This is a genomic window from Kitasatospora sp. MMS16-BH015, assembly GCF_002943525.1.
In the GTDB taxonomy this organism is placed as follows: Bacteria; Actinomycetota; Actinomycetes; order Streptomycetales; family Streptomycetaceae; genus Kitasatospora.
Window position 1 is genome coordinate 5,380,879 of record NZ_CP025394.1, and the last position, 57,671, is coordinate 5,438,549.

45 protein-coding genes, 2 tRNA genes and 1 riboswitch (2 of these 48 only partly in view) are annotated in these 57,671 nt (G+C 73.2%); of the genes, 34 read left to right on the top strand and 13 right to left on the bottom strand.

Features of this window, described 5'->3' with window-relative positions:
• Positions 1–716: the 5' portion of an acyl-CoA desaturase gene (locus CFP65_RS23325; protein WP_104818022.1), read on the bottom strand. 247 nt of this gene lie to the left of the window's left edge; the window shows 716 of its 963 coding nt (coding positions 1–716); it begins with the start codon at positions 714–716; its stop codon lies off the left edge, out of view.
• 241 nt (positions 717–957) lie between these two features.
• Between CFP65_RS23325 and CFP65_RS23330 the strand changes: the two genes are divergently transcribed.
• The 8 genes from CFP65_RS23330 (at position 958) to CFP65_RS23365 (ending at position 7,043) form a co-directional block, all read left to right on the top strand.
• Positions 958–1,028: transfer RNA gene (locus CFP65_RS23330), tRNA-Gln, on the top strand.
• Positions 1,029–1,187: 159 nt separating this feature from the next.
• Positions 1,188–2,645, top strand: coding sequence for a bifunctional UDP-N-acetylglucosamine diphosphorylase/glucosamine-1-phosphate N-acetyltransferase GlmU (gene glmU / locus CFP65_RS23335; protein WP_104818023.1), 1,458 nt, complete (start codon positions 1,188–1,190; stop codon positions 2,643–2,645).
• 199 nt (positions 2,646–2,844) lie between these two features.
• On the top strand, positions 2,845–3,822 hold the full coding sequence (locus CFP65_RS23340; RefSeq protein WP_104818024.1) for a ribose-phosphate diphosphokinase: 978 nt from the start codon (positions 2,845–2,847) through the stop codon (positions 3,820–3,822).
• A 257-nt stretch (positions 3,823–4,079) separates the two neighbouring features.
• Positions 4,080–4,673, top strand: a complete 594-nt coding sequence (locus CFP65_RS23345; protein WP_104818025.1) for a 50S ribosomal protein L25/general stress protein Ctc — start codon at positions 4,080–4,082, stop codon at positions 4,671–4,673.
• Positions 4,674–4,784: 111 nt separating this feature from the next.
• Positions 4,785–5,360: an aminoacyl-tRNA hydrolase gene (gene pth / locus CFP65_RS23350; protein ID WP_104818026.1), complete on the top strand. Its 576-nt coding sequence runs from the start codon at positions 4,785–4,787 to the stop codon at positions 5,358–5,360.
• Positions 5,361–5,539: 179 nt separating this feature from the next.
• The gene (locus CFP65_RS23355) at positions 5,540–5,740 is read left to right on the top strand and encodes a hypothetical protein (RefSeq protein WP_158702328.1); all 201 of its coding nucleotides are present in this window, start codon (positions 5,540–5,542) and stop codon (positions 5,738–5,740) included.
• 54 nt (positions 5,741–5,794) lie between these two features.
• A complete protein-coding gene (locus CFP65_RS23360; RefSeq protein ID WP_104818028.1) occupies positions 5,795–6,283 on the top strand; it encodes a SigE family RNA polymerase sigma factor in 489 nt (162 codons plus the stop codon).
• Positions 6,273–7,043 carry a hypothetical protein gene (locus CFP65_RS23365; RefSeq protein ID WP_104818029.1) on the top strand — a complete coding sequence of 257 codons (771 nt, stop codon included), beginning with the start codon at positions 6,273–6,275 and terminating at the stop codon, positions 7,041–7,043. The genes CFP65_RS23360 and CFP65_RS23365 overlap by 11 nt, the downstream gene beginning before the upstream one ends.
• 35 nt (positions 7,044–7,078) lie before the next feature.
• On the opposite strand, the gene ppc is transcribed toward CFP65_RS23365, so the two are convergent.
• On the bottom strand, positions 7,079–9,814 hold the full coding sequence (gene ppc, locus CFP65_RS23370; RefSeq protein WP_104821061.1) for a phosphoenolpyruvate carboxylase: 2,736 nt from the start codon (positions 9,812–9,814) through the stop codon (positions 7,079–7,081).
• A gap of 282 nt (positions 9,815–10,096) precedes the next feature.
• On the opposite strand from ppc, the gene CFP65_RS23375 reads away from it, so the two are divergent.
• Positions 10,097–11,356, top strand: coding sequence for a sensor histidine kinase (locus CFP65_RS23375; RefSeq protein WP_104818030.1), 1,260 nt, complete (start codon positions 10,097–10,099; stop codon positions 11,354–11,356).
• Between the two features lie 4 nt (positions 11,357–11,360).
• On the opposite strand, the gene CFP65_RS23380 is transcribed toward CFP65_RS23375, so the two are convergent.
• Together CFP65_RS23380 and CFP65_RS23385 are read right to left on the bottom strand one after the other, a co-directional pair.
• Complete coding sequence (locus tag CFP65_RS23380) at positions 11,361–11,810, bottom strand: SUKH-3 domain-containing protein (protein WP_104818031.1); 450 nt, start codon at positions 11,808–11,810, stop codon at positions 11,361–11,363.
• 126 nt (positions 11,811–11,936) lie between these two features.
• On the bottom strand, positions 11,937–12,413 hold the full coding sequence (locus CFP65_RS23385) for a YwqJ-related putative deaminase (protein WP_254552531.1): 477 nt from the start codon (positions 12,411–12,413) through the stop codon (positions 11,937–11,939).
• 499 nt (positions 12,414–12,912) lie between these two features.
• Between CFP65_RS23385 and CFP65_RS23390 the strand changes: the two genes are divergently transcribed.
• The 6 genes from CFP65_RS23390 to CFP65_RS23415 all read left to right on the top strand — a co-directional run bounded on the left by CFP65_RS23390 (position 12,913) and on the right by CFP65_RS23415 (position 22,204).
• Positions 12,913–13,893, top strand: coding sequence for an NAD-dependent epimerase/dehydratase family protein (locus CFP65_RS23390; protein ID WP_104818033.1), 981 nt, complete (start codon positions 12,913–12,915; stop codon positions 13,891–13,893).
• Between the two features lie 113 nt (positions 13,894–14,006).
• Positions 14,007–15,137: a DegT/DnrJ/EryC1/StrS aminotransferase family protein gene (locus tag CFP65_RS23395; RefSeq protein ID WP_254552532.1), complete on the top strand. Its 1,131-nt coding sequence runs from the start codon at positions 14,007–14,009 to the stop codon at positions 15,135–15,137.
• A gap of 72 nt (positions 15,138–15,209) precedes the next feature.
• The gene (locus CFP65_RS23400) at positions 15,210–16,319 is read left to right on the top strand and encodes a DegT/DnrJ/EryC1/StrS aminotransferase family protein (protein WP_104818034.1); all 1,110 of its coding nucleotides are present in this window, start codon (positions 15,210–15,212) and stop codon (positions 16,317–16,319) included.
• 110 nt (positions 16,320–16,429) lie between these two features.
• Positions 16,430–17,437, top strand: a complete 1,008-nt coding sequence (locus CFP65_RS23405; RefSeq protein ID WP_104818035.1) for an SMI1/KNR4 family protein — start codon at positions 16,430–16,432, stop codon at positions 17,435–17,437.
• Positions 17,438–19,490: 2,053 nt separating this feature from the next.
• Positions 19,491–20,687, top strand: a complete 1,197-nt coding sequence (locus CFP65_RS41145; RefSeq protein ID WP_254553069.1) for an SUKH-4 family immunity protein — start codon at positions 19,491–19,493, stop codon at positions 20,685–20,687.
• Positions 20,688–20,986: 299 nt separating this feature from the next.
• On the top strand, positions 20,987–22,204 hold the full coding sequence (locus CFP65_RS23415; RefSeq protein WP_104818036.1) for a hypothetical protein: 1,218 nt from the start codon (positions 20,987–20,989) through the stop codon (positions 22,202–22,204).
• Positions 22,205–22,586: 382 nt separating this feature from the next.
• Here the strand turns inward: CFP65_RS23415 and CFP65_RS23425 are convergent, their stop codons facing one another.
• Positions 22,587–23,489 (bottom strand): hypothetical protein, encoded by a 903-nt coding sequence (locus CFP65_RS23425; protein WP_104818037.1) that lies wholly within the window; start codon positions 23,487–23,489, stop codon positions 22,587–22,589.
• Positions 23,490–24,264: 775 nt separating this feature from the next.
• Here CFP65_RS23425 and mfd point away from each other — a divergent pair.
• On the top strand, positions 24,265–27,879 hold the full coding sequence (gene mfd / locus CFP65_RS23430; RefSeq protein WP_104818038.1) for a transcription-repair coupling factor: 3,615 nt from the start codon (positions 24,265–24,267) through the stop codon (positions 27,877–27,879).
• A gap of 142 nt (positions 27,880–28,021) precedes the next feature.
• Here mfd and CFP65_RS41150 read toward each other — a convergent pair whose 3' ends face one another.
• Positions 28,022–28,600, bottom strand: coding sequence for a DUF4352 domain-containing protein (locus CFP65_RS41150; protein WP_104818039.1), 579 nt, complete (start codon positions 28,598–28,600; stop codon positions 28,022–28,024).
• 178 nt (positions 28,601–28,778) lie between these two features.
• Here CFP65_RS41150 and CFP65_RS23440 point away from each other — a divergent pair, with 178 nt between their 5' ends.
• The gene (locus CFP65_RS23440) at positions 28,779–30,869 is read left to right on the top strand and encodes an N-6 DNA methylase (protein WP_174805566.1); all 2,091 of its coding nucleotides are present in this window, start codon (positions 28,779–28,781) and stop codon (positions 30,867–30,869) included.
• Here the strand turns inward: CFP65_RS23440 and CFP65_RS23445 are convergent.
• Positions 30,857–31,144: a hypothetical protein gene (locus CFP65_RS23445; RefSeq protein ID WP_104818040.1), complete on the bottom strand. Its 288-nt coding sequence runs from the start codon at positions 31,142–31,144 to the stop codon at positions 30,857–30,859. The two genes, CFP65_RS23440 and CFP65_RS23445, sit on opposite strands and share 13 nt — an antisense overlap.
• Positions 31,145–31,355: 211 nt before the next feature.
• Between CFP65_RS23445 and CFP65_RS39825 the strand changes: the two genes are divergently transcribed.
• The 5 genes from CFP65_RS39825 (at position 31,356) to CFP65_RS23465 (ending at position 37,515) form a co-directional block, all read left to right on the top strand.
• The gene (locus tag CFP65_RS39825) at positions 31,356–31,886 is read left to right on the top strand and encodes a hypothetical protein (RefSeq protein WP_168219564.1); all 531 of its coding nucleotides are present in this window, start codon (positions 31,356–31,358) and stop codon (positions 31,884–31,886) included.
• Positions 31,883–33,574 (top strand): serine/threonine-protein kinase, encoded by a 1,692-nt coding sequence (locus tag CFP65_RS23450; RefSeq protein WP_305778259.1) that lies wholly within the window; start codon positions 31,883–31,885, stop codon positions 33,572–33,574. Before CFP65_RS39825 ends, CFP65_RS23450 begins: the two co-directional genes overlap by 4 nt.
• Before the next feature lie 61 nt (positions 33,575–33,635).
• Complete coding sequence (locus tag CFP65_RS23455) at positions 33,636–35,345, top strand: serine/threonine-protein kinase (protein WP_104818041.1); 1,710 nt, start codon at positions 33,636–33,638, stop codon at positions 35,343–35,345.
• A gap of 400 nt (positions 35,346–35,745) precedes the next feature.
• Positions 35,746–36,381, top strand: coding sequence for a SurA N-terminal domain-containing protein (locus tag CFP65_RS23460; RefSeq protein WP_104818042.1), 636 nt, complete (start codon positions 35,746–35,748; stop codon positions 36,379–36,381).
• A 123-nt stretch (positions 36,382–36,504) separates the two neighbouring features.
• Positions 36,505–37,515, top strand: coding sequence for a MazG family protein (locus CFP65_RS23465; protein WP_104818043.1), 1,011 nt, complete (start codon positions 36,505–36,507; stop codon positions 37,513–37,515).
• On the opposite strand, the gene CFP65_RS23470 is transcribed toward CFP65_RS23465, so the two are convergent.
• Positions 37,470–37,901 carry an SDR family NAD(P)-dependent oxidoreductase gene (locus CFP65_RS23470; protein ID WP_104818044.1) on the bottom strand — a complete coding sequence of 144 codons (432 nt, stop codon included), beginning with the start codon at positions 37,899–37,901 and terminating at the stop codon, positions 37,470–37,472. The two genes, CFP65_RS23465 and CFP65_RS23470, sit on opposite strands and share 46 nt — an antisense overlap.
• A 155-nt stretch (positions 37,902–38,056) precedes the next feature.
• On the opposite strand from CFP65_RS23470, the gene CFP65_RS23475 reads away from it, so the two are divergent.
• The 7 genes from CFP65_RS23475 (at position 38,057) to CFP65_RS23505 (ending at position 45,935) form a co-directional block, all read left to right on the top strand.
• The gene (locus CFP65_RS23475) at positions 38,057–39,328 is read left to right on the top strand and encodes a cytochrome P450 (protein ID WP_104818045.1); all 1,272 of its coding nucleotides are present in this window, start codon (positions 38,057–38,059) and stop codon (positions 39,326–39,328) included.
• A 189-nt stretch (positions 39,329–39,517) separates the two neighbouring features.
• Positions 39,518–39,699: riboswitch (cyclic di-AMP (ydaO/yuaA leader) on the top strand.
• Position 39,700: 1 nt separating this feature from the next.
• The gene (locus CFP65_RS42180) at positions 39,701–40,543 is read left to right on the top strand and encodes a transglycosylase family protein (RefSeq protein ID WP_104818046.1); all 843 of its coding nucleotides are present in this window, start codon (positions 39,701–39,703) and stop codon (positions 40,541–40,543) included.
• Positions 40,544–40,699: 156 nt separating this feature from the next.
• On the top strand, positions 40,700–41,986 hold the full coding sequence (gene eno, locus CFP65_RS23485; RefSeq protein ID WP_104818047.1) for a phosphopyruvate hydratase: 1,287 nt from the start codon (positions 40,700–40,702) through the stop codon (positions 41,984–41,986).
• 88 nt (positions 41,987–42,074) lie between these two features.
• Positions 42,075–42,515, top strand: a complete 441-nt coding sequence (locus tag CFP65_RS23490; protein ID WP_104818048.1) for a septum formation initiator family protein — start codon at positions 42,075–42,077, stop codon at positions 42,513–42,515.
• Between the two features lie 14 nt (positions 42,516–42,529).
• Positions 42,530–43,171 carry a DUF501 domain-containing protein gene (locus tag CFP65_RS23495; protein ID WP_104818049.1) on the top strand — a complete coding sequence of 214 codons (642 nt, stop codon included), beginning with the start codon at positions 42,530–42,532 and terminating at the stop codon, positions 43,169–43,171.
• Positions 43,168–44,115 carry a Ppx/GppA phosphatase family protein gene (locus CFP65_RS23500; RefSeq protein WP_104818050.1) on the top strand — a complete coding sequence of 316 codons (948 nt, stop codon included), beginning with the start codon at positions 43,168–43,170 and terminating at the stop codon, positions 44,113–44,115. Before CFP65_RS23495 ends, CFP65_RS23500 begins: the two co-directional genes overlap by 4 nt.
• Positions 44,116–44,570: 455 nt before the next feature.
• Positions 44,571–45,935 carry an NAD(P)/FAD-dependent oxidoreductase gene (locus tag CFP65_RS23505; RefSeq protein ID WP_104818051.1) on the top strand — a complete coding sequence of 455 codons (1,365 nt, stop codon included), beginning with the start codon at positions 44,571–44,573 and terminating at the stop codon, positions 45,933–45,935.
• A gap of 226 nt (positions 45,936–46,161) precedes the next feature.
• Here CFP65_RS23505 and CFP65_RS23510 read toward each other — a convergent pair whose 3' ends face one another.
• Complete coding sequence (locus CFP65_RS23510) at positions 46,162–48,720, bottom strand: ABC transporter permease (RefSeq protein ID WP_104818052.1); 2,559 nt, start codon at positions 48,718–48,720, stop codon at positions 46,162–46,164.
• Between the two features lie 75 nt (positions 48,721–48,795).
• Positions 48,796–49,569, bottom strand: coding sequence for an ABC transporter ATP-binding protein (locus CFP65_RS23515; protein ID WP_104818053.1), 774 nt, complete (start codon positions 49,567–49,569; stop codon positions 48,796–48,798).
• A 459-nt stretch (positions 49,570–50,028) separates the two neighbouring features.
• Here CFP65_RS23515 and CFP65_RS23520 point away from each other — a divergent pair.
• The 3 genes from CFP65_RS23520 to CFP65_RS23530 all read left to right on the top strand — a co-directional run bounded on the left by CFP65_RS23520 (position 50,029) and on the right by CFP65_RS23530 (position 51,506).
• A tRNA-Leu gene (locus CFP65_RS23520) sits at positions 50,029–50,113 on the top strand.
• Positions 50,114–50,214: 101 nt separating this feature from the next.
• Complete coding sequence (locus CFP65_RS23525) at positions 50,215–51,111, top strand: Bax inhibitor-1/YccA family protein (protein WP_104818054.1); 897 nt, start codon at positions 50,215–50,217, stop codon at positions 51,109–51,111.
• Positions 51,112–51,188: 77 nt separating this feature from the next.
• Positions 51,189–51,506, top strand: a complete 318-nt coding sequence (locus tag CFP65_RS23530; protein WP_104821066.1) for a hypothetical protein — start codon at positions 51,189–51,191, stop codon at positions 51,504–51,506.
• Positions 51,507–51,626: 120 nt separating this feature from the next.
• Here CFP65_RS23530 and CFP65_RS23535 read toward each other — a convergent pair whose 3' ends face one another.
• The 3 genes from CFP65_RS23535 to CFP65_RS23545 form a co-directional block, all read right to left on the bottom strand.
• A complete protein-coding gene (locus CFP65_RS23535; RefSeq protein WP_104818055.1) occupies positions 51,627–52,580 on the bottom strand; it encodes a hypothetical protein in 954 nt (317 codons plus the stop codon).
• A 512-nt stretch (positions 52,581–53,092) separates the two neighbouring features.
• Positions 53,093–54,313, bottom strand: a complete 1,221-nt coding sequence (locus CFP65_RS23540) for an acetyl-CoA C-acetyltransferase (protein ID WP_104818056.1) — start codon at positions 54,311–54,313, stop codon at positions 53,093–53,095.
• A gap of 43 nt (positions 54,314–54,356) precedes the next feature.
• Entirely contained in the window at positions 54,357–55,496 is a 1,140-nt protein-coding gene (locus tag CFP65_RS23545; protein ID WP_104818057.1) for an SGNH/GDSL hydrolase family protein, read from the bottom strand.
• A gap of 161 nt (positions 55,497–55,657) precedes the next feature.
• On the opposite strand from CFP65_RS23545, the gene CFP65_RS23550 reads away from it, so the two are divergent.
• Positions 55,658–57,052: a cystathionine beta-synthase gene (locus CFP65_RS23550; RefSeq protein ID WP_104818058.1), complete on the top strand. Its 1,395-nt coding sequence runs from the start codon at positions 55,658–55,660 to the stop codon at positions 57,050–57,052.
• A 465-nt stretch (positions 57,053–57,517) separates the two neighbouring features.
• A protein-coding gene (locus CFP65_RS23555; RefSeq protein ID WP_104818059.1) for a hypothetical protein crosses the window boundary here: on the top strand, positions 57,518–57,671 show its beginning. The gene runs 173 nt beyond the window's last position; 154 of the gene's 327 nt are visible here — the first part of the coding sequence; it begins with the start codon at positions 57,518–57,520; the stop codon falls past the right edge of the window.

A 57,671-nucleotide genomic window follows, 5' to 3' on the forward strand; every position in this document is an offset into this window, starting at 1 on the left:
TGGCAGATCGAGTTGATCGACCAGGTGACGTGGTGCAGCAGCCCGACCCGCACCAGCGAGCCCCAGAAGAAGGCCGTCAGCGCGCCGTGCCAGCTCATCGTGACCAGGCCGCCGACCAGCGGGGGCAGCAGCATCGAGACGGTGGTCCAGAGCCAGAACAGCCGGGAGATGCCGCGGATCACCGGGTCCTTGACCAGGTCCGGCGCGTACTTGGCCTGGGAGGTCTGCTCCTCGTCGAAGAGCCAGCCCATGTGCGCCCACCAGAGGCCCTTGAGCAGGGCGGGCAGGGTCTCGCCGTAGCGCCAGGGCGAGTGCGGGTCGCCGGCCTTGTCACTGAACTGGTGGTGCTTGCGGTGGTCGGCCACCCAGCGCACCAGCGGGCCCTCGATGGCCAGGCTGCCCGCGACCGCCATCGCGATCACCAGTGGGCGGTTGGCCTTGAAGGAGCCGTGGGTGAAGTACCGGTGGTAGCCGATGGTGATGCCGTGGCAGGTCACGAAGTACATGACCAGGGCGATCGACAGGTCGACCCAGCCGAGCCCCCAGCCCCAGGCCACCGGGACGGCGGCCAGCAGGGCGAGGAAGGGGACGGCGATGAAGAGCCCCAGGGTGATCCGCTCGGCGGCCCCCTGCTTCTCGCCGCCGAGGGTCGCGGAGACCTTGGAGAGCTGGAGGTCGGGAGCCTGGGGCGGCGCTTCGCTTGCCTGGATGGTCATGGAGGCATTCCTCGGTGAGGGCGGAGGCGGACCTGCGCGGCAGAGTTACGTGACCGTAACTTACGGCATCGTAGGTAAAGGCGCCGTACAAAGGAAGACGGTCGGTGCGGGCCGTGTCGCCCGGCGGAGCCGGGAAGGGCCGGAGAAGGGCGGGAATGGTGGTGGAGCTGAGGCGTCACAACCCGTAGGCTGTGCGGGGAGCCGCCTGGCCGCTGCGTCGGTCGGTCGGCTTGAAGCTCGATCCGCCGTGGTGTAATGGCAGCACCGGGCCCTTTGGAGGCCTTTGTCTGGGTTCGAATCCTAGCGGCGGAGCTCATCTCGACCCCCGGGTCCACCTGCTGTTTCGGGCTCGGTGCGGGTACGCCGGTATTGTTCGGGCTCAGCTCGTCGGGCTGTGCGCAAGGCTGTGTATCTGCCTGGGGCTCGCTCGGGCTCGGATCCCTTGACGCGACCCACCGAGGAGCCTCCCGCGTGAGTGCCAACAACCCCGCCGCCGTGATCGTCCTCGCCGCTGGTGGCGGTACGCGGATGAAGTCCAAGCGCCTGCCCAAGGTGCTGCACGAGGTCTGCGGCCGCTCGCTGGTCGGCCACGCGGTGGCCGCCGCCCAGGAGCTGGCCCCCGAGCACCTCGTCGTGGTGGTCGGGCACCTGCGCGAGCAGGTGGAGGCCCACCTGGCGGCGCACTACCAGGGCGTGCGCACCGCGGAGCAGACCGAGCAGAACGGCACCGGCCACGCCGTGCGCACCGCGCTCGCCCAGCTCGCCGCCGACGGCGTGGAGCTGGACGGCACCGTGGTGATCACCACCGGCGACGCCCCGCTGCTCACCGGCGCCACCCTGGCCGCGCTGACCGCCGCCCACGCCGAGCAGGGCAACGGCGTGACCGTGCTCACCGCCGTGGTGCCCGAGCCCTTCGGCTACGGCCGGATCCTGCGCGACGAGCAGGGCGCGGTGGCCGCGATCGTCGAGGAGAAGGACGCCACCGAGGCGCAGCGCGCCGTGGCCGAGATCAACTCCGGCGTGTTCGCCTTCGACGCCAAGCTGCTGGCCGAGGCGCTGGGTCGGATCACCACCGACAACTCGCAGGGCGAGGAGTACCTCACCGACACCCTGGGGATCCTCCGCACGGCCGGCCACCGGGTCGGCGCGGTGGCCGCCGCCGACCACCGCGACATCGCGGGCATCAACGACCGGGTCCAGCTGGCCGAGGCCCGCCGGATGCTGAACACCCGTCTGGTCGAGCGCGCGATGCGCGAGGGGGTCACCATCGTCGACCCGGCCACCACCTGGCTGGACGTGCAGGTCAGCTACGAGCCCGACGCCGTGGTGCACCCGGGCACCCAGCTGCGCGGCACCACCCACCTGGGCGAGGGCTGCGAGGTCGGCCCGTCCAGCACGCTGACCGACACCGTGGTCGGCGCCGACGCCAAGGTGAGCTACACCACCGCCGACCGCGCCGAGATCGGCGAGGCCGCCTCGGTCGGCCCGTACGCCTACCTGCGGCCGGGCGCCAAGCTGGCCCGCAAGGCGAAGGTCGGCACCTACGTGGAGATCAAGAACTCGGAGCTCGGCGAGGGCGCCAAGGTGCCGCACCTCTCCTACATCGGGGACGCGACCATCGGCGAGGGCACCAACATCGGTGCGGCGTCCGTCACAGTCAACTACGACGGCCAGCACAAGCACCGCACCACCATCGGGGCGCACTGCCGCACCGGCTCGGACAACATGTTCATCGCCCCGGTGACGGTCGGGGACGGCGCCTACACGGCCGCCGGATCGGTCATCATCAGCGACGTTCCGGCCGGCTCGCTCGGCGTGGCCCGCGCGCAGCAGCGGAACGTGGCCGGCTGGGTGGCCCGCAAGCGGCCCGGCACGGATGCCGCCCGCGCCGCCGAGGCGGCCGGGGCGGGCGAGGCGCAGGGGGCCTGAACGGCCTAGTCGGACGGCCCGGAAGCGTCCCCAGCGCGGACGCTTCCGGGCCGGGCGCGTAACCTGGAGTACATGCGTGCGCCATCGGGCTCGGCCCAGGTCTGGTCGCACCTCCAATCCCCTGTCGACCACCGGCCCGGTTCGCCCCGGGTGCGGCGCGGCGGGTTCATGCGCGTCAGCAATGCGAGGAGACGGTTCTGTGAGCGGGATCACGACGTCGGGTGAGAAGAAGCTCAAGCTCTTCTCCGGCCGTGCCCACCCCGAGCTGGCGAAGGAGGTTGCCGCGGCGCTGGGCACCGAACTCGTCCCGACCAAGGCCCACGACTTCGCCAACGGCGAGATCTACGTCCGCTTCCTGGATTCCGCGCGCGGCGCGGACTGCTTCGTGATGCAGAGCCACACGGCTCCCATCAACCAGTGGATCATGGAGCAGCTGATCATGATCGACGCTCTGAAGCGGGCCTCCGCCCGGAGCATCACCGCGATCCTCCCGTTCTACGGCTACGCCCGCCAGGACAAGAAGCACCTCGGCCGCGAGCCGATCTCCGCCCGCCTGGTCGCCGACCTGCTGGCCCAGGCCGGGGCCGACCGGATCATGGCCGTGGACCTGCACACCGCGCAGATCCAGGGCTTCTTCTCCGGCCCGGTGGACCACCTCTTCGCGCTGCCGCTGCTCTGCGACTACGTGGGGGAGAAGGTCGACCGCGCCAAGCTCACCGTCGTCTCGCCGGACGCCGGCCGGGTCAAGGTGGCCGACCAGTGGTGCGACCGCCTGGACGCCCCGCTGGCGATCATCCACAAGCGCCGCGACATGACGCAGGCCAACACCATCCTCTCCGCCGAGGTGGTCGGCGACGTCAAGGGCCGGGTCTGCGTCCTGGTCGACGACATGATCGACACCGCCGGCACCATCTGCGCCGCCGCCGACGCCCTCTTCGAGAACGGCGCCTCGGACGTCATCGTGGCCGCCACCCACGGCGTGCTCTCCGGCCCGGCCGCGGACCGCCTGAAGAACTCCCGGGTCAGCGAGTTCGTCTTCACCAACACGCTGCCCACCCCGGCCGAGCTCCAGCTGGACAAGGTCACCACCCTCTCCATCGCCCCCTCGATCGCCGCCGCGATCCGCGAGGTCTTCGAGGAGGGCTCGGTCACCAGCCTCTTCGAGGGCGTGCACTGAGCCGTCTGACCGACCGTGAGATCCGGCCCCGTCGCGCTGAGCGCGACGGGGCCGATTTCATGTCGGCAGGTAGGTGCGGTTAGACTCGTGAGACTGCTCGGCGAGGGATGACTTCTGCCTCCGTGATCGACGCGCTGGACTCCAGACGTGTGATCGCTGCAAGCGCCTGAATTGCTGACCGCCGAGCTGCCCCGAGATTCTTGAGGGTGTGGGCGGTTCTTCGCTTTCTGCACCCGTTTTTCCCCGAGGAGTGCAGCATGTCCGAGATCCGCCTCGCCGCCGAGTCCCGCACCGAGTTCGGCAAGGGTGCCGCCCGTCGCGCCCGTCGCGCCGGCTTCGTCCCCGGTGTCGTCTACGGCCACGGCCACGCCCCGGTGCACCTGAACCTCCCGGGCCACGACCTCATGATGGCGCTCAAGACCCCGAACGCCCTCCTGGTCGTCCCGATCGAGGGCAAGGACGAGTACGTCCTGCCGAAGGCCGTCCAGCGCGAGGCCATCAAGCGCACCATCGAGCACGTCGACCTCCTCCTGGTCAAGCGTGGCGAGAAGGTCACCGTCGAGATCCCGGTCCACACCGAGGGCGAGCTGGCCGCCGGTGGCAACCTGCTCGAGCACGTCCTGAACGCGCTCCCGATCGAGGCCGAGGCCACCCACCTCCCCGAGGCCGTCACCGTCTCCATCGAGGGCCTGGAGGCCGGCGCCTCCGTCCTCGCCAAGGACATCACCCTCCCGGCCGGTGTCACCCTGGCCGTCGACGCCGACGCCGTCGTCCTCCAGGTCATCGGCGCCCAGGCCTCGCAGGCCGACGCCGACGCCCAGGCTGCTGCCGAGGCCGGCGCCGAGGCCTGAGCCTCCCGCACTCCTTGACCACTGCCCCGGCAGCTCCCGCTTCCCCGCGTGGAGCTGCCGGGGCAGTGGTATGTCTGTGAGAATCCCGGTCGAGTTTGAGGAGCGCTTGAGATGAGCGACTACACGGGCCCCTGGCTGATCGTCGGCCTCGGCAACCCCGGGGAGAGTTACGCCCGGAACCGCCACAACATCGGCTTCATGGTGGCCGACCTGCTGGCCCAGCGGATCGGGGCGAAGTTCAAGGCCCACAAGAGCCGCGCTCAGGTCGCCGAGGGCCGCCTCGCGGGCCAGCGGGTGGTGCTGGCCAAGCCGATGACCTTCATGAACCTCTCCGGCGGCCCGACCACCGCGCTGCGGGACTTCTACAAGGCCCCCACTGGCTCGATCGTGGCCGTCCACGACGAGCTGGACATCGACTACGCGGCCCTGCGGCTCAAGCTGGGCGGCGGCGACAACGGGCACAACGGGCTCAAGTCCATCACCAAGTCGCTCGGGCCGGACTACTACCGCGTCCGCTGCGGGGTCGGCCGCCCGCCGGGCCGGATGGAGGTGGCCGACTTCGTGCTCAAGGACTTCTCCTCCACCGAGCGCAAGGAGCTCGACTGGTTCGTCGACCGGGCCGCCGACGCGGTGGAGGCCGTCATCTCCGAGGGCTTGGAGCGGGCCCAGAGCACGTACAACACCTGACCGTCCGTCAGCATTCAACCCCTCGGACCACAACGGTCGTGCAACGCTTGGGCGCTGACGATCGAAACGTATGGGAACGACTCCGTCGATCCGCTACCGTCTTGCCCGTACGCAGGGTTGAGGGGCATGGACCGGGGGTATCAGGCGTGGTTCGGGTGGGTCGGATCGTCGGCGGAGCGGTGATCGCGGTCGCAGTGCTGGGCGGTGCCCCGGCGGCGGAGGCGGCCACGCCCACGCCGGAGCCCGCGGCGGCGCAGCTCAAGCCCGCCACCGGTGAGGTCGGCGGCTCGGCCGGCCTGTACGCCGTGGCCGGCGGCCTGGTGGTGGCGGCGGGCGGCGCGGCCACCTGGTTGCGGCGCCGCCGGTCCGGCGCGCACTAGAAGGTCTTCCGGGAACGTGTCATCCGTTTCCGGGCCGTCGTGCGTCTGTAGGGCATGACGATGGAAGGCGATCCGTTCGACGCGTTCGTCGAGGCGAGATACCAGGCACTGCTGCGCGGGGCGTACCTGATCACCGGGGACCTGCACGACGCCCGGGACCTGCTCCACGACGCGCTGGCCAAGGTGTACGCCAAGCGGCGCTCGATACAGGAGCCCGAGGCGTACGTCCGCACGGCGATGGTGCGCACGCACGTCTCGCGGTGGCGGCGGACGAGGCGCGAGGTGCTGACCGACCGGCTGCCCGAGGGTGCCTCGCCGGAGGCGGACTTCGCGGACGAGCAGCTCTCCTCGGCCCTGCGGCAGTTGCCGCCGCGCCAGCGGGCGGCGGTGGTGCTCCGGTACTACGCCGATCTGCCGGTGGCGCGGGTGGCCGTCGAACTCGGCTGCTCGCTGCCGACCGCCAAGACCCATCTGACCCGGGCGATGACGACACTCCGGCGCGGCCTCGCCCCGGAGAGGGAGGCGGCCTCCGATGCCGGCTGAGGAGCAGTTCGAAGAGCTCGTGACCACCCGGCTGGCGGCCGAGGCCGACGCGGCGGTCGGGAACCCGCCCGTCCCGCTGGCGGAGCTGCGCCGGGCCGGGCAGCGCAGGCTACGGGCCCGACGGGGGTGGCAGCTGGCGGCGGCGGTGGTCCTGGTCGCGGGCAGCACCGCCCTGGGCGCGGGCCTGAGCGGCCATCAGGGCCGGGCGGTGGTCGTACCGGCGGTGTCGAGCACGCCTTCCGGGACGCCCTCGCCCTCGCCCTCGTACCTGGTGGACCCGTCCTACTGCACCGGGAGCGACCGGGCGCCGGTGCCCGCCGCCGGGCCGTCGGGGCTGCCGAACGACCCCGTGGTGGACGCGGCCGCCGGAGTGGCGGACGGGCTGGGCCGCGGCGCGTACCGGGCCTCGTACACGGGTGTCTGCGTCGAGCCCTGGACGCACACCCTCTTCGTGTACCGGGTGCGCGGATCGGACTTCGACTCCGTGCTGACGGCCCGGGTCGCCAAGGCCGGGCTCACCCTGCGGTTCGTGGACGCCAAGCACTCGAAGCAGCAGGAGGACGCGCTCGTGCAGCGCGTCGTCCAGGACGGCGCGTACTGGCGGTCGAAGGGCGTGCAGGTCACGGACACCAGCGCGCGGTACGACGGCACCGGGGTGGTGGTCGGCGTGGTCGGGGCGGACGCGGCCCGGGCCGCCATGCTGGCCCGGTACGGCGGGATGGTCTCGGTGGTCGAGCACACGCCGATCGTCGCGGCCTGACGGTGGGGGCGGCGCGCGCCGCCCCCACCTAGGCGTCAGCCGGTGTTGCGCAGGCCGGCCGCGATGCCGTTGACGGTCAGCAGCAGGGCGCGGGCGCGCAGCGGGTCCTCGGGGCGGCCCTGGGCGACCAGTTCGCGCTGGCGGCGCAGGAGGGCGACCTGGAGGTAGGAGATCGGGTCGAGGTAGGCGTCGCGGACGACGAAGGTCTGCTTCAGGATCGGGTTGGATTCGAGCAGCTCGTTCTCGCCGGTGAGGCGGAGCACCTCGCGCAGGGTGAGGTCGTGCTCGGCGGTGATCTGGTCGAAGACGTGGTGCAGCTCGGCCGGGACGAGCTGCTCGACGTAGTGGCGGGCGATCCGCAGGTCGGTCTTGGCCAGCGTCATGGCGACGTTGGAGAGGAAGTTCTGGAAGAAGTGCCACTCGCCGTGCATCTCGGCGAGCACGTCGCCCAGGCCCGCCTCGCGGGCGGCGGCCAGGCCCGAGCCGACGCCGTACCAGCCGGGGACGATCTGGCGGGACTGGGTCCAGCCGAAGACCCACGGGATGGCCCGCAGGCCGTCCAGGCCGGCGCCGGAGTCGGGGCGGCGGGAGGGGCGGGAGCCCAGGTGGAGGGAGGCCAGCTGGTCGACCGGGGTGGCGGCGAAGAAGTACTTGGGCAGGTCCTCCTGCTCGACCAGCTTGCGGTAGGCGGTGTGGGCTGCTTCGGAGACCTGGTCCATCGCCGCGTCCCAGCGGGCCAGCTCCTCGGGGGCCTGGCGCGGGGAGGTGTGCAGGGCGGAGGCGGCCAGGGTGGCGGAGACGGTGAGCTCCAGGTTCTCCCGGGCCAGGGAGGGGATCAGGTACTTGTCGGAGATCACCTCGCCCTGCTCGGTGACCTTGATCTCGCCCTCCAGGGTGCCCCAGGGCTGGGCCAGGATGGCCTCGTGCGAGGGGCCGCCGCCGCGGCCGACGGTGCCGCCGCGGCCGTGGAAGAGGCGCAGCCGGATGCCGTAGCGGTGGGCCACGTCGCGCAGTCGGCGCTGGGCGCGGTGGATCTCCCACTGGGAGGTGGTGATGCCGCCGAACTTGGAGGAGTCCGAGTACCCGAGCATGACCTCCTGGATGTCGCCGCGCAGCGAGACCAGCAGGCGGTAGGAGGGGTCGGAGAGCATCTCGTCGAGGATCAGGTCGGCCTTCTGGAGCTCCTCGGTGGTCTCGAGGAGCGGCACGATGCCGATCTTGGCGATGCCCGCGTGCAGGTCGATCAGGCCGGCCTCGCGGGCCAGCACGGTGGCGGCGAAGACGTCGTCGGCGCCTTGGCACATCGAGATGATGTAGCTCTCGACGATCTCGTCGCCGAACCGCTCGAAGCCCTCGCGGATGGTGGTGAAGACGCCGAGGGTCTTGGTGCCGGCCGCGTCCAGCGGGGCCGGGATGGGGGCCAGCGGGCGGCGCGAGCGCAGCTCCTTGGCGAGCAGGCGCTGGCGGTACTCGCGCGGCATGTCGGCGTAGCGCCAGGCCTCCTCGCCGAGCCGGTCGAAGAGCTGGCCGAGCGCGTGGTGGAGGGCCTCGGCGTGCTCGCGCACGTCCATGGTGGCCAGCTGGAGGCCGAAGGCCTCCACGGTGCGGATCGCCCGGGCCAGGCGGCCGTCGGCGATCAGGCCGCCGCGGTGGGCGCGGAGCGAGTCCTGGATGAGCTTGAGGTCGGCGACCAGCTCACGGGTGCCGCGGTAGTCGCGGCCCTCGACGTGCCGGCGGCCGGAGGCCAGGCGGTCGCGGGTGTTCTCCAGCTTGAGCCGGACGCAGGTGGCCTTGAGCCGGTAGGGCTCCTCGGCGTTCATCCGCTTGTAGCGCGGGCTCAGCTCGGGCAGGGCCTTGAGGTCGGCCTCCAGCGAGTCGAGCAGCTCGGCCGAGGCGCCGGCCAGCCGGACCGAGGTGGAGAGCGAGGCGCGCAGGTCGTCCACGGCGGCCAGCGCGTCCTTGATGCCGTACTCGTGCTGGAGGTTGAGCACGTCCCAGGTGACCTGCGGGGTGACGTTCGGGTTGCCGTCCCGGTCGCCGCCGATCCAGGTGCCGAAGGTCAGCGGGCGCACGCCCTCGGGGAGGGTGAGGCCGACCCGGGCCAGCTCCTCGTGCAGCTCCTCCAGCACCTCGGGGACGGCCTCGCGGTAGAGCTCGTCCAGGTAGTAGACGGCGTTGCGGGCCTCGTCGGTGGGCTCGGGGCGGGCGATCCGCAGCTCGTCGGTCTGCCAGAGCAGGTCGATCACCTCGGCGAGGCGGCGGTCGGCGCTGCGCTTGGCACTGGAGTGGCGGGCCGGGTCGGTGGTGGAGAGGCCGGAGGCGACGTGCTCGCGGTGGATGCGCTCCAGCAGCTCGCCGATCCGGCGGAGCTTGTTGAGCACGCTGCGGCGGGCGGCCTCGGTGGGGTGCGCGGTGAAGACCGGGCGGACGGCCAGGTTGGCCAGGGTGTCGGCCAGGTGCTTCGGGTCGGCCTCGGCCAGCTGGTCGGCGGTCTGGGCGAGCAGCGAGCCCTCGCGGGCCCGGCGGCCGGCGAACTCGCGGCCGCGGTGCACCTGCTCGGTGACGTTCGCCAGGTGGAAGTAGGTGGAGAAGGCGCGGACCAGCTTGGCGGCCGTCTCCAGGTCGATGTCCGAGAGCAGCTCGGCGGTGGCCTCGCCGTCGGTGCGGCTGAGCATCCGGACCTGCTCGACCAGACCGAGCAGTTCGGGGCCCTCCTGCCGGACCAGGGTCTCACCGAGCAGGTCGCCGAGGCGGCGGATGTCCGCCCGCAGCGCGGCGTTGGCGGCTACCGATTCGGCAGCGGCAGGGCTGGTGCTGTCCGCCTGAGTGGGGACCTGAGCGGTCACGGCTGGCTCCCTGGTGTGGTGGGGTCTGGCAACGGCTCTCGTCACCATGCGTGGTGATGACGTGTGCGGACCGCGCTGTCCGGACGCCCCCAGCATAGGTGGCACCGGGTGCCGTGAAGGCGAGGTGGCCGGATGGCGGACAGGTGCCGCAGGTCTTGTCGGTAAGTCGCTGGGAGACGGGAAAGCGTCCGGCCTAGGCTGGGGCCCATGGGGAAGTCACCGGGGGCGGCGCGGCGGCCGTGGTGGACGCGGCGCCGGAGCATGGTGCTCGACGTCGGGCTGGCGGCACTGGCCGCGCTGGAGTGCGCCGTCGGCGCGTACGCACTGGTCGGCGACCGGCTGCACGGGGGCCTGTGGGCCGAGCTGGGCGCGGCGCTGCTCGGTGCGCTGGCCGGGGCCACCCTCGTGGTGCGGCGGCGCTGGCCGGTGGTGCCGGTGGTGGCCGCGCTGGTCTTCGTGCCGGCGCTGTTCGGCGTGGTGCTGCTGGTCGTCTCGCTCTACAGCCTGGCCGCCACCTGGGAGTGGCCCTCCCGGCGCTGGCGGGTGCTCGGGCTCTCCGCGCTGGCCTACGTGGAGTCGGTCGGCATGCTGATGCTCTCCTTCTTCACCGCCGACAACCGGCCCGGCGAGACGCAGCCGCCGGCCTGGGTGCTGATCCTGGTCGCGGTGCTGGTGGCCGTCGGGCTGACCGTGCCGCCGGTGGTCACCGGCCTGTACGTGGGCGCGCGGCGGCGGCTGATCGAATCGCTCAAGGACCGCGCGCACGGCCTGGAGACCGAGCTCGACCTGCTGGCCGAGCAGGCCCAGGAGCGGGCCCGCCGGGCCCGGTTGGAGGAGCGCACCCGGATCGCCCGGGAGATGCACGACGTGGTGGCCCACCGGGTCAGCCTGATGGTGGTGCACGCCTCGGCCCTGGAGCGGATCGTCGACCGCGACCCGCAGAAGGCCAAGCAGAGCGCCGCGCTGATGGGCGAGGTCGGCCGGCAGGCGCTCAACGAGCTGCGGGAGATCCTCGGCGTGCTGCGGATGTCGGAGGAGACGGTGGAGCGCACCCCGGGCCTGGGCGGGCTGCCCGGGCTGGTCGCGCAGTCCGAGGCCGCGGGCATGCGGGTCTCGCTCACCGTCAAGGGCGAGTGCCGGGCCTACGTGCCGGAGGCCGAGCAGACCGCCTTCCGGGTGGTGCAGGAGGGCCTGACCAACGCGCACAAGCACGCCAGCGGGGCCAGGGTCTGCGTGCTGCTCTCCTACGTGCCGAACGGAGTGCGCGTCCTGGTGGCCAACGACTGCCCGGGCTCGGGCGTGAAGGTCGCCCTCCCGAGCGGCGGCAACGGGCTGCTCGGGATGCGCGAGCGCGTCCTCGCCCTCGGCGGCAGCTTCTCGGCCGGGGCGGACGGCAAGGGCGGCTTCCTGGTGGAGGCGTTCATGCCCTCCCGGCTGGCGGCGCGCGAGCAGGGCCTCGCCGGATGAGGCGCTAGCTGTCCAGCCTCGGTGGGGTGCGGCCCAGGAGGAGGGTGGTGATGGCCTGGTCGGCGGAGTGGCCGAGGAAGTACTCGCCGGTGTGGTCGAGGCTGTAGACCCGGGCCTCCTCGTCCACGGCGAGCAGGGCCTGGCCGTACAGCTCCTCGCCGAGCGGGGCGAGCCGGGTGCCCAGGGCGCGGCCGAGGTCGGCCAGGGTGCGCGGCTGGTGCAGGCCGCAGAGGGGGTCGAGCAGGAAGGGGGTGCGGGCCATCCGCAGACCGGCCCCCGCGAGGTCGAAGGAGAGCCCGCCGAACTCCGCCCAGGCCTCGATCGCGGCCGGGAAGACCTCGTGCCGCACCGCCTCGGCCCCGCCGTACCCGAGCAGCTCGTCGGCCCAGGCCTCGGCCTGCCGGATCTGCCAGCGGCCGGGGTGCCAGCCGGCCTGCTTGAGGGCGGCGGCCACCTCGGCGGCGAAGCGCGGCCGGGTGCGGGAGCTCGATGCGGCAGGCGGGTTCAGTGCGTACTCCGTGGTTCGGGGGGCAGAGGCCGACGGTCACCGGGTGGGGCGGGCGGCCGGGGCGGTCGTGGCTCAGCTGGTGGCCGGGCCGACGACGACGCTGGTGACGTGCAGGTGGTCGATCAGCGGTGCGCAGGAGCGGCAGGGCGGCGCGTGGGTGCCGTGGGCGGGATCGCCCTCCTCGCGGATCCGGACGGTGGTCAGCCGGGAGCCCTTGAGCGCCTTGCGGGCCTCCTGGATGGTCAGCGGCTTGCGGACGGCCCGCTTGGAGCGGCTCTGGTCCACCGCGGTCAGGTACTGGGAGAGCAGCACGGCCTCCGGGCAGCGGCCGAGGAAGCGCTCGCGCTGCTCCAGCGGCAGCCCGGCCAGGAAGTCCCCCACCAGGGGGTGCAGCTCCGGCCGGTCGGCGGTCTTCACCCCCGCCAGGGTCTGCACCTCGCCGCCGCGCAGCGAGAGCGCGGCGGCCACCGCGGGCAGCAGGCTGTCCCGGTGCTGGCGCGGCACCGGGACAGCCGGGGCGGCGGCGAGCGTCGTCTCCGGGTGGTCCACTGGCTGCTCCTTCGGTGCGGGCGGTACGGGCGCCGGTGTGACGGGCGCTGCTGTGACGGGTGCTGCTGGTCGGGCGGGCCGGGCGCGGCCTGCCCGGGCTGACGGACGGTGAGGACGTGACGTAGGGACACGGTAGGGGTCCAGCCTGCCAAACGCCTCCGACATTCGGCGCGTCGGGGTGCGGCTCGGCACCGACCTGACAGACAACTCGGGTGCCGGGTTTACGGATTCGCCTCCCGGCCGAGCTGGGCGGACGGTAGCGTTCCAGCAGCGGGCCAGGGGGCTCCGAGCCGCGGGGGAGCGGATCGGGCCGGGCTCGGCATGCCGTGGGGGAGCGGCTGTGCAAGGGGGGTCTTGCAGGGGTCTGCCGGTGCGGTCGGGTCAGCTGTGTCACAGCTGCCGGGCCGTCATCCAGTGCTGCCCGTCCCACCGCGCACCGACCGTCTCCCGGCTCGGCCGACACCGAACTGATCACCGCTCAGGAGAGGGCCGACGCCCCATGAACGCTGTCGCCATCGAGGGTTCCCGCTGTCTGGTCACCGGTGGGGCGGGCACCATCGGATCGACCGTCGTCGACCAGCTGATCGAGGCCGGGGCCCGCGAGGTCGTCGTCCTCGACAACTTCGTCCGCGGCCGGATGGCCAACCTGGCCGCCGCCCAGGCCGCGGCGAAGCCGGGTCAGCTGCGGGTGGTGGACGGGGACATCCGGGACCGCGCGCTGCTGCGCGAGCTGCTCGGCACCGACACCGACCTGCTCTTCCACCTCGCCGCGATCCGGATCACCCAGTGCGCCACCGAGCCCCGGCTGGCCCTGGAGATCATGGTGGACGGCACCTTCGACGTGGTCGAGGCCGCGGCCGAGTGCGGCGTCCGCAAGGTGATCGCCTCCTCCACCGCCTCGGTCTACGGGCTGGCCGACACCTTCCCGACCCCCGAGACCCAGCACCCCTACAACAACGACACCCTCTACGGCGCCGCCAAGGTCTTCAACGAGGGCCTGCTGCGCAGCTTCCACGCCATGAACGGCCTGGACTACGTCGCGCTGCGCTACTTCAACGTGTACGGCCCCCGGATGGACGTGCACGGCAAGTACACCGAGGTGTTCATCCGCTGGATGGAGCGGATCAACTCCGGCCAGCCGCCGCTGATCTTCGGTGACGGCACCCAGACCATGGACTTCGTCTACACCGAGGACATCGCCCGGGCCAACCTGCTGGCCGCCGCCGCGCCGGTCACCGACCGGGTCTACAACATCGCCAGCTCCTCCGAGGTCTCGCTGCGCGGCCTGGCCGACGCCCTGCTGGAGGCGATGGACCGCGGCGACCTGGACGTGGAGCACGGCCCGGCCCGGGGCACCGCCGGCGGGGTGGTGCGGCGCCTGGCCGACATCTCCGCCGCCCAGCGCGACCTCGGCTGGAAGCCCGAGCTCGGCCTGGACGACGGCCTGCGCAAGCTCGTCGCCTGGTGGCGCGAGCAGTAGTCGGGATCCCGGTCCCGACCTGACCTGGTCCAGTCCGGCCTGGCCAGGTCCGTCGGGCCCGGGCCGCTTCCCGTCGTTCACGAGTGCCGTCCACGAGCCTTCGGAGTACCCGCGTGTCCACGATCCCCGTCATGATCCCCTGGCTCGGCGAGGAGGAGGCCCAGGCCGCCGCCGAGGCCGTCCGCTCCGGCTGGGTGGCCCAGGGCCCCCGCGTCGCCGAGTTCGAGCGGGCCTTCGCCGAGCACCTCGGCGTCCCGCACGCCGTCGCCGTCTCCTCCTGCACCACCGCGCTGCACCTGGCCCTGCTGGTGGCCGGGGTCGGCCCCGGCGACGAGGTGGTGGTGCCCTCGCTCTCCTTCATCGCCACCGCCAACGCCGTCGCCTACCTGGGCGCCACCCCGGTCTTCGCCGACGTCGAGCGGGCCACCGGCAACCTCACCCCCGCCACGGTCGAGCCGCTGCTCACCGAGCGCACCAAGGCCGTGCTCGCCGTCGACCAGGGCGGCATCCCGGTCGACCTGGACGCGCTGCGGGCGCTGGCCGAGCCGCGCGGCGTCCGGGTGGTCGAGGACGCCGCCTGCGCCGCCGGTGCGCGCTACCGCGGTCGCCCGGCCGGCGCCAGCGCCGACCTGGCCGCGTACTCCTTCCACCCGCGCAAGCTGCTCACCACCGGCGAGGGCGGCATGATCACCTGTCAGGACGGCGAACTCGCCGCCCGGCTCCGGAGGTTGCGCGAGCACGGGATGAGCGTCTCGGCCGCCGACCGGCACGCCGCCGGTGGCGGTGCGGCCGTGGTCGAGACCTACGACGAGGTCGGCTACAACTACCGGATGACCGACATCCAGGCCGCGATCGGCCTGGTGCAGCTCGGCAAGCTGCCCGCGATGGTCGCCCGCCGCCGGGAGCTGGCCGAGCGCTACCGCGAGCTGCTCGGCCCGCTGGCCGAGACCCTGGTCACCGACCCGGCCCACGGCCAGGGCAACTACCAGTCCTGCTGGCTGCTGCTGCCCGAGGGCGCCCCCGAGCGCACCGAGGTGCTGGCCCGGCTCGCCGAGGCCGGGGTCTCCGCCCGGCGCGGCATCATGGCCGCCCACCTGGAGGCCCCGTACAAGGGCACGGCCCGGGTGCCGCTGCCCGTCACCGAGCTGATCACCGGCCGCTCGCTGATCCTGCCGCTCTACCACTCGCTCACCGAGCAGCAGCAGGACACCGTGGTGGCCGCGCTGCGCTCCGTCCTTGGCTGACTACCTGTCAGCTTTGCTGTTCTTTGGGTGAGTTCGAGTCCCGACATCCGCGTTTCGAGAGAGGTCCACCGCATGGCCGCCGCCGTCCCGCTCGTCGATCTGCAAGCCGCGCACGCCGAGGTCGCCGAGGAGGTGCGGGCCGGGTTCGACCGGGTGCTGAGCACCGGGGCGTACATCAAGGGCCCGGACGTGGCCGAGTTCGAGGCCGAGTACGCGGCCTTCTCCGGTGTCCGGCACGCCGTGGGCACCGCGAACGGCACCGACGCGCTGGAGCTCGCCCTGCGCGCCCTCGAACTCCCCGAGGGCGCCGGGGTGGTGCTCCCGGCCAACACCTTCGTGGCCACCGCCGAGGCCGTGGTGCGGGCCGGGCTGCGCCCGGTGCTGGTGGACGTGGACGCCGAGCACCTCCTGATCGACCCGGCGGCGGTGGCCGACCGGCTCGGCGGGGCGGCGGCCCTGATGCCCGTCCACCTCAACGGCCAGCTCGCACCGATGGAGCAGCTGCTGGAGGTCGCCGGGGAGCTGCCGGTGATCGAGGACGGCGCGCAGTCCCAGGGGGCCACCCGGCACGGCCGGGTCTCCGGCTCCTGGGGCCGGATCTCGGCCACCAGCTTCTACCCCGGCAAGAACCTCGGCGCCTACGGGGACGCGGGCGCCGTGGTCACCGACGAGGAGGAGCTGGCGACGGCGGTCCGGCTGATCGGCGACCACGGCTCCGGCCGCAAGTACGTGCACGAGCGCTTCGGCTTCAACTCCCGGATGGACACCCTCCAGGCCGTGGTGCTGCGGGCCAAGCTGCGCCGGCTGCCGAGCTGGAACGAGGCCCGCCGGGCCGCCGCCGCCCGCTACGACGCGCTGCTGGCCGACCTGGGCGGGCTCACCACCCCCCGGACCATGCCCGGCAACGAGCACGTCTGGCACCTGTACGCCGTGCGGGTCGAGCGCGGCCGGGACGAGGTGCTGGCGGCCCTCCAGGCCGAGGGCATAGGCGCCGGCGTCCACTACCCCGTGCCGGTCCACCTCCAGCCCGCCTTCAGCGGCCTCGGCCACGGCGCGGGCAGCTTCCCGGTCACCGAGCGGGCCGCCGGGGAGATCCTCACCCTGCCGCTCTTCCCGCAGATCACCGAGGACCAGCAGACCCGGGTGGTGGAGGCGCTGGCCAAGGCGCTCACCCGGATCTGAGGCCGGCCGCCCCGGACCCGGGGCCCGCGCTCACCCGGGTCCGGTGGTTCGGGCCCACCCCCTAGGCTGGTGCCGACCAGAGTCGGATGCAGGCAGCGGGGGGCACCCAGATGACGACAGGCCAGCCCGGCGCGGCGGCGCCCAACGGGGCGTACGCCGGCCAGGTGGTGAGCTTCCCGGACCCGGTCCGGGCCGGGAAGCACCCGGGCGGGGTGCGGATCGACGAGTACGGGCACCCGGACTTCGGCCCGTACGCCGTCGCCGCCGCCGAGGTGGCCGACCCGCCGCCCGGCCTGGGCGTGGACGAGCTGCGGCTCACCGACTACGTCTCCGCCAACGCCGCCCTCTTCACCCAGGGCCACCCGCTCTGGGCCGACCAGGACACCGCCGTGGCCACCCCGCACGGCTGGACCTGGCACCACGTGGCCGGCCGCGCCGCCCCCGGCTGGCGCCGGATGGAGCTCGTCCCGGTCGAGGTCAAGGCCCTGCTGCGCCACCACGGTGGCCTGGCCCGCTCCCAGGCCGACCACGGCCGGCGCGGCACCAGCCCGCTCCAGCAGCACCGCCCGGCCCACTTCACCCTGGCCAAGGACGGCGGCGAACCGCTGGCCGTCACCGAAGACCTGGTGCAGAGCGCCGAGGGCCGCCTCGGCCACCCCCTCCCGCCCGCCTACCGCTCCTTCCTCAAGCTGGCCGGCGGCCGCGCCCCGGCCGGCGTCGCGCTCGACACCGGCCTCGGCCTGCTGCTCGACCAGCCCTTCCTGACGCTGAGCGAGGAGTACGGCGTCGAGGACCTGGTGTACGCGAACAAGTGCCTGCGCGACCACCTCACCAAGGACTACCTGGGCATCGCCTACGTCCAGGGCGGGCTGCTCGCGCTCAAGGTCCGGGGTGAGGAGGGCGTCGGGTCGGTCTGGTTCTGCCTCTACGACGACGCGCGGGACGGCGGGGATCCCGCCGAGGCCCCCGAGGCGCGGGTCGAACGACTCCTGCTGCCCTGCGGGGCGGACTTCGACGAGTTCCTGCTCCGGCTGGCCGGCAGCCCGCCGGAGCTGGAGACGGTGGCCGCGATGATGGTGGACGGCGGGTTCGCCCGGGCCGTGCCGGTGGGTCGATGAGCAGCGGGGTCGGGTACGTGATCGTTGGTTCGGGAGATGGGGTGGGCCGGGCGTGGTGACGTACGCGCAGGCGAAGGAGCTGGCCGAGGACTGGATCAACGCGGGGGTCCCGAAGTCCGCTCTGCGGGAGGTGCGGGTCCGCGAGTTCGACCAGGGTTTCGTCTGCTGGGCCGGCGACCCCGGCGACGGCGGCCCCCGCCTAGTCATCGCCCGCGAGGGCGGCGCCTCCACCCTCTGGCCCCCGCTCCCCGTCAACGAGGTCGTCGCCCTCTTCGAGGAGACCTACGGCACCCCGACCGAGGCCAACCCGGCCGGTGCCGCCAAGCCCGTCACGGACTCGGTCGAGGCCACCTCCTTCCGGCTCCGCCCGCCGCAGTGGGTCAAGGACGCAGGGGCCGCGGCGATCGCGGCCGAGGCGGAGCGGCTCGGGCCGCCGGCGCCCTCGGGGGAAGGCGACTTGACGGGGCGCGAGGCTCCGGCGGGTGAGACGGTGGCCGTCGAGGTGGCTGTCGAGGTGGCCGGGGCTGAGGCGCCGATGGTGTTCACGGCGCCGCCCGCTTCGGAGCGGCCGGCCGGGTACGCGCCGACGATGTTGGCGGCTCCGCCGGAGGGCGTGCAGGTGCCGGATGTTCCGGGCGTGCCGTCGGTTCCTGGGGTTCCGTCGGTTCCTGGTGCTCCGTCGGCTCCGGATGTGCCAGGGGGGTCGCTGGGGTTGGGGATGCCGGGTGTGCCGGGGATCCCGGGTGTCCCGGGTGTCCCGGGTGTCCCGGGTATCCCGATGGTGCCGGGGGTGCCTGGGGTTCAGGAACTGCCGGGGGTGCCGCCGTTTGCCGGTGCGCCTGCTGTACCGGGGGTGCTCGGAGTTCCTGGCGTTCCCGGCGTTCCTGGGATGCCGCCGATGGCGGGTGGGCCGTTGGCGCCCGGGGCGGGCGGCGTGCCGCCGGTGCCGCAGCAGCCGGGGGGCGAGTTGCCGGGGGTTCCGCCGGTGCCCGGGTTCCCGCAGGGGTCGGGGGTGCCTGGTGGGCCGATGATGCCCGGGGTTCCTGGCCTGCCGCCGGTGCCGGGTGTGCCGTCGGCCGGTGGGCCGATGATGCCGGGTGTGCCGGGGATGCCGTCGGTGCCCGGGGTGCCGTCGGTGCCGGGTGGGCCTGGGGTTTCCGGGGCGCCCGAGGCTCCGTTGTTCGCCGGTGGGCCTTCCGTGCCGGGGGTGCCCGAGATGCTTGGCGCTCCGTCAGGTCCGTCCGTGCCCGGGATGCGGGGTGTGCCCACGGCCGCCGAGTTGGCGGCTGCGCCGCCGCCTCCGCCGGGGGCCGTGCCGGTGCCGTTGCCGCCGCCGCCCGGGCATGAGTCGGGGCGTGCTGCCGGGGTCGGGGCACCGCCTCCGCCGCCGGCTGAGTTGCTGCACGCGCATGGTGGCCACCCGGTGGCCGGTGCAGGGGGTCGGGGCAACCCGACCGCGCCGCCGCCCCCGCCGCCCGCCGCGCTGCTCGCTGACACCCCGTCCGCCGGGATCGCCTATGAGAAGACCCAGCTCGCCCACGCAGTCCCGCCCCAGGCGGTCGGCATGCAGGGTGGGTCGGGCCCCGGCCCGACCGGTGATCCCGGGATGCCCGGCGCGCCTGCGGTGGCCGGTGCGCCTGGCGTCCCGCCCGTCCCGCCGGTGCCGGCTGCGCCGAGCGGTGGCCCGGGTGGACCTGGGGAGATGCCGGGGGGTGTGTCGTCGGGTGCGCCTGGTGTGCCGCCGGTTTCGGCTGCGCCGAGCGGTGGCCCGGGTGTTCCCGGGACGCTGCCGCCCGGGGCCGGGATGCAGGGTGTACCGGGCATGGTGGTGCCGGGTGGGGTGGCTGGTGATCCTGGCGTGATGCCGGGTGCGCCTGGCGTGCCGCCCGTTCCGGCTGTGCCCGTCGGCGGGCCGGGGATGCCCGCGCCGAGTGGGGGGCCTGGCGTACCGCCGGTCGGTGTGGCCGGTGGTCCCGGGACGCCCGGCGCGCCTGCGGCGGACGGTGCGCCTGGCGTGCCGCCCGTTCCGGCTGCGCCGGTCGGGGTGCCTGGCATGCCGCCGACCGGTGGCTCCGGCGTGCCGCCGGTTCCGGGAGCGGTGGCCGGGGTGCCTGGTGCGTCGGGCGTTCAGGCTGCGCCGAACGGTGGTGCCGGGGTGCCGGGCGTGCCGTCCGTTCCCGGGGTGGCGTCGGCTCCTGGGGAGGCCGGGCCGGTCGGGCCGCAGGGTGGGGAAGGCGGGTACGGGTATCCGAATGTGCCGGTGGTGCCGTCCACGGTGCCGTCGATCGGGCCCGGGAGTGTGGCGGTGGTGAGTTACCGGGGGCCGGACGGGTCGGAGCAGAAGGTGATCCACCGGAGTGAGCCGGGGACGCCGCATCCGGAGTGGAAGGCGATGCAGGACCTGCGTCGGCTGAACGTGCCGCCGGACCAGGTGCTGGAGCTGCACACGGACCTGGAGTGCTGCGAGCTGCCCGGCGGGTACTGCGGGCGGATGGTGCGGGCGGCCTGGCCGAACGTGCGGGTGAGCCACACGGCGCCGTACGGGCGGGACCACCAGGCGCGGCAGGCCGGGATGGCGGTGCTGCTGGAGCACCAGGACCACATGCACCAGTTGGCGGCGGGGCCGCAGCGGCCCCGGCCGGTGCGGGTGCCGGCGCCGGCGGCCGGGGCGGTGGCGGCGCTGCCGCCGTTGACTCCGCAGCAGCTGGCGGGGGAGCTGGGGCAGTGGTTCGGGCCGGGGGTGTTCCGGTTCGAGCAGCGGGCGGTCTCGCGGCAGGGCGTGCCGGAGGCGGTGGCGCAGACGCTCACCTGGGCGGGGCTGCCGCGCGACTTCACGCCGTTCTTCTGGGCCCAGGCCCAGGAGGGGCGGCCGATCCCGACACTGGCCGAGCTCGCGGCCGAGCGCGGGCTGCCCGCCGGGCCGGACTTCGGCGGGTACCTGGTGCTCGGCAACGACTACGGGCGCCAGCTCTGCGTGCAGTACGGGACGGCGGCCGTGGTGGCCGTGGACCTGACGCCCGGCACGGGGGAGACGCCGAGGTTCGTCAACAGCGGGGTGCCGGAGTTCGTCCGGAGCCTGGCGCTGCTGGGCCGGATGTGGCCGCTGCGGTACGGCCTCACGCCCGAGCAGGCGGCGCGCTGGACCACCGATTTCCAGGCCCAGCTGGTCGCCGTCGACCCGGCGGCGCTGCAGACCCCCGAGACCTGGTGGGGCGTGCTGCTCGAGCAGTTCTGGGACGGGCTGATGTAGCGGCCTCTGTCACAGCCGGGCAACCGTCCTGAGCTGTGGAAACTCCCGGGGCCCGCCCCGGCGTCGTACGAGCTGGATCGACGGCGTCGGGGCGGGCCCCGCGCCGTGCCCGGCGGGGTGGCCGGGAGGGCAGGAGGGAGCTCCGACCGGACGGTTTCACCGGGTCGCGTGTTGGTGGCTTGCTTGGGCTTTCGATCTGATCTGCGCAGAATAGGTCAAGAGGATGGGCAGATGTACGCCCCTCCGAACACGTCCGAAGGATGGGCTGAGCAGCCCGCGAGCACGAGGGGAAGAGCCCGATGAGTGACGTCTCCCAGACCGGCTTCACGGCTGCCCGCCGGGGGTACGCGCCCGAGCAGGTCGACCGGGCGCTGGTCGCGCTGACCGGCGAGCGCGACAGTGCCTGGGAGCGGCTGGCGGTGCTCGGCGCCGGCATCCGGGAGATGGAGAAGCGGCTCGCGGTCGTGCGGCAGCAGGCCGCCGACGCCCCGGAGCCGGACTACGGCGTGCTCAGCGAGCAGGCCGACAAGCTGATGAAGATCGCCGAGGCCGAGGCGATGGCCGTCCGGGAGAAGGCCGAGCTGGCCGCCGAGGACGAGCGGGACGCGGTCTACGACGCCGGGCAGCTGCTCGACGCGCAGAGCAAGGAGTACGCCGTCACCACCCGGAGCGAGGCCGACCAGGCCGCCCGGCGGACGGAGGAGCGCACCAGGGCCGAGGCCGAGCGGCTGCGCGCCGAGGCGGACGCGGACGCCCGGACCATCCGGGACACCGCGACGGCGGACGCGGCCAAGGTGCGGGTCAGCGCGGCGGAGGCCGAGGAGCGGGCCGAGGGCAAGCTCGCGGAGTTGCGGCGCCGGGCGGACGAGATGTTCGCCGCCGCCGAGGCGCGGGCCGACGCCGAGGACGCCAAGATCTCCGCCACGGCCGAGCGGCGGCTCAAGGAGGCCGAGCAGCACCGCGAGCAGGTGCTCGCCCAGATCAAGCAGGGCGAGGTCGAGGCGCAGGCCAAGGCCGACCAGCTGGTCGAGGCGGCGCGGCGGGAGGCGGAGAAGATCCGCACCGCGAGCGAGCGGGAGCAGCGGGAGTTCGCGGCGCGGCAGGAGGTCGTGCAGCAGCACCTGGACCACATCAAGCAGACGCTGGCGGCGCTGACCGGTGCGGCGGTCGGGGCGATCGAGCCGGGGCTGCTCGCGGCGGAGCCGAAGGCGCTGGCGGCTGCGGCAGGGGTCGTGGCCGACCCGGAGCCGGTCGCTCCGCGGGCCGTCGAGCCAAGGGCGGTCGAGTCGAAGGCGGTGGAGGCGGTGGAGACCACCGTGCTGCCCACCGTGACCCCGGCGGCTGCCGAGACGGCCGTGCTGCCCGTGGTGCCGCCGGCGCCCGCGCTGCCCCCGAAGCCGGAGGCCGCCCCGGACGCGCCGGCTCCGGAGACCAAGATCATTCCGAAGATCGTGATCGTGGACGACGGCTCGGAGTACGACACCATGCCGAACACCGTGGTGCGCCGCCGCCGCTGAGCGGCGGGTGGTGCAGGGCGGCGGGTCGCCTGGCCTCGGCTCCGCCCGGGCGCCGCTGCGCGGGCGGTCGGTCGGGGCAGGGGCGGGCGGCGTTCGGTGTGGGCGCCGCCGCGCGGTGTGGGCGCTGCTGCGCGGGCGGTCGGGGCAGGGGCGGGCGGCGTTCGGTGTGGGCGCCGCCGCGCGGTCGACCGGGGCGGGTGCCGCTGCGTGGGCCGTCGGGGCAGGGGCGGGCGGTGTTCGGTGTGGGCGTCGCCGCGCGGGTGGGCTGCACGGTTGAGTTGCGCCGGGGCGGTTGCCGGTGGGCGGTCGGCTGGGTGCCGCGGGCCGGCCCCGGCTGGGTCTGTGGTCACTGACCGGCCTCCCGGCCTGACCTGATGGCTGCTCAGAACTGGGTGGTCGTGAGCAGCTTGGCGAAGCGGGTGGCGTCCTCGTGGAGGGCCTGCTGGTGGTCGGCCAGGGCTGTGGCATTGCGGGTGATCTGTTGGCGCTGGTAGCCGGCCAGGACGGCGAAGTAGAGGCCGGCCAGGTGGGTGCTGGTGGTGCAGGCGGTGTCGGCGCGGGCCGCGGCCAGCTCGGCGGGGGTGACGGCCGGGGCCGTGCGGTAGTGCTGGAGGAGGGCCTCGGGGGTGGTGGCGGGGTGGCCGGCCGTGGTCATGCAGGTGGACCAGGTGCGGGTGGCCTCGGTGACCCGGGTGTCCTGTTCGGCGGCCTGCAGGGATTCGGCGAAGAGGCGGTTGACCAGTTCGGTGCCGAGCTGGTCGCTGGGCTGGAAGGCGTCGACGATCCGGCGGTCGCACTCGACCCGGGCGCTCACGTAGGCCTCGGAGGCTTCGCTCGGGCCGGCCGAGGGCCTGCCGGTGGCGGTGGGTGAGGGGGTCGGCCGGCCGGCGGGGTGGAAGCCCTGGGTCTCGGCGGCCTCGCTGCCCAGGTAGCCCCAGGCCCCGGCCGGCAGGGCGGTGTTGTTGGTGCCGGAGGGGGTGTCGCCCTGGTAGCTGTCGGCGGTGAAGGAGGCGAAGCCGGCCTTGTGCATGCAGGAGACGGCCAGCGAGACGCGGATCGCGGACTGCTGCTGCAGGGTGGCGTCGTCCGGCTGGTAGGCGGCCAGGGGCAGCGCGGCCATCCCGGCGCGCCCGGATTCGGGGGCGGGCGGGGTGTCGGTGACCACGGGCGGGGTCGGGTGGTCGGCCGGGGTCCGGTGGTCGGCCGCGCAGCCGGTGAGCAGGGCCGGGAGCGTGGCGGCGAGCACCGCGCCCGTCAGGAGGGCCCGGCGGGCTGGGTGATCCACGCTCGCGTTCCAATCCGCGCGGCGTGGAGTGGAGGTGGTGCCGCGCCCAGCTCGGACCCTAGCCCGGCCGTTCCGGCGGCTTCCACCGCTTATCGGCCCGCCCGGGGTGAGCTGCGTCACGCTCCGGCGCGAGGGTCGGGGGTGCGCGCCGGTACCGGCCCGGATATTTGGCATGTACGGGTGGCGATTCGGAAATGCCCGGTCGCATACGGGCGGTCGGAGCCCGGAATCCGGCCGGGCCGCATTTCGTGAATCGGTTCGAATGCCAGACCTCGGCAGCGGCGCGGCGGATTCGGCCGGGCTGCCCGGGCGGCGGAGCCGCAGGTCGGTGGTGGTGTCGGCCAGGTGTCGTGGCGCCCGCCAGGAAAGGGCGCCACGACTCCCGGCGAATGGGCAGGGCGCCCCCACCCAGGGCCGCCCGGCCTTGTGCACTCCGACCCCCATCGGGGTGCACCTTGCTCCGTCGCAGCCATCCCCCACGGTTGGGTGCGGCGGGCACGAACACCATCTTGCACGCCGACCATGGACGGACAGTGACAGGAGTATGTCCACTTCGTGTGATCCGAAATTCGTCCCGGCGCGGATCCCGGCACGGCCTCGGTGCCCCGGGCGGCCGACGGGCGCGGCGGGCACCGGCCCCGCTCTCCACCCCAGGGTCGGTCCTGCGGCGTAGGCTGGAGACCCCCCGGGCGCAGTGCGTGCCGGGCCGTTCGCGTTGCCCGGCCGGTCAGTCGGCGCCTGGGCACCTCCAGCCACGGGACGAAGAAGAGACTCGATGAGCCTTGCCGGACTGCTCGATGTCGTCGTACGGGACGCCGCCCTCACCGAGGCGATCGAGGCGGCGGCCACCGGCCACCGCCCGCACCTCGACCTGGTCGGCCCGCCCGCCGCGCGGCCGTTCGTGGTAGCCGCGCTGGCCCGTTCGCTGGCCCGGGAGGCCGGCGAGAGTGGCCGGCCCGTCCTCGCGGTGACCGCCACCGGCCGGGAGGCGGAGGACCTGGCGGCGAGCCTGCGCTCGCTGCTGCCGCCGGACGCGGTGGCCGAGTACCCGGCCTGGGAGACGCTGCCGCACGAGCGGCTCTCGCCCCGCTCGGACACCGTCGGCCGCCGGCTCGCGGTGCTGCGCCGGATCGTGCACCCCAGGGCGGACGACCCGGCCGCCGGGCCGGTGCAGGTGATCGTGGCGCCGGTCCGCTCGGTGCTCCAGCCGCAGGTCAAGGGGCTGGCGGAGCTGGAGCCGGTCGCGCTGCAGCGCGGCGAGCAGCACGACCTCGACGCGGTGGCCCGGCGGCTGGCGGCTGCCGCGTACGCCCGGGTCGAGCTGGTGGAGAAGCGCGGCGAGTTCGCCGTGCGCGGCGGCATCCTGGACGTCTTCCCGCCCACCGAGGAGCACCCGCTGCGGGTGGAGTTCTGGGGCGACGAGGTCGAGGAGATCCGGTACTTCAAGGTGGCCGACCAGCGCTCGCTGGAGATCGCCGAGCACGGGGTCTGGGCGCCGCCCTGCCGGGAGCTGCTGCTCACCGAGGAGGTGCGGGCCCGGGCCGCCGCGCTGGCGGAGCGCCACCCGGAGCTGGGCGAGATCCTGGACAAGATCGCCCAGGGCATCGCCGTGGAGGGCATGGAGTCGCTCGCCCCCGTCCTGGTGGACGACATGGAACTGCTGATGGACGTGCTCCCGATCGGGTCCGTCGCGGTGGTCTGCGACCCCGAGCGGGTCCGCACCCGGGCCGCCGATCTGGTGGCGACCAGTCAGGAGTTCCTGCACGCCTCCTGGGTGGCCGCGGCCGCCGGCGGCGACCGGCCGATCGACCTGGAGACCATCGACGTCTCGGCCGCGTCGCTCCGCTCGCTGGCCGAGGTGCGCGAGCACGCGGCCGAGATCGGGCTGCCCTGGTGGTCGGTGAGCCCGTTCGCGACCAGCGACTCGGCCCTCGACGGCCCGCTGGAGTTCGACGCCTCGACCCTGACGCTCGGCATGCACGCCGTGGAGGCGTACCGGGGCGACACCGCGCGGGCGATCGCCGACGCCAAGGAGCGGCTGGCCGCCGACTGGCGGGTGGTCATGGTGACCGAGGGCCACGGCCCGGCCAGCCGGCTGGCCGAGCTGCTCGGCAACGAGGGCATCCCGGCCCGGCTGGTCGCCGACCTGACCGAGCCGCCGACCCGGGACGTGGTCTACGTCTCCTGCGGCTCGATCGAGCACGGCTTCGTCGACGAGACGCTCAAGCTCACCGTGGTCACCGAGACCGACCTCTCCGGCCAGAAGTCCTCCACCAAGGACATGCGCCGGATGCCGTCCCGCCGCCGCAACGCCGTGGACCCGCTGGCCCTGCAGGCCGGCGACTACGTGGTGCACGAGGCGCACGGCGTGGGCCGGTACGTGGAGATGGTGCAGCGCACCGTGCAGGGCGCGACCCGCGAGTACCTGGTGCTCGAGTACGCCCCGGCGAAGAAGGGCCACCCCGGCGACCGGCTCTTCGTGCCCACCGACCAGCTCGACCAGGTGACCAAGTACGTCGGCGGCGAGGCCCCGACCCTGCACCGGCTCGGCGGCGCGGACTGGGCCAAGACCAAGCAGCGGGCCAAGAAGGCCGTCAAGGAGATCGCCGCCGACCTGATCAAGCTCTACTCGGCCCGGATGGCGGCCCCCGGCCACACCTTCGGCCCGGACACCCCCTGGCAGCGCGAGCTGGAGGACGCCTTCCCGTACGCGGAGACGCCCGACCAGCTGACCACCATCGCCGAGGTCAAGTCGGACATGGAGAAGTCCGTCCCGATGGACCGCCTGATCTGCGGCGACGTCGGCTACGGCAAGACCGAGATCGCGGTGCGGGCCGCCTTCAAGGCCGTCCAGGACGGCAAGCAGGTGGCCGTGCTGGTGCCGACCACGCTGCTGGTGCAGCAGCACTTCTCCACCTTCGCCGAGCGGTACGCCAACTTCCCGGTGAACGTGAAGGCGTTGTCGCGGTTCCAGACCGACGCCGAGGCGAAGGCCGTGCTGGAGGGCCTGTTCGAGGGCTCGGTGGACGTGGTGATCGGCACCCACCGGCTGTTCTCCAGCGAGACCCGGTTCAAGGACCTCGGGCTGGTGATCGTCGACGAGGAGCAGCGCTTCGGCGTCGAGCACAAGGAGCAGTTGAAGAAGCTGCGGGCCAACGTGGACGTGCTGACCATGTCGGCCACCCCGATCCCGCGCACCCTGGAGATGGCCGTCACCGGCATCCGCGAGATGTCCACCATCACCACCCCGCCGGAGGAGCGGCACCCGGTGCTGACCTTCGTCGGCCCCTACGACGAGAAGCAGATCTCGGCGGCGATCCGGCGCGAACTGCTCCGCGAGGGCCAGGTCTTCTACATCCACAACCGGGTGGAGTCGATCGACAAGGCGGCGGCCCGGCTGAAGGACCTGGTGCCCGAGGCGCGGATCGCCACCGCGCACGGGCAGATGGGGGAGAGCCAGCTGGAGAAGGTGGTGGTCGACTTCTGGGAGAAGGAGTTCGACGTGCTGGTCTCCACCACGATCGTCGAGTCCGGCATCGACATCTCCAACGCCAACACGCTCATCGTCGAGCGCGGTGACACCTTCGGCCTCTCCCAGCTGCACCAGCTGCGCGGGCGGGTCGGCCGCGGGCGCGAGCGCGGGTACGCGTACATGCTCTACCCGCCGGAGAAGCCGCTGACCGAGACCGCCCACGAGCGGCTGGCCACCATCGCCCAGCACACCGAGATGGGCGCCGGCATGTACGTGGCGATGAAGGACCTGGAGATCCGCGGCGCGGGCAACCTGCTCGGCGGCGAGCAGTCCGGGCACATCGCGGGCGTCGGCTTCGACCTCTACATGCGGATGGTCGGCGAGGCCGTGGCCGAGTTCCGGGACTCGCTGGCGAGCGGGGGTGCGGCGCCGGAGGAGGAGCCGCTGGAGGTGAAGATCGAGCTGCCCGTGGACGCCCACGTGCCGCACGACTACGCCCCTGGCGAGCGGCTGCGCCTGCAGGCGTACCGCTCGATCGCGGCGGTCAACTCCGAGGAGGACATCGCGCAGGTCCGCGAGGAGCTCAAGGACCGGTACGGCAAGCTGCCGGAGGCGGTGGAGAACCTGCTGATGGTGGCCGGGCTGCGGCTCTACGCCCGCCGCTGCGGGATCTCGGACATCACCCTGCAGGGCTCGAACGTCCGGTTCGGGCCGGTGGAGCTGCGGGAGTCGCAGGAGCTGCGGCTGAACCGGCTCTACCCGCGCAGCCAGGTCAAGGCGACGGCGCGTCAGGCGCTGGTGCCCCGGCCGGGCAGCGGGCGGATCGGCAGCAAGCCGCTGGTCGGGCGGGAGCTGCTGCAGTGGTGCACCGAGTTCCTGACCACGATCTTCGACGATCTGGCGGGGGCGAAGAAGTAGTTCTCAGTGTTCTGCAGGACGGCGGCGGTCTCGGGGTGTTCCCCGGGGCCGCCGCTTCGTCGTGTGACGCCTCTGTTCACAGCGGACGGGACGTCTCTGTTCACAGCGGGGGCGGTGGGCTGCGCAGCAGGGGCGGTGCGGCTCACAGGGTCCACTGGCCGGTCTGCTGGGCGAAGCCGCTGTCCAGCGCGAACTGGACCTTGCTCGGCTTGGCGTCGGCCGGCACCTCGAAGGTGACGAAGCCGAGGGCGCTCTCGCCGGAGGCGATGGCGGCGGGCACCTGGAAGGCCGGGCCGGCCTTGGTGTCGGCCACCGTCGCGCCGTAGGCCTGGCCCTGGGCGTCGATCAGCTTGGCGCTGTTCTGCGGGGCGTCGTTGTAGCCCTTGGCGCCGGTGGCCTTGATCCGGAACTGCACCGCGACGAAGCGCTTGCCGTCGGCGGGCTTGGTGAACTCGTCGGCCCCCTCGGCGTTGTCGGTCAGCTTCACCACGGTGACGTCGGCGGTGTTGCCCGCCTCGGTGCCCTTGAGGCCGATGGTGTCGCCCAGCTTGGCGGCCGAGCTCTTGGCCGGCGCGGCGGAGCCCTTGGCGGTGCCGGCCGCCCCGGCGGCGGGGGCGGTGGTCTTGGCGGTGGTGGAGACCGAGGAGTCGGTCGGGCCGCAGGCGGTGGCGCCCAGGGTGACGAGGGCGGCGGTGAGCAGCAGGGCGGCGGTACGGCGCATGGCGATGGCTCCTTGGACGGTCCGGCTCGCCGGGCGTTCCCGGCGATGCATTGATCACACCATCGACTGTGAACGGTGTCAACGGTAATTCATGAAACTGCTCTGTTCACATGTGAACGTGCCGGTCGGGCGTGCTGGCTATGCTGTGTGGTCACAGACCGCGCAGAGGAGCCGCCAGATGCCGGACCGCCCCGAGGTGACCGCCGTCGAGATCGCCCGCCTGGCCGGGGTGGGCCGTGCCGCCGTGAGCAACTGGCGCCGCCGCCACCCCGACTTCCCGCGCCCGGTCGGCGGCACCGACAGCAGCCCGACCTTCCGGCTCGACCAGGTCGAGGGCTGGCTGCGCGCCCAGGGCAAGCTCGCCGAACTCCCGCTGCTCGAACGCGTCTGGCAGCTCCTGGAGACCGTCCGTGACCCGGCCGGCCACCCCGCCGCCCCGCTGGTCGGCGCCGGGGCCCTCCTGCTGTTGCACCACCGCGAACTCACCAGCTGGGCCGTGCTCGCCGCCGAGGACGACACCCGGGTGGCCACCGCCCTCCCGCGTACCCTGGCCCGCTTCACCACCCGGGTGCTCGGCCCGGCGGCCACCGAACTGCTCGCCCTCCCCGGCCTGCTCGGCGGCACCGAGACCGAGCTCGCCCGCCGCCTCGCCGAACTGGCGCACACCCACGGCGCCCCCGCCGCCTACGAGCAGCTGCTCACCCGCTATGCCGAGGCCAACACCCGCCAGCTCAGCCCCACCCCGCCCGAGGCCGCCGCCCTGCTGGCGGCGCTGGCCGAGGGCGCCGAGAGCGTGCTCGACCCTGCCTGTGGCCTGGCCGACCTGCTGCTCGCCGTGCCGCCCGCCACCCCCCGGTACGCCCAGGAGCTCGACCCCGTCCTGGCCGCCCTGGCCCTCCTCCGGCTCGCCCTGCACGCCCCCCTGGACGCGGCCGAGCCGCTCGCCCTCACCGTCCGCCCCGGCGACTCGCTCCGGGCCGACGCCCACCCCGGCCTCGCCGCCGGCGCCGTGCTCTGCCAGCCCCCGTACAACGAGCGCGACTGGGGCTACGAGGAGCTCCAGTACGACCCGCGCTGGCCCGCCGGGCAGCTGCCCCCGCGCGGCGAGTCCGAACTCGCCTGGGTGCTGCACTGCCTGGCCCGCACCCGCCCCGGCGGCACCACCGCCCTGCTGCTGCCGCCCACGGTCGCCTCCCGCCGGGCCGGCCGCCGCATCCGGGCCGAGCTGCTGCGCTCCGGCGCGCTGCGCGCCGTGGTCGCGCTGCCGGCCGGCGCCGCGCCGCCGTACGGCGTGCCGCTCCACCTCTGGGTGCTGCGCCGCCCCGAGCCGGGCGACGAATTCCGCCATGTCCTGCTGCTCGACGCGGGCGCCGGCACCGAGGGCGGCCGGGAGCGGATCAACTGGCCCGAGCTGCGGGCCACCGTCACCGAGGGCTGGCGGGCCTTCGACACCGCCGCCCGCACCGGCGCTCCGCTGCCCGCCGACCGCCCCGGCCGCTCCCGTGCCGTCCCGGCGATCGACCTGCTCGACGAGGAGACCGACCTCTCCCCGGCCCGCCACCTCCCCCCGCCCGCCCGCACCGGTGGCCTCGGCCACCTCAGGGCCCGGCTGGCCGAACTCCTGGACGCCCTGGGCGATCCGGCCACCGCCCTCCCCGAACTCGACGGCCCGGCCCGCCCGGAGGCCGTCCCGACCGTCACCCTCGGCGAACTCCTCCGCAGCGGCGCCCTGGAACTCCACTCGGCCGGGGCCGGTGCCCCCACCGGCGGCAGCTCCGGCATCCGCGTGCTCGACGGCCAGGAGCTGGCCGCCGGCACACCCCCCACCGCCCACCTCGCGCCCGACGCGGCCGAACCCCCCGTGCTGGCCCGCCCCGGCGACGTCCTGGTGTACGCCCTGGGCAGCGCCACCGCCCGCACCGTCCGCCCCGGCGGCCCCTACGACGGCATCGCCCCGGGGCGCCAGCTCCACCTGCTGCGCCCCGACCCCACCGCCCTCGACCCCGACTTCCTGGCCGGCCAGCTCCGCTCCACCGCCGTCACCCGCCGCGCCGCCAGCCACGCCTCCACCACCACCCGCCTCGACCTCCGCCGAGCCGAGATCCCCCGTCTCCCCCTCCCCGCCCAGCAGGCCCTCGGTGCCACCTTCGCCCGCATCGCCGCCTACGAGGAGACCCTCCGCCAGGCGGCGGCGGTGGGTGCCCTCCTGGCCCAGGAGCTCACCGACTCCCTGGCCGGATCAAGGGGTTCGGTCGCTCACGGGATGTAGACACTTGAACCGAACGGGAAGGTGTCCGAATTGCCGGGCCACACCTTGCCGTTCTCCGGGCCGGTGCAGTCGTCGTTGCCGTAGACGGTGACCACTTGATCCGTCTGGTTGTCGACCTCCGTCGGCGACTCCGGCGAGTTGTAGCAACCGGACGGCTCCTGGATGGCCTGGCCGTTGAGGATGATCGCGCCGCTGGCAGCGTTGGCGCTGGTGGTGGTCAGGCAGAGGGTGACGGTGGCCAGCACGATGCCGGCGGCGCGCAGCACGCGGTTCAAGGGTCCTCCTGGTCAACGGAGTTGGTGGCGAACTCGCCGTAGCAGTGGTTCCCGTGCAAACCATCCCGATAACCACCCGTTCGGGTGAGTCGGCCCCGGGCAGTGGTCTCACCCCGACCCGGTGCCGAGCCGGAGCACCGACTCACCTGCTGTTCCGTCCCGCATGGCTGTACCGTTTCCCCGGGGATCCGAGCTGGCAGGGGGAGGCGGCGTGACGAGTGGTGGCCGGTTGGGGTGGCCGGGCCGGTTGGTGTGCTGCCTGGTGCCGCTGCTGACGCTCGGGATGGCCGGGTTGGTGCCCTCGCTGGTGCTGGCCGTGCGGCGGCGCCGGCCGTCGGACGTGGCCTGGGCGGTGGTGTTCGGCCTGCTCCAGCTCGGGGTGTACGTGGCCCTCGGGCTGGTGCCCGACAACTCCCACGGCGCCGCCAGCGTGCTGGCCGGCTGCGCCGTGATCGTCCTCTGGCTGCTCGCCCCCGTGCACTACCTGATCATGGACCGGGCCCGGTTCTGGCCCCAGCCGAAGGTGCAGTTCACCCCCGCTCTCGCCCCCGCCCCCGCCCCCGCTTACGGATATCCGCCCTACCAGGCCCCGGTCGCCGGCTACGGGCCGCTGCCCGGCTACGGGCCGCCGCCCGGCTACGGCCCCCCGGCGCAGCGCCCCGCCGACGAGGAGCTGCAGCAACTCGGCGAGCTGCTGCGGCGTCAGGTCCGCGAGGGTGACGGCCACGGCGGCGGCCGGTGAGCTCCGCCCCGCGCGTCATCGACGGCCGCTACCGCCTCGCCGAGAAGATCGGCCACGGCGGCATGGGCCAGGTCTGGGCCGCGTACGACGAGCGCCTCGACCGCCGGGTGGCGGTCAAGCTGCTCCGCACCGACCGCCTGCTGGCGGCCACCACCGGCCGGGTGACCGGCAGCCACGGGGAGGAGCTGCGCCGCCGCTTCCTGCGCGAGTGCCGGATCACGGCCGCGCTGGACCACCCGGGGCTGGTCACCGTGCTGGACGCGGGGGAGGAGCGGGGTGAGCTCTACCTGGTGATGCAGCGGATCCCCGGGCTGAGCCTGGCGGATCTGCTGGCCGAGCAGCAGCCGTTCCCGATCGAGGCGGCGGTGGCCGTGGCCGCGCAGATCTGCGCGGCCCTCGCCGTGGTGCACGCGGTGCCGGTGGTGCACCGGGATCTGAAGCCGAGCAATGTGATGGTCCGCCAGGACGGCCGGGTGGTGGTGCTCGACCTCGGGATCGCCACCGCGCTGGACGCCGACACCACCCGGCTGACCATGACCGGCGCGCCCGTCGGCAGCCCCACCTACATGGCGCCGGAGCAGGTGCTCTCCGCCGTGGCCGACCCGCGCAGCGACCTCTACGCGCTGGGGTGCATGCTGCACGAGATGCTGGCCGGCGAGGCGCCGTTCCGGGCGCCCACCGCGATCGGCCTGCTGCACCGGCACATCGGCGAGGCCCCGCCCTCGGTCCGGGAGTTCCGCCCCGAGGTGCCCGAGTGGCTGGCCCGGCTGGTGCTCGACCTGCTCGCCAAGCGGCCGGACGACCGTCCGGCCGGCGTCCAGCAGGTGTACCAGCGGCTGCTGCCGCTGCTCCCCTCCTCGTCGGGCACGCCGCAGCCCCGGTTCGGCGGCCTGCCCGACCCGACCGCCCCCTACCGGTACCCGCACCAGCCGGACCCCGCCACGGGCGCGACCCCGCCGCCGCCCCCCGCACCGGCGTTGCCGCCCCAGCCCGCCCAGGCCCCGCCCGCTCCCGCTCCCGCTCGACCCGCCCAGCCCTCGCCCGCCCAGCCCTCGCCCGCCCAGGCCCAGGCGGCTTCGGCCCAGGACCTCACGGTCGCCTGCGCCGAGCTCGCCGACCTGGTCGCGGCCCGGCGCAACGCCGAGGTGATCGACCTCGCGGCCCGGCTGCTGCCCCGCGCCGAGGCTGGGCTCGGGCCCGCCGCGCCGCCGGTGCGGACCATCCGGGCGATCTACGCCCGCACCCTGCTGCAGGAGCGGCAGTACCGGGTGGCACTGCCCGAGTACCACCGGCTGGCCGCCGCGGAGGAGGCCGAACTCGGGCCGCAGCACCCCTCGGTGCTCGACCACCGCCGCAACGCGGCGCTCTGCCTGGAGCACCTGGGGCAGACGGCGGAGGCACTGGCCGAGTACCGCCAGCTGCTCACCCGGTGGGGCGCCCACGGCCCGGAGACCGACCAGCTCTTCGAACTCCGCGAGAAGATCGGCCTGTTGACGGCCGCCGCCGGCGATCTCGAAGGCGCCTGGCAGGGGCTGGTCCAACTGCTCTTCGACCGCGAGCGCCGCCTCGGCCCGCACCACCCCGAGGTCCGCCGCCTGCGCCAGACCCTCGACCAGCTCAACAGCCACCGCACCACCACCGCCCCGACCCGCCGCCCCCTGCCGGGAAATCCGTACGCGGTGGGGTAGTCCCCCTCACCGCTCAGTACGCTGACCAGTCGACAACCGAGCGACGAAGCGGGGGAGCGGAGTGGCGGAGCAGGGGCAGCCCGGGCGGCTGGTCGCGGGGCGGTACCGGCTGGTGGCCGAGCTCGGGGCCGGTGGGTTCGGGCGAGTCTGGCGGGCGCTGGACGAGACGTTGCGGGTGGAGGTGGCCGTCAAGGAGGTGTGGCTGCCCCCGGCCGGTTCGCCGGCCGACCACGCCGACCGGCTGGCCCGGGCCCAGCGGGAGGGGCGCAACGCCGCCGCGCTCCGCGACCATCCGGGGATCGTCGCCGTGCACGACGTGGTGGTCGAGGGCGAGGCGCCCTGGATCGTCATGCAACTCGTCGACGGGGTCTCGCTCCAGCGGCAGTTGGACGAGCAGGGGGCCTTCCCGGTCGAGCGGGTGGCCGCCGTGGCCCGGGCGCTGCTGTCGGCGCTCGGCGCCGCCCACGCGGCCGGGATCACCCACCGCGACGTGAAGCCGGCCAACGTGCTGGCCGCCGTCGACGGCCGGCTGCTGCTCACCGACTTCGGCATCGCCGTGCAGGCCGCCGACACCCGGCTGACCACCACCGGCGGCCTGATCGGTTCGCTGGAGTACCTGGCCCCCGAACGCCTGGACGGCGTGGACGACCCCGCCGGCGACCTCTACTCGCTCGGCGTGATGCTCTACCAACTGGTGGAGGGCAGTTCCCCGTTCCGCCGGGACACCCCCAGCGGCACGCTCGGCGCGGTGGTGCGCGGCGAGGCCCCGACGCCCACCCGGGCGGGCGCGCTCGAGCCGCTGATCACCGCCCTGATGCGGCGGGAGCCCGAAAGCCGCCCCACCGTGGCCGAGGCCCTGGCCATGCTCCCGGACCCGTCGGCGCCGACCCACCCGCCCACGGTGCTCGACCGGCCCGCGCCGGTGTCCGACCGTTCGGTGTCCGCCTTCGGCCGGCTGGCTCTGGACCGTCCCGAGCCCGTCCGGGACCAGGCGATACCCGTGGTGCCCCTGCTCCCGTCGGTGCCGGAGCGCACCCCGATGTCCGCCGCGGCCAAGGGCTGGCTGGCGGCCTTCGCCCTCGCGATGGCCGGCCTGGTGGTCTACCTGATCGTCAACTCCCAGCAGGACCACAGCCAGGACGACGGCGGCCAGACGTACAGCCCACCACCCGCAGCCGCCTCGACCCCCGCTGCCTCGACCCCGGCCGCCTCGACCCCGACCCCGGCCGACGACCCGAGTACGGGCGGTGCCACCCCCTCGTCCGGACCCGCCCTCGGCTCGATCCTGCCGGACAGCTTCACCTCCGAACAGGGGGCGGTCTACAAGCAGATCGCCGGGTCCGTCCACACCGAGTGCTCGGTCGGGTCGATGTCGGATGACGTGAAGAAGCTGCTCCAGAGCGACGGTTGCTCCGGCCAGGAGACCGGGAACTACCTCGCGACCCCGTCGGGCGGTGGCGGGCAGGTGCTGATCTCCGTGCAGGTCTTCAAGCTCACCGACTCCGCCGCCGCGAAGAGCTTCTACGACGGCGTCTGGCCGGCCCACCGGCCCGACGGCACCGGCGAGTTCGGCTACTGGTGCCCGAGCACCGGGCCGGCCGAGGCCCCGTGCAGCGACGGCTGGGACAAGAACGGGCTCGACGAGCGGCTGGCGCTCCGGCAGCGCTACGTGGTGCACAGCTCGGCGGGCTACCTCGACTCCGGTACGGCGCGGGACAAGTGGACGGAGGACGCGGCGCTCTCGGTGGCCAAGAAGACCGCCCTCGGCTAAGAGCGGCCGGCCTGCAGCCGGGCTCCCCGGTGCTGGGTGTGGAAGGTGTGTGGTGGGCCCAGTCCGCGCGTGGCTCCTGGGGCAGCAGGCGGTGGCCCGCCCGCAACGGGCCATCCGGCCCTCGGCGATCGCGCCGAGGCACTCGGTGAGCGGGCCATGCCGTAGTGCCCCGGGACGGCGACCCGCCAGCTTGGGGCGCGCACCCCGGCCCGGCCGACTGCGCCCCGGGTGCCCCCTGGCGGGGGTCGGGCGAACTCGCGTACAGGCGTTCGGCTTTGAGCCGTTCGGGTCAAGGTCTGGGCAAGGCGGCCCCCGGCTCCCTAGAGTCTGTTCAGATCAGGTGCACCACGGTCACCACCGACCGGCGCACCATCGGACACCAGCGCCCGGGAGGCCCCACGTGATCCGCATCAGCTCCGTCCGCCGCCGTCTCGCCGCCGCAGGCGGTGTGCTGCTCGCCACCGCCGCGCTGTCGGCCTGTGGCACCGGCCCGGCCCACCAGGGGGCGGCGGCCGTGGTGGGCGGTGAGCGGATCAGCATCGCCACCGTGGAGTCGCGGGTGGCCGAACTGCGGACGGCCGTGGCGGCCCAGCAGGGCGGCGCCCGGACGGAGCCGACCGGGCTGACCCGGCGGATGGTGGCCGAGCTGGTGCTCGACAAGGTGGTGGCCCAGGCCCTGGCCGACCGTCAACTCACCGTCACCCCGGGCGAGATCGCCGATGCCCGGGACGCCGACAGCAAGCTGCTGGGCGGCTCCGACGCGCTCGGCCGGGAGCTGCTGCTCAAGCAGGCCGTCCCGGCCGCCGGTATCGACGGCTTCTACCGCCAGCAGCTCGGCATCCAGAAGATCGCCGGCGCCGAGGGCAAGGACGCCCGCACCCCGGAGGGCGACGCCGCCGTCCGCACCGCCCTCACCACCGCCGGCGCCGAGCTCAAGGTGCAGGTCAACCCGCGCTACGGCCAGTGGGACGTCAAGCAGATCTCCCTGGTCGACGCCGCCGACGCCTGGCTCCCGCAGACCGCTGCCGCCGCCTGACGGCCGCCCGACCGCAGCCACCCGGCCCGGCCGGCCGCCGTCTGACGGCCGCCCGACCGCGGCCGTCCGCTGCTTCGCTCGGTCGAAGCTCGGTGTTCGGCTTGATCCGCTAGGTTCGGGGGCGTGGAGACTCCGAAGCTGATCCTGCTGACCACCACCCACCGGGTCGCCCCCGGCCTGCTCTCCTGGCCCGCCTGGGAGGCGCTGCGCGGGGCCGCCCGGGTGCTCGCCGCCGACCCGGCGCACCCGCAGCTCGCGGCCGTGCGCCAGGCCGGGGTCGAGGTGGAGCTGGTCGACCGCACGAGCGCCCCCGCGCTGGCCCGCCTGCTGACCGGAGCCGAGGGCGAGACCCCGGGGCACGTGGTCTGGCTGGGCAGCCCCGACGGCGACCCCGGGCTGACCGACGCGCTGGCGCGGATCGCGGTGGAGCAGGCCGGCTCGGTGCCGGAGATCGAGGTGCTGCCGGGGTCCTACGACCTGCCGGGGGCCCGGCTGCTCGACCTGGCCTCGGTGATGGACCGGCTGCGCTCGCCCGGCGGCTGCCCCTGGGACGCCGAGCAGACCCACGAGAGCCTGGTGAAGTACCTGGTCGAGGAGGCCTTCGAGCTGGTCGAGGCGATCGAGGAGGGCGACCGCGCCACGCTCCGCGAGGAGCTGGGCGACGTGCTGCTGCAGGTCTTCTTCCACGCCCGGATCGCGGAGGAGCACCCGGAGGACCCGTTCTCGGTGGACGACGTGGCCGGGGACATCGTGGAGAAGCTGATGTACCGCCACCCGCACGTCTTCGGCGACGTGGACGCCACCGGCACGGCCGAGGTCGAGGCGAACTGGGAGGAGCTCAAGCAGGCCGAGAAGCAGCGGGAGTCGGTGCTCGACGGGGTGCCCGCCGGGCTGCCCGCGCTGGCGTACGCGGCCAAGCTGGTCTCCCGGGTGCGCCGGGCGGGCTTCACCGGGGTGCCGGACGCGCCGTACGAGCTGCCCGCCGAGCTGACGGCCCAGACGGCCGGCGCGCTGCTGCTGGCCGTCGCGCAGCGGGCGCACGACGCCGGGGTGGACGTGGACGCCGCGCTGCGGGGCGCAGCACGCGGCTACCGCAGGGCGGTCCGGGCGGCCGAGGGGCTGCCGGAGGAGTGACGCTGCGGGGGCACGATCTCGCCGATCGCCTCGCCGACCAGGGCGAGGAGCTCGGCCAGCGGGTCGAGGTGGCGGGGCAGCTCCTCGAGGGAGACGATCCGCTCGCCGCCCGGACCGGTGACGCAGAAGAGGTCGATCGGGCCGAGGTGCTTGGCGGCGGTGGCCACCAGTGCGGCGATGTCACTGGGCTGGTGGACGTCGCTGCACACGCCGACCACCGGGCAGCCCGGCCGGTCGAGCTCGGTGGCCAGGTCCTCGGCCACCCCCGGGTGCTGGTCGGCCACGAGCATGCCCTTGGCGCCCGCGGCGGCGAACCGGCGCGCGAGATCAGCCCCCGAACCGCCGCTGAGTACGGCGATCACCACCACGGCCCCGGCTACTCGCATGGTCTGCTCCTCCTTGAGCGACTCGCTCCGGCCGGACACCGCACTGCCGACCGAAGAGCTATCGGAGGATCGTAGGCACGCCGCGACCCCCCGCAACAGGGAATACCCGCCAGGTGACCAGGCTCACGCCTCCCGGGACCGGATACCTTCGTGACATGCCGGACACGCCCGAAACCAGCCAGCCCGCACTCTTCACCTGGGAGTTCGCCGCCGACCCCTACCCCGCCTACGCCTGGCTGCGCGAGCACGCCCCCGTGCACCGCACCACGCTGCCCAGCGGGGTGGAAGCGTGGCTGGTCACCCGGTACGCGGACGCCAAGCAGGCGCTCGCCGACGCCCGGCTCTCGAAGAACCCGGCGCACCACAGCGAGCAGGCGCACCGCACCGGCCGGGTCGGCATCCCGGGCGAGCGGCAGGCCGACCTGATGACCCACCTGCTGAACATCGACCCGCCGGACCACACCCGGCTGCGCCGACTCGTCTCGAAGGCGTTCACCCCGCGCGGGGTGGCGGCCTTCGAGCCGAGGGTGCGCCAGCTGACCGACCGGCTGATCGACGGCTTCGCCGAGCGCGGCTCGGCCGACCTGATCCACGAGCTGGCCTTCCCGCTGCCGATCTACGCGATCTGCGACCTGCTGGGCGTGCCGGAGGAGGACCAGGACGACCTGCGGGACTGGGCGGGCATGATGATCCGCCACCACGGCGGGCAGCGCGGTGGCGTCGGCCGGGCCGTGAAGAAGATCCGGGCGTACCTGCTGGAGCTGATCCACCGCAAGCGCAACGACCTCGGGGACGACCTGATCTCCGGCCTGATCCGGGCCAGTGACCACGGCGAGCACCTGACGGAGAACGAGGCCGCCGCGATGGCCTTCATCCTGCTCTTCGCCGGCTTCGAGACCACCATCAACCTGATCGGCAACGGCACCTACGCGCTGCTGCGCCACCCCGAGCAGCGCAAGCTGCTGCAGGCCTCGCTGGAGCGCGGCGAGACGGCGCTGCTGGCCACGGCGGTGGAGGAACTGCTGCGCTACGACGGGCCGGTGGAGTTGGCCACCTGGCGGTTCGCGACCACTCCGCTGACCATCGGCGGGGTGGACATCCCGGTGGGCGACCCGGTGCTGGTGGTGCTCGCGGCGGCCGACCGGGATCCGGCCAAGTTCGACCGGCCGGACGTGCTCGACCTGGCCCGGGCCGACAATCCGCACCTCGGTTTCGGCCAGGGCATCCACTACTGCATCGGCGCTCCGCTGGCCCGGCTGGAGGGGCAGTGGGCGTTGCGTTCACTGCTGACGAGACTGCCGGACCTCCAGTTGGCCGCCGAGCCCCAGGAGTTGCGCTGGCGCGGCGGGCTCATCATGCGTGGCCTGCGTGAACTTCCGGTCTCCTTCACCCCGGAGGCCACTCGCGGTGTGTCGTCCGGAGGCTGATCCGGGCGGTCCGAACACGCATCAATCCGGACATAACCCCACGGTTTGTAGGCAATCCATGACTGGCCGTAATTCCGGTGTGATGTCGGCGATATGAGCTTGTGATCTGACGTTCGCTCTGCTTACCCTCCCTGGTGTTCGCAGCTGCGGACCCCGGGGCGCGGGACGCCGAATCCTGCCCGTCGCGCCGCCGGGCACCCGACTTGACCCCGGGCAGGGGCGGAGGAACCAGGTTTGTTGCCGTCCTCCACGGCTTGGGGTGAAGCCGCGTCAGCCGAAACGTTCCGCCAAGGAGCGTCAGGCCCAGCGGCCGGGCCACCTCCCGGTCCGAACCCGACAGCTCACTTCGTAGGCGTGCGGAGAGGGAACTTCATGCTGCTTTCCGGTACCGGTCGTCACCGCCGTCGCACCCAGGCGGAGAAGGCCATCGCCGTGGCGGGCGTCGCGAGCGTCGGCCTGGCCCTGCCGCTGCTGGCCGCCACCGGCGCCCACGCCGCCTCGGTCTCGACCTGGGACAAGGTCGCCGAGTGCGAGAGCGGCGGTGACTGGGGCATCAACACCGGCAACGGCTTCTACGGTGGCCTCCAGTTCACCTCCAGCACCTGGAAGGCCTACGGCGGCGGTCAGTACGCCAATCAGGCCAACCAGGCCAGCAAGGGCCAGCAGATCGCGGTGGCCGAGAAGGTGCTCGCCTCCCAGGGCCCGGGCGCCTGGCCGGTCTGCTCCGTCAAGGCCGGTCTCAGCAAGGGCGGTTCGGCCGCCGACGTGGACACCTCCGGCGGCGGCTCGTCCGCCTCCGGCAGCTCCACCAAGTCCGCCAAGCCCGCCCCGGCGAAGCCCGCCAAGTCGGCCGAGCAGACCGAGGCCACCCCGGGCTTCCCGGGCAAGGCCGGGTACGACGCGTCCAGCGGCAAGTACTGGTACCAGAAGGACGGCGGCTGGTACTGGACCAGCCACCAGGACGTCTACCGGCAGTTCACCGCCCCCGCCCAGCAGCTGAAGCAGCAGCAGGCGGCCAAGGCTCCGGCCGAGACCCCCGCCAAGCCGGCCTCGCCGAGCCGCGGCTACACCGTCCAGGCCGGTGACACCCTGTCCGGCATCGCCCAGAGCCACCAGGTCAACGGTGGTTGGCAGACGCTCTACGGCGCCAACAAGTCCACCGTGGGCGCCGACCCGAACCTGATCATGCCGGGTCAGGTGCTCAACCTCGGCTGATCCGAGCTGCCCCGTGGCCGCCTCCCCGCCAGGTGAACTACTGGCGAGTAGGCGGCCACACGGTGAGACAGGACCAAGGTCAGCGGGGCTGCGGGCCCGGGTGCGGTTAGGCTCTGGGCGTAAGGACTCCGCCATCGTCCCCATAGGAGATGCCTCGTGCCGTCCATTGATGTCGTCGTCGCCCGCGAGATCCTCGACTCCCGCGGCAACCCCACGGTCGAGGTCGAGGTCGGCCTCGACGACGGCAGCACCGGCCGTGCCGCCGTCCCGTCCGGCGCCTCCACCGGAGCCTTCGAGGCCCTGGAGCTGCGCGACGGCGACAAGAACCGCTACTTCGGCAAGGGTGTCGAGAAGGCCGTGCTGGCCGTCATCGAGCAGATCGGCCCGGAGCTGGTCGGCTACGACGCCACCGAGCAGCGCCTGATCGACCAGGCCATGCTCGACCTGGACGCCACCCCGGACAAGTCCTCGCTCGGCGCCAACGCGATCCTCGGCGTCTCGCTCGCCGTGGCGCACGCCGCCTCCGAGGCCAGTGACCTGCCGCTGTTCCGCTACCTCGGCGGCCCCAACGCGCACGTGCTGCCCGTCCCGATGATGAACATCCTCAACGGTGGGTCGCACGCCGACTCCAACGTCGACATCCAGGAGTTCATGATCGCCCCGATCGGCGCGGAGTCCTTCTCCGAGGCCGTCCGCTGGGGCGTCGAGGTCTACCACACGCTCAAGGGCGTGCTGAAGGAGCGCGGCCTCTCCACCGGCCTGGGCGACGAGGGCGGCTTCGCGCCGAACCTCGACTCCAACCGCGAGGCCCTCGACCTCATCACCGAGGCCATCAAGAAGGCCGGTTACACCCCGGGCAAGGACGTCGCGCTGGCCCTGGACGTGGCCGCCTCCGAGTTCCACAAGGACGGCGCCTACCAGTTCGAGGGCAAGGCCCTGTCGGCCGGCGAGCTGATCGACTACTACGCCGACCTGGTCGCCAACTACCCGCTGGTCTCCATCGAGGACCCGCTGAACGAGGAGGACTGGGACGGCTGGAAGGCCATGACCGACCGCCTCGGCGACAAGGTCCAGCTGGTCGGCGACGACCTGTTCGTCACCAACCCGGCCCGCCTGGCCCGCGGCATCGAGAGCGGCACCGCCAACTCGATGCTGGTGAAGGTCAACCAGATCGGTTCGCTGACCGAGACCCTGGACGCCGTCGAGCTGGCCCAGCGCAACGGCTACCGCTGCATGATGTCGCACCGCTCCGGCGAGACCGAGGACGTCACCATCGCCGACCTCGCCGTCGCCACCAACTGCGGCCAGATCAAGACCGGCGCCCCGGCCCGCTCCGAGCGCGTCGCCAAGTACAACCAGCTGCTGCGCATCGAGGAGATCCTCGACGACGCCGCCGAGTACGCGGGTCGCGGCGCCTTCCCGCGCTTCCGCTACGAGGGCTGATCACCCGAGCACGCCTGACCGGTGCCCCGGCGCTCACCCCGTAGGGTGGGGGCCGGGGCACCGGTGCGACTGGAGGAGGGGCGACGAGATGGCCAAGTGGAGGATCCCGGGTCTGGTGGCGCGCCCGCGCTTCACCAGCCGCGCGACCGTGCTGGTGCTCGTGCTCTGCTCCCTGGTCGCGATCCTCGCCTACCCGACCCGGCAGTTCATCGCGCAGCGGTCCCAGATCGCCGCCCAGCGCGCCAAGGCCGAGCAGGCCCGGCAGCAGGTCGACGCGCTGAGCCGCGAGCGGGCCCGCTGGCAGGACCCGGCGTACGTGCGCACCCAGGCCCGGGAGCGGCTGCACTACGCGCTGCCCGGCGAGACCTCCTTCGTCTCGGTCGACCCCACCCCCGCCGCGAAGTCCGGCGCCGCGCCGGCCGCGAAGGCCAAGGCCGCCGCCCAGCCCTGGTACACCAGCGTCTGGGAGTCGGTCGACGAGGCCGACGCCGCCCAGGCCCGCCCCACCCCCGCCCCTGCCCCCCGCTAGAGACAGCTCCCGCCATGACCTCTGAGAACACCGCCCCCGACGTCGCCGACCAGGACGTGGCGGCCATCGCCGCCCAGCTCGGCCGGGTGCCGCGCGGCCTGCGCGGCGTCGCCCACCGCTGCCCCTGCGGCAACCCCGACGTGGTCGAGACCGCGCCCCGGCTGCCCGACGGCACGCCCTTCCCGACGCTCTACTACCTGACCTGCCCCAAGGCCGCCTCGCTGATCGGCACCCTGGAGGCCGACGGCGTGATGAAGGAGCAGACCGCCCGGCTGGCCGAGGACCCGGAGCTGGCCGCCGCGTACCAGAAGGCGCACGAGGACTACATCGCCCGCCGCGACGCCATCGAGGTGCTGGAGGGCTTCCCGAGCGCCGGTGGCATGCCGGACCGGGTGAAGTGCCTGCACGTGCTGGTCGGCCACTCGCTGGCCGCCGGCGAGGGCGTCAACCCGCTCGGCGACGAGGCGATCGGGATGCTGGAGGACTGGTGGGCCAAGGGCCCCTGCGTCAGCCCCGAGGCCGTGGCCGAGCACCTGGCCAAGGTCGAGGCCGACCGGGCCGCGGACACCGACCACGCGGCCGTGATCGCCGCGAAGGAACAGCTGACGGCCGAGCGCGCCGAGAAGAAGCGGCTGGCCGAGGAGGAGGGGCAGTGACCACCACCCGGGTCGCCGCGATCGACTGCGGCACCAACTCGATCCGCCTGCTCGTCGCGGACCTGGACCTCGCCACGGGCACCGTGACGGACCTGGACCGACGGATGGTCATCAACCGGCTGGGCCAGGGGGTCGACAAGACCGGCCGGCTGCACCCGGACGCGCTGGCGCGCACCTTCGAGGCCTGCCGCACCTACGCCCAGGTGATCTCCTCCTACGGTGTCGGCTCGGACCGGATCCGGCTGGTCGCCACCTCCGCCTCGCGGGACGCCGAGAACGCCTCGGAGTTCACCCAGGGGGTCAAGGAGATCCTGGGCGTGGAGCCCGAGGTGGTCAGCGGCGAGGAGGAGGCCCACCTCTCCTTCGTCGGCGCCACCAAGGAGCTCTCCGGCGAGGCCGTCCGCCCGCCCTACCTGGTCTTCGACCTCGGTGGCGGCTCCACCGAGTTCGTCCGGGGCAGCAGCGACGTGGCGGCGGCCCGCTCGGTGGACATCGGCTGTGTCCGGCTGACGGAGCGCCACTTCGGCGGCACCGAGCTGCCCACCCCGGCCCAGGTCGAGGCCGCCCGGGCCGACGTGCGGGCCGCGCTCGACCTGGCGGCCGAGACGGTCGACCTGACCAGCCCGGCCACCCTGGTCGGCCTGGCGGGCACCGTCACCACGGTCGCGGGCATCGCCCTCGACCTTCCCGCGTACGACTCCGAGGCCGTGCACCACTCCCGCATCCCGCTGGCCTCGGTGCGCGCCGTCACCGAGCGCCTGCTGGCCGCCTCGCACGCGGAGCGGGCGGCCATCCCCGTCATGCACCCGGGCCGGGTGGACGTGATCGCGGCGGGCGCCGTGGTGCTGCTGGAGATCATGGAGCGCACCGGCGCGAGCGAGGTCGTGGTGAGCGAGCACGACATCCTCGACGGCATCGCCTGGAGCCTGGTCCAGGCCCGCTGAACCCCGCACGGGCCCGGCCCGCCGCACCCGCACCCCGAGGTGGTTTCGCCCCACTTCGGGGTGCTTTCTGCCCTCGGGGACTCGATCTTGGGAAGAAACTTCGTGAATTTCTTCACATGGAGATCCAGTCTTTCGTCGCACTCTGGTGAGCGCTCCGTCCGATATGCGGCACCGAAGGTGACGTTCCGCCCTCGCCCCTTGGATCGCAGGTGAGGGCCCGGGGCGGGCGGTGGATTCGAAATGTTTCGAGGGAACCGGGGCGGCAGAAGGATCGTTGCTGCTCAGCGTGGGGATGCCTGCCCGAGTGCCCCTGGGGGGCTGTCGGGGGGCTGCCGGGGCGGGGGTGGCACTCCTCCGGCCCCGGTCGTGTGGCCGCGCAGTGTAGCAGAGGGTGTCCAGCGTCATGTGACGGGCCTCACGAAAGTGCGGCCGGACGGTGCTGGATACTTTCCGATATGAGCACCACGGAGCGTCCTCGCATCCTCATTGTCGGCGGTGGTTACGTCGGCCTGTATGCCGCGATGCGCATCCTCAAGAAGATGCGCTACGGCGAAGCGACCGTCACGGTCGTGGACCCGCGGTCGTACATGACGTACCTGCCCTTCCTTCCCGAGGCGGCCGGCGGCAACGTCGCGCCCCGCAACCTCGTCGCGCCCCTGCGCAGCGCCCTCAAGAAGGCGGAGGTGCTCACCGGTGCGGTCACCGGTGTGGACCACGCCCGCAAGGTCGCCACCATCGCGCCCGCGGCCGGCGACCCCTACGAGCTGTCCTTCGACTACCTGGTCGTCGCCACCGGCTCGGTCTCCCGCACCTTCCCGATCCCCGGCCTGGCCGAGCACGGCATCGGCATGAAGTCGGTCGAAGAGGCGATCAGCCTCCGCAACCACGTCATGGCGCAGCTGGACAAGGCCGAGTCGACCGCCGACCCGGAGGTGCGCCGCAAGGCCCTCACCTTCGTGGTCATCGGTGGCGGCTTCGCCGGCATCGAGACGGTCGCCGAGATCGAGGACATGGCCCGCGACGCGGCCAAGCTCTACAAGACCGTCAGCCGTGACGACATGCGCTTCATCGTGGTGGAGGCGGCCAACCGCATCCTCCCCGAGATGGGCCCGGACCTCGGTCTGTGGACCAAGGAGAAGCTCGAAGAGCGCAACATCGAGATCTACATCGAGACCTCGATGGACTCCTGCGTCGACCAGCACGTGGTGCTGAAGAACGGCATCGAGGTCGACGCCTCCACCATCGTGTGGACGGCCGGCGTCAAGCCGAACCCGGTGCTGGCCAACTTCGGCCTCCCGCTGGGCCCGCGCGGCCACGTGGACACCGCCCCGACCCTCCAGGTCCAGGGCTTCGACTACGTCTGGTCGGCCGGCGACAACGCCCAGGTGCCTGACCTCGCCGCCGGCGAGGGCGCCTGGTGCCCGCCGAACGCCCAGCACGCCTGCCGCCAGGCGGTCGTCCTCGGTGACAACGTCATCTCCGGCATGCGGGGCTTCCCGCAGAAGGAGTACAAGCACAAGAACCTCGGTGCGGTCGCCGGTCTCGGCCTGCACAAGGGCGTGGCGATCCTCTTCGGCAAGTACAAGCTGAAGGGCCGTCCGGCCTGGTGGTTCCACCGCCTGTACCACGGCGCCATGGTCCCGACCATGAACCGCAAGATCCGGGTCTTCACCGACTGGACCCTCGCGATGTTCCTCAAGCGCGAGTCCGTCGGCCTGGTCCAGATGGAGAACCCGTTCAAGGAGTTCCAGGACGCGGCCGGTCCGGCGCCGAAGCCGGTCGAGGCCGCCGCTCCCGCCAAGGAGCTCGCCAGCAAGTAGGAACGACGACCTGGGCCTTGGTGTGGGAACACCGGGGCATATGAGTCGGAGGCTCTCCGCCCGGCAGCGTTGCCGGACCACGACCTCCGTGGTGCTCAGCCGGCCAGTGCGACCGGGCGGAGTACAGAACGAGAAGTTCCCAAGCGAAGGCCCCGGCCCTCCCCCTCGTAGAAGGGGGAGGGCCGGGGCCTTCGCCGTGCGGCAGGGGAACCGCACGGCCCTCGGGTCAGTCGGTCTTGATGCTGTCGAGGATGTCCAGCTTGGCGGCCCGGCGGGCGGGCCACAGGGCCGCCACGAAGCCGACCAGGCCGGCCAGGGCCAGGAAGAGCGCGAGCTTGCCGTAGGGCAGCACGGTGGTCAGACCGGTGAGGCTGTCCTTGAGGGTGCCGTTGACCGCCCAGGCACAGAAGCAGCCGAGGGCCACGCCGATCGCCGCACCGAAGAGCGAGATCACCACCGACTCCAGCCGGACCATCCGCTTGACGCCGCTGCGGTCGAGACCGATCGCGCGCAGCATGCCGATCTCGCGCTTGCGCTCGAAGACGGACATCGCCAGCGTGTTGATCACGCCGAGCACGGCGACCAGGACGGACATCGCCAGCAGGCCGTACATCATGTTCAGCGCGAAGGTGATGATCTGGTTGAACTCGTCGCGGATCTCCTGCTTGGTCTTGACCTGGACCACCGGGTTGTTGCCGGTGGCGTCCATGATCGACTGCTGGAGGGCGGCGGAGGTGCCGTTGGTGCCGAGCACCATCACCTCGCGGATCTCGGCCTCCGGATCCAGCTTCTGCACCTGGGCGTTGGAGACCAGGACCGGGGCGAGCATCGCGTTGTCCCGGTAGACGCCGCCGACGGTCAGCGCACCCTTGGAGCCGCCGTAGGCGTCGATCTTCAGGGCGGAGCCGACGGCCAGGCCGTGGCTCTTGGCGAACGCGTCGCTGATCAGGGCCTGGCCCTGGCCGAGGGCGGCCAGCGAACCGGTGGTCAGCTCGGGCTTGAGCAGGCGACCGGCGCTGTCGGCGTCGATGCCGTTGACCGAGCCGGAGGTGCCGTTGACGTCCCAGTAGACCTCGTTGAACGGGCTGGCGGCGGCCACCCCGGGGGCCTTGGCGATCTTCGCCGCCATCTCCGGCGTCATCGTCATGCCGTTGGCCATCTTGACGTCGTAGTCGGCGGACATCGCGCTGGTGACGGCCTTGTCGACCGCCCCGCCGACCGAGGCACCGAGCACGGTGAGCGCGCTGACCAGCGTCAGACCGATGGTGAGGGCGGCGGCGGTGGCGGCGGTGCGGCGCGGGTTGCGCACCGCGTTCTGCCGGGCGAGCTTGCCGGGGGTGCCGGCCAGCTTGGCCAGCAGCGGGCCGACCAGCGCGATCACCGGGCGGGAGAGCAGCGGCAGCAGGACGAACACGCCGATCAGGGCCAGGCCGGCGCCGAGGCCGACCGCCGTCCGGCCGTCCTTGCCCATGCCGGCGCCCATCGCGATCAGCGCGCCGCCGCCACCGGCGATCAGGAAGCCGATGATGTTGCGGACCAGCAGGCCCTTCTGGGTGGCCGGCTGGTCGCCGCTGCTCATCGCGGCCACCGGGGCGATCCGGGAGGCGCGCACGGCGGGCAGCACGGCGGAGAGCACGGTGACCAGGACGCCGACCACCGGGGCGACGATCAGCGCGGTGGGGGAGACCACCAGGTCACCGGTGGGCATGCCCGGGTTGAGCCCGTGCACCAGGGCCTGCATGCCCGCGCCGATGCCGATGCCCGCGAGCAGACCGGCCACCGAGGCCAGCAGACCGATCAGCAGGGCCTCCACCAGCACCGAGTTGGTGACCTGGCGGCGGCTGGCGCCGACCGCGCGGAGCAGGGCCAGCTCCTTCGTCCGCTGGGCGATCAGCATGGTGAAGGTGTTGGCGATGATGAAGATGCCGACGAAGAGCGAGATGCCGGCGAAGGCCAGCAACATGGTCTTCATCGCGTCGGTGCTGCGGGCGATCATCTGGGTCTGGTCGTCGGTCAGCTGCTTGCCGGTCTGCACCGTGAACTGGTGGTCGTTACTCGGCAGCTTGGTGATCACCGCGTCCTGGAGGGCCTGCTCGGTGACCCCGGGCTTGGCCTTGACCGCGATGCTGCTGAACTGACCGGGCGACAGCAGCTGCTGCTGGGCCGTGGCGGTGTCGAGCAGGGTGAGCGAGGCGCCGGTGCTCACCTGCGGGTCGTCGGTGGTGAAGACGCCGGTGAGCACCGAGTCGGTGGCGGGGCCGGTGTTGGCGGTGCGCACCTTGTCGCCGACCTTGTACCCGCCGGTGGCGGCCGTCTCCTTGTCGAGGGCGATCTCGCCGGCCTTGGCCGGGCCGCGGCCCTCGACCATCGGGTACCGGGGGTCCTTGCCGGAGGCGTCCGGCGAGAAGTTGGTGGCCTGGGCCGACCAGGCCTCACCGATCAGCTTGCCCTTGCGGTCGGCGACGCCGGTGAAGCCGGTGACCACGCCGCGGGCGTCCTCGGTGCCCGGCAGGGCGGCTATCGCGGCCACCGTCTGGTCGGTGAGCTTGGCGGTGCTGCGCTGGCCCTTGTCCTTGGCGGAGGCCCTGGCCCCGGCCGAGTAGTCGTTGACCTGGACGGAGACGTCGGTGAAGCTCTTGGCGTAGCTGTTCTTCATGGCCTGGCCGAGCGTGTCGGAGAAGACCATGGTGCCCGCCACGAAGGCGGTGCCGAGCATGATGGCGAGCGCCGTCATGAGCAGGCGGCCCTTGTGGGCCAGCACGTTGCGCAGTGCGGTGCGATGCATGGGGTGTGTCCTGGAGGTCGGATCGGGCGGCGGCTGGTGGGCGGGGCGTGCCGTGGCGGCCCCTTCAACGGCCCGTCAGCTGGTGCGGCCCTTGGCGTCGAAGCGGCGCATGCGGTCCAGGACGCTGTCGGCGGTGGGGCTGAGCAGCTCGTCCACGACGCGGCCGTCGGCGAGGAAGATCACGCGGTCCGCGTAGGAGGCGGCCACCGGGTCGTGGGTGACCATCACGACCGTCTGGCCGAGCTCGCGGACCGAGTTGCGCAGGAAGGAGAGGATCTCGGCGCCCGAGCGGGAGTCGAGGTTGCCGGTGGGCTCGTCGGCGAAGACGATGTCGGGCTTGCTCGCCAGGGCCCGGGCGCAGGCCACGCGCTGCTGCTGACCACCGGAGAGCTGGCTGGGGCGGTGCGAGAGTCGGCCGGAGAGGCCGACCGTGTCGACCACCCGGTCGAGCCAGGCGCGGTCGACCTTGCGACCGGCGATGTCCATCGGGAGGGTGATGTTCTCCAGGGCCGTCAGGGTGGGCAGCAGGTTGAACGCCTGGAAGATGAAGCCGATGTGGTCGCGGCGCAGCTTGGTGAGCTGCTTGTCCTTGAGCCCGACCAGCTCGGTGTCGCCGATCATCGAGGAGCCGGAGGAGACCGTGTCCAGCCCGGCCATGCAGTGCATCAGCGTGGACTTGCCGGAGCCCGAGGGCCCCATGATCGCGGTGAACTGCCCCTGCGGGAACACCACGGAGACGTCGTCCAGCGCGACGACCCGCGTCTCGCCCTCGCCGTAGACCTTGTGCAGGCCGGCTGCGCGGGCGGCCGCCTGGCCGGTGTGGACGGCGGACGCGGTCGTCGTGCTCACGGGGACTCCTGTGGGTCGGGGGCCGGGCCGCCGGGGGCGGCCGACCGGTGAAGTTGGCCGATCGGTGCGCACGGCACCGACCGTGTGACCATCCTCCTTCGCGCGATTGTCCGATTCGTCGCTCCGGCGGACGGTTGCCGTCACCGCCCCTGGACGTATCCGCGCGGTGTCCTCTCCTCCTCCGGTATGACACCGACCCTGAGGAGGGGCGTCGGACGGGTACCGGTCGGGTGCCGGTCGGGTGCCGGCACCAAGTGGAATGCGGGCTACCGCGAAGGGTGCTGTCTCGAAAAAGTTCCCGCCGTGGCCGAATCACGGACAGTTCGTCAGATGGCAAGCAAACATGACAACTTCCCTGGCTGGGAACATGCGGAAGGGGGAGTCGGGCGACTACTCTCAGGGGTGGCTCGAGAGGGCCGGAAGCCCCCCTGGCCCTAGGCCCGGGGCATGTCGAGTACGGCCCGGGTGGTGGAACGCAGACACGGGCAGCTTAAAACTGCTTGGCCGCGAGGCCGTGCCGGTTCGAGTCCGGCCCCGGGCACCAACTCCACCGTCGACTCATCCTTTCGGTGGAGGCTCATTCCTTTGCCAAGGCATTACCCTTGGAATTGTGGGCGGTGCCGTGCTGCCCCGGAGGGAATGAGCATGAGGAGCAGCAACCCGGTCTTCTCGCGGGAGGGATCCTTCACCCGCGACACCGGATACGCGGGATTCGACACCACCCAGCGGCCGGCCGCGGGCGCCCCCCAGGCGGGCGGTCCCTACGCGCAGAACCCCTACGGCCAGAACCCGTACGCGCAGAACCCGTACGGTGCACCCGCCGACCTGACGGACCAGCAGCTGGCCGAGATGTACCAGGCCCCCTCGGCGGGCCCGCTGCAGACCGGCCGGATGACCATGGACGACGTGGTCGCCCGCACCGCCCTCACCCTGCTCACCCTGGTCGCCGGCGGCGCCGTCGCCTGGTTCGCACTGCCGATGGCCAACTACGGCATCGCCACGGTGGCCGCCCTGATCGCCTTCGCGGTCGGCATGGTGATCAGCTTCAAGCGGAGCGTCAGCCCCGCCCTGATCCTCACCTACGCCGCCCTGGAGGGCTTCTTCCTGGGCGCGATCACCAAGGCGATCAACGCGACGCTGCCCGGCATCGCCATCCAGGCCGTGCTCGGCACCGCAGCGGTCTTCGCCGCGATGCTGTTCGCCTACAAGAGCGGCCGGATCCGCGTCACGCCCCGGTACACCCGGATCGGCCTGAGCATCGCGATGGGCTTCCTGCTGCTGCTCCTGGTCAACATGGTGGCCTCGCTCTTCGGCGCCGACATGGGCCTGCGGGCCGGCCCGCTGGGCATCCTGGTCGGCCTGCTCGGCATCGGCCTGGGTGCCTTCTTCCTCTCGCTGGACTTCGCCGAGATCGAGGCCGGCATCCAGGGAGGCGCCCCCCAGGAGGAGTCCTGGCGGGCCGCCTTCGGGCTCACCCTCTCGCTGGTCTGGATCTACCTGGAGATGCTGCGGCTGATCGCGATCCTGCGCGGCGACGACTGACCCTCGCCGTGACCCGGGAAGGCCCCCACCGCACCGTTGCGGCGGGGGCCTTCCCGTGCGTCGGTAGGCTCGGTGCCATGGCTGAACAGCAGGCGTTGGTGACAGCGGTGGAGGCACTGGCCGACCGGTACCGGTCGATGCCGCAGAGCAGGCTCACGGGGTCCGTCCCGGGCCACGAATCCCGCGCGGCGGCGGCCCTGGAACTGGCCCGGTCCTTCGCTGCGCAGGCCCTGGAACTGGCCGGAGAGGCCCACCGGGACTTCCCGTCCGCCGGCCCCTTCGCGGTGGGCGACCAACTCGCAGTGGCCGGCCACGAACTGGCCGCAGTAGCAGACGAGGCGACAGTCGACTGGGCCGTGGCGGAACTCAAGCGGGTCTCTCAACTGGCCGGGTAGGCCCCACCAGGGGCGCGGGGAACTGCGCGGGCATGCGAGGGGGCGCGAGTCCCGCCCGTAGGACAGGACTCGCGCCCCAGGTGATGCCCGCGCCGTTCCCCGCGCCCCTGGCTTGACCAATCAGATACTGGCAACCACTCGGTCCGCCAGGACGTAAACGGCTTCCTCGTCCGTGGAGAAGGTCAGCGAGTACGAGCCCGAGAACCGGGAGCCGCCGAGCAGGCGGACGTCCTCGCCGGCCCGGACGGCGTCGATCAGGCGGTAGGCGGCCTCGCGGTCACCGGGGGCCACGCAGAGGGTGGTGCCGTCGGCGAAGGCGTAGACGTCCAGGGTGCCGAGCGGGCCCGGGCGGACGTCGGTCAGCGCGATCTTCTCGTCGGCCAGGGTGGCCAGCCGGGTGTCGGTCCACTCCCGGGACGGGGTCTGGCTGGGCACGAAGTCCGGGTGCGAGGGGTGGCGGCGCGGGTCCGGCGCGACGGCGGGCTCGGCCTCGGGGTCGAGCAGCCCGGCCTCTAGGCCGGTGGCGAGCAGATCGGCCTCGCGGCGGGCCTTGGCCTCGCCGGCCGACTCCATGGCGGGGTGCTGGCCGGCCGGGTGGCCGCCGGCCGCCGGGTGACCGCCGGGCACGGGGCGGGCGCCGCCGGCCGGGTCCTCGCCGATCAGGTCCTCCAGCGCGGAGCGCAGCGCCTCGCCGAACTCCGGGTCCATGGTGCCCGCGTTGTCGGCGGCCTCCTGCGGACCGGTCGGCCGCGGGAAGAAGAGCGGCCACTCCTCGGCGGCGGTCAACCCGGTGCTGGTGAACGGGGAGTCGAAGAGCGGTGCGTCCTCCACGGCCCGTGCCTCCTGCTCCGCCCAGAACGCGCGGGCCTCGGCGATCTCCCGCTCCCGGTCGGCGGCCAGCGCCTCGATCACGGCGCGGCGTATGACGGCCTCGTCAACGGGGGCCGGGGCGGCGGGGGTTGCGGTGGCCCGCTGGTGCTCCTCGAGACGGCGGGAGAGTCCGCGCACGTGGAGCAGGACGGCGGCACACACGGCGATCAGGACCAGCAGCAGGGCGGTGTAGACGACGCTCACGGAACGTACTCCTAGCGAGGAGCGGAACGGGGTACGTCTCCACACTGCCGCATGAACGGCTGTTGCCGCAGTGGCAGATGTCCGATTTGTCCGTGACTTACGTCCTTGTCCCCGAATTGTTAAGTAGTGCCGTTCTACGCAGCGGAGTTGACCGACTCCGGGCCGTCGACAAAACACCCTTCCGGGGACGCGAAGAGGGGCGGATCGCACCCGCAGGTGTGATCCGCCCCTCAATCACCCATGGTCACCCCCGAACGGGTGGTGAACAGTTGGGTGGTGACTCAGGAGAGTCGCCCGGCCACGTCGAGCGTCAGCTCAGTCGCTCGATCGCGCTGGCCGCTTGGTGAGCTGCTCCTTCGCTGCGGGCGGGTGCCGCCTCGTGCCTCGGCGACCCCCACCCTCCGCTGCGTCTCAGCTCAGTCGCTCGATCACGCTGGCCGCTTGGTGAGCTGCTCCTTCGCTGCGGGCGGGTGCCGCCTCGTGCCTCGGCGACCCCCACCCTCCGCTGCGTCTCAGCTCAGTCGCTCGATCACCATCGCCATGCCCTGGCCGCCGCCCACGCACATGGTCTCCAGGCCGAACTGCTTGTCGTGCCACTGGAGGGAGTTGATCAGCGTGGTGGTGATCCGGGCGCCGGTCATGCCGAAGGGGTGGCCGACGGCGATCGCGCCGCCGTTGACGTTGAGGCGGTCCAGGTCGATACCCAGGGCCTGGTAGGAGGGGATCACCTGGGCGGCGAACGCCTCGTTGATCTCCACCAGGTCGATGTCGGAGATCGACAGGCCGGCCCGCTGGAGGGCCTGCTTGGAGGCCTCGACCGGGCCGTAGCCCATGATCTCGGGGGAGAGGGCGGAGACGCCGGTGGAGACCACTCGGGCGAGCGGGGTGATGCCGAGCTCGCGGGCCTTGGTGTCGGACATGATCACCAGGGCGGCGGCGCCGTCGTTCAGCGGGCAGCAGTTGCCGGCCGTGACGGTGCCGTCCGGGCGGAAGACCGGCTTGAGGCCGGAGACGGCCTCGAGGGTGACGCCGGCGCGCGGGCCGTCGTCGGCCGAGACCACGGTGCCGTCCGGGGTGGTCACCGGGGTGATCTCGCGCTGCCAGAAGCCGGCCTTGATGGCGGCCTCGGCGAGGTTCTGCGAGCGGACGCCGAAGGCGTCCTGCTCGGCCCGGGAGATGCCCTTGAGCGCCGCCAGGTTCTCCGCGGTCTGGCCCATCGCGATGTAGGCGTCCGGGACGAGCCCGTCCTCGCGCGGGTCGTGCCACTCGCCGCCGCCCTCCTCGGCGCGCTTGGCGGTGCGGGCCAGCGCGTCCGCGAAGAACGGGTTCTGGGTGTCCGGCATGCCGTCCGAGGTGCCGTTGATCGAGCGGGAGACGGTCTCGACACCGGCCGAGATGAAGATGTCGCCCTCGCCGGCCTTGATCGCGTGCAGCGCCATCCGGGTGGTCTGCAGCGAGGAGGAGCAGTACCGGGTGATGGTGGCGCCCGGGAGGTAGTCCATGCCCATCTGGACCGCGATGATGCGGGCCAGGTTGTGGCCCTGCTCGCCCCCCGGCAGGCCGCAGCCGAGCATCAGGTCGTCGATCTGGCGCGGGTCGAGCTCGGGCACCTTCGCCAGGGCGGCGCCGATGATCTGGGCGGTCAGGTCGTCCGGGCGGACGTCCTTGAGCGAGCCCTTGAAGGCCCGGCCGATCGGCGAACGGGCGGCGCTGACGATGACGGCTTCGGGCATGACTCGCTCCTCGGTGGGTGGGGTGCTCGCAGGAAAGTTACCGTTAAGTAGCCTCGGGCGTCACCACCCCGGCGTGTGAGTTCGCCGACGCTGCCTCAGCCGTGCCCGTGCCCGTCCCCGTGCCGGTGGCCGTGCCCGTGGTCGTGGCTGCGGACCCCGGCAGGCCCGGGAGGCCGGGCAGCGCGGGCAGGCCCGGCAGGCCGACCCGGAGCCGGCGGCGCAGCTGCGCCCAGCGCCAGGCCCCGGCGCCCTGCTCCACCGCCGCGACCTCGGTGCCGGACTGTCCGGCCGCCGCGGCGGCGGCCACCGCCACCGGCAGCACCACCTCGGGCGGCGTCTCCCGCTCGGGGAAGGAGTCGGCCGGCCAGAGGTCGAGCGCCGCGCAGAGCGAGGGCAGCATGGCCATCGCGGCGGTCGCGTAGCCCTGGGCGGAGGGGTGGTAGCGGTCGGCGGCGAACATCTCCGGGCGGGCCGCGAACTCCGGGCCGAGCAGGGAGCCCAGCGAGACGGTGCGGCCGCCGTTCTCCACCACCGCGATGGTCTGGGCGGCGGCCAGCTGGCGGCTGAGCCGCCGGGCCACCCAGCGCAGCGGGGGGTGGACCGGCTTGATGGTGCCCAGGTCCGGGCAGGTGCCGACCACCACCTCGCAGCCGGCCGCGCGCAGCGCCCGGACGGCCTCGCCCAGCTGCCGCACCGACTGGGCGGCGGGGGCGTGCTTGGTCACGTCGTTCGCGCCGATCATGATCACGGCCAGGGCGGGCCGCTGCGGCAGCACCTGCTCGACCTGCCGGGCCAGGTCGCAGGAGCGGGCCCCCGACTTCGCCACGTTGGCCAGGCGCACCCGCCGCTCGGCCACCGCCGCCAGCCCGGCCGCCAGCAGCGCGCCCGGAGTCTCCTGTCCTCGGCCGACGCCCAGCCCGGCCGCCGTGGAATCCCCCAGGAAGCCCAGCACCAGCGGCGGCTGCGCCCCCGCCCCTGGGTCGGTCAGCCCCTCCCCGTACACCCCGTCCGCCTTCGGCGGATCCCCCTCCAGCAGGCCCACGGCCCGCACCGCAAGCTTGGTCTCGGTGAGCAGCAGCCCCACCAGCCCCACCCCCAACAGCCCCAGCCCACCCCCGCCGTACGCGGCCGCCGTGGCGATCCGCCGAGCCACCCGGGCCCGCGACTCCTGCGCCCCTGTCATGTCGCACCCCCTTCGCTCCGCCCCCTCAGCAGGGCCTTTCCCCCTACGTACCCCCGGGAGCGGCTCGCTATCGGTGATCGTCGGCCATCCGTGGAGAGCGGCACTAGGCTTTGAAGCATCCTTGAGAAGCATGTGAAACGCCACAGACCGGGAGGACCCCCGTGCGGTACAGCAATTCGATCATCGAGTTGGTCGGCAACACGCCTTTGGTGAAGCTCAACAAGGTCACCGAGGGCATCAGCGCTACCGTGCTGGCGAAGGTCGAGTACTTCAACCCCGGTGGCTCGGTGAAGGACCGGATCGCGATGCGCATGATCGAGGCCGCCGAGGCCTCCGGTGCGCTCAAGCCGGGCGGGACGATCGTGGAGCCGACCTCCGGGAACACCGGGGTGGGGCTGGCGATCGTGGCCCAGCAGAAGGGCTACAAGTGCATCTTCGTCTGTCCCGACAAGGTGTCCACTGACAAGATCAACACGCTGCGCGCGTACGGCGCCGAGGTCGTGGTCTGCCCGACCGCGGTGGCCCCGGAGCACCCGGACTCGTACTACAACGTCTCGGACCGCCTCGTCCGGGAGACCCCGAACGCCTGGAAGCCGGACCAGTACTCCAACCCGGACAACCCGGCCTCGCACTACCACTCCACCGGCCCCGAGCTGTGGGAGCAGACGGAGGGGAAGATCACCCACTTCGTCGCGGGCGTGGGCACCGGCGGCACCATCTCCGGCACCGGCCGCTACCTGAAGGACGCCTCCGGCGGCAAGGTCCAGGTCGTCGGCGCCGACCCGGAGGGCTCGGTCTACTCCGGCGGCACCGGCCGGCCGTACCTGGTCGAGGGCGTCGGCGAGGACTTCTGGCCGACCGCCTACGACCAGCAGGTCGCGGACCGGATCGTCGCGGTCTCCGACAAGGACTCGTTCCAGATGACCCGCCGCCTGGCCAAGGAGGAGGGCCTGCTGGTGGGCGGCTCCTGCGGCATGGCCGTGGTGGCCGCGCTGGAGGTCGCCAGGGAGCTGGGCCCGGACGACGTGGTCGTGGTGCTGCTGCCGGACGGCGGCCGCGGCTACCTCTCCAAGATCTTCAACGACGACTGGATGGCCGACTACGGCTTCCTGCCCTCCGCCACCGACGAGGCGCACATCGCCGAGGTGCTGGCCCGCAAGGACGCCATCGAGCACGAGGGCATCCCGCAGTTCGTCCACATGCACCCGAGCGAGACGGTCGCCGAGGCCGTCCGCGTGCTCGGTGACTTCGGCGTCTCGCAGATGCCGGTGGTCTCCCCGGGCGCCGGCCACCCGGACATCATGGCCGGCGAGGTGATCGGCTCGGTGGTCGAGCGCGAGCTGCTGGAGGGCCTGTTCGCCAAGCGGATCGCGCTCACCGACAAGCTGGAGGACGTCATGTCCAAGCCGCTGCCGGTGGTCGGCTCCGGCGAGACGGTGACCAGCCTGATGACCGTGCTGGAGAAGGCCGACGCCGCGGTGGTGCTGGTCGAGGGCAAGCCGCAGGGCATCGTCACCCGCCAGGACCTGCTCGCCTTCCTGGCCGTCCGCCACTGAGGCCGCCCGGCTGACCCCGCGTCAGTCGTGTTACGGGAGAACGCTCCTTCCGGTGCGAAGTGGTACACCGGCGTCATGTCCGCGCAGCATCGGGTTAACAACCGTGCGTCATCGTAGTGAGCACGGCAAGACGCCGAGCAGGGTGACGGTGCGGAGGGAGCGGCTCCCCGCCCGCACGGTCACCGCGGGCACCACCGGGCCTGACCCCGGTAGCCCGCCCCCGTGGGGGCCGCCGTCGTCCCGCCCCTGGGCCGGCTCCGGTCGGCGCCAGGGTGTGGCGACTCCCACGGCATGACGCGCCGCAAGGCGCGGCTCCGCGGCTCCCGGGTGGGGGAGCCGGCGGGGCCGGTCCGGGCCGGGTACTCCTCACGGGGTGCCCGGCCCGCACCGTGTCCACGTCCGGTTCGGCCGGGCCGCTCACCTCGGGTTTCGCCCCCTCGGCCGCGAGCGCCTACCCTCGCACACATGACCAGCACTGACCTGCCCGAGCAGGACGTTCCCCGCTACGTACGCCTCACCATCGAGCTCATCGCCGAGATCACCGACGAGGAGGCCCTCAAGGCCGCCGCGCTGGCCCAGGTGAAGGAGGACGACTACCTGGACGACGAGGAGCGCGCCC

What these genes read in the sequence shown, in the direction of transcription:
- CFP65_RS23540 (WP_104818056.1), bottom strand. Translation starts at nt 54,313, where the DNA reads ATGCCCGAAGCCGTCATCGTCAGCGCCGCCCGTTCGCCGATCGGCCGG.
- CFP65_RS41145 (WP_254553069.1), top strand. Translation starts at nt 19,491, where the DNA reads ATGCCGCCGACCGGTGGCTCCGGCGTGCCGCCGGTTCCGGGAGCGGTG.
- CFP65_RS23505 (WP_104818051.1), top strand. Translation starts at nt 44,571, where the DNA reads ATGAGCACCACGGAGCGTCCTCGCATCCTCATTGTCGGCGGTGGTTAC.
- pth (WP_104818026.1), top strand. Translation starts at nt 4,785, where the DNA reads ATGAGCGACTACACGGGCCCCTGGCTGATCGTCGGCCTCGGCAACCCC.
- CFP65_RS23390 (WP_104818033.1), top strand. Translation starts at nt 12,913, where the DNA reads ATGAACGCTGTCGCCATCGAGGGTTCCCGCTGTCTGGTCACCGGTGGG.
- CFP65_RS23475 (WP_104818045.1), top strand. Translation starts at nt 38,057, where the DNA reads ATGCCGGACACGCCCGAAACCAGCCAGCCCGCACTCTTCACCTGGGAG.
- CFP65_RS23345 (WP_104818025.1), top strand. Translation starts at nt 4,080, where the DNA reads ATGTCCGAGATCCGCCTCGCCGCCGAGTCCCGCACCGAGTTCGGCAAG.
- CFP65_RS23470 (WP_104818044.1), bottom strand. Translation starts at nt 37,901, where the DNA reads ATGCGAGTAGCCGGGGCCGTGGTGGTGATCGCCGTACTCAGCGGCGGT.
- CFP65_RS23415 (WP_104818036.1), top strand. Translation starts at nt 20,987, where the DNA reads ATGAGTGACGTCTCCCAGACCGGCTTCACGGCTGCCCGCCGGGGGTAC.
- CFP65_RS23490 (WP_104818048.1), top strand. Translation starts at nt 42,075, where the DNA reads ATGGCCAAGTGGAGGATCCCGGGTCTGGTGGCGCGCCCGCGCTTCACC.
- CFP65_RS23530 (WP_104821066.1), top strand. Translation starts at nt 51,189, where the DNA reads ATGGCTGAACAGCAGGCGTTGGTGACAGCGGTGGAGGCACTGGCCGAC.
- CFP65_RS23525 (WP_104818054.1), top strand. Translation starts at nt 50,215, where the DNA reads ATGAGGAGCAGCAACCCGGTCTTCTCGCGGGAGGGATCCTTCACCCGC.
- CFP65_RS23360 (WP_104818028.1), top strand. Translation starts at nt 5,795, where the DNA reads ATGACGATGGAAGGCGATCCGTTCGACGCGTTCGTCGAGGCGAGATAC.
- CFP65_RS23440 (WP_174805566.1), top strand. Translation starts at nt 28,779, where the DNA reads ATGCCGGACCGCCCCGAGGTGACCGCCGTCGAGATCGCCCGCCTGGCC.
- CFP65_RS42180 (WP_104818046.1), top strand. Translation starts at nt 39,701, where the DNA reads ATGCTGCTTTCCGGTACCGGTCGTCACCGCCGTCGCACCCAGGCGGAG.
- CFP65_RS23365 (WP_104818029.1), top strand. Translation starts at nt 6,273, where the DNA reads ATGCCGGCTGAGGAGCAGTTCGAAGAGCTCGTGACCACCCGGCTGGCG.
- mfd (WP_104818038.1), top strand. Translation starts at nt 24,265, where the DNA reads ATGAGCCTTGCCGGACTGCTCGATGTCGTCGTACGGGACGCCGCCCTC.
- CFP65_RS41150 (WP_104818039.1), bottom strand. Translation starts at nt 28,600, where the DNA reads ATGCGCCGTACCGCCGCCCTGCTGCTCACCGCCGCCCTCGTCACCCTG.
- CFP65_RS23405 (WP_104818035.1), top strand. Translation starts at nt 16,430, where the DNA reads ATGACGACAGGCCAGCCCGGCGCGGCGGCGCCCAACGGGGCGTACGCC.
- CFP65_RS23510 (WP_104818052.1), bottom strand. Translation starts at nt 48,720, where the DNA reads ATGCATCGCACCGCACTGCGCAACGTGCTGGCCCACAAGGGCCGCCTG.
- CFP65_RS23495 (WP_104818049.1), top strand. Translation starts at nt 42,530, where the DNA reads ATGACCTCTGAGAACACCGCCCCCGACGTCGCCGACCAGGACGTGGCG.
- CFP65_RS23375 (WP_104818030.1), top strand. Translation starts at nt 10,097, where the DNA reads ATGGGGAAGTCACCGGGGGCGGCGCGGCGGCCGTGGTGGACGCGGCGC.
- CFP65_RS23400 (WP_104818034.1), top strand. Translation starts at nt 15,210, where the DNA reads ATGGCCGCCGCCGTCCCGCTCGTCGATCTGCAAGCCGCGCACGCCGAG.
- CFP65_RS23545 (WP_104818057.1), bottom strand. Translation starts at nt 55,496, where the DNA reads ATGACAGGGGCGCAGGAGTCGCGGGCCCGGGTGGCTCGGCGGATCGCC.